We start from the raw sequence: 57,312 nt of genomic DNA, 5'->3' as shown, positions 1-57,312 counted from the left end.
AGGGTCGACCTCACGGTGCGCGAGGGCGAGGTCGTGGGCATCGCCGGCGTCGAGGGCAACGGCCAGGCCGAGCTCGTCGACGCGATCATGGGGCTGCGGGCGCTGTCCACCGGCACGGTGCTGCTGGCGCAGGACGGCGGACTGACCGACATCACCGCGTGGGGCACCCGCGCCCGTCGCGAGGGTGGGCTCGGCTTCATCCCGGAGGACCGGCACCGGCAGGGGATGCTGCTCGAGGCCACGCTCTGGGAGAACCGGGTCCTCGGCCACCAGACACGCCCGCCGGCGGCGCGCGGCGTCTTCATCGACCGCAAGGCGGCGCGCGCCGACACCGCCCGGATCATGCAGGAGTACGACGTCCGGGGGCCCGGCCCCGACACCATGGCCGCGGCGCTCTCGGGCGGCAACCAGCAGAAGCTGATCGTCGGCCGCGAGATGAGCTCCGAACCGCGGCTGCTCATCGCCGCCCACCCGACCCGAGGCGTGGACGTCGGCGCGCAGGCGGCGATCTGGAACCTGCTCAAGGAGGCCCGTGCCAGAGGCATGGGCATCCTGCTGATCTCCGCGGACCTCGACGAGCTCATCGGCCTGTCCGACACGCTGCAGGTCATGCTGCGCGGCCGGCTGGTCGCCACCCTCGACCCCGGATCGGTCACCCCCGAGGAGCTCGGCGGGTACATGACCGGGGCCACGACCGCCGCGGCAGGTGCGGCATGAGCGTCCTCCGCAGGATCGGGTCGACGCTGTTCGCGCCGGTCCTCGCCGTCGTCGTCGCGCTCGTCATCACCTCGGTCGTGATGGCCGTGCTGGGGGTCAACCCGTTCCAGGTCTTCACGGTGATGCTGAACTTCGGCGAGACCCCGACCCAGCAGGTCACCCAGATCGTCGTCGTCCTCAACCGCGCGATCCCGCTGTTCCTGTCCGGTCTGGCCGTGGCCATCGCGTTCCGGATGGGGCTGTTCAACATCGGCGTCGAGGGCCAGTACCGGCTCGGCACGATCGTCGCGGCCGCCGTCGGCGCGGCGGTGGCGCTGCCGGGGCCGCTGCACGTCCTGCTGATCATCGTCGTCGCGATGATCGTCTCCAGCGCCTGGGCGGCCATCGTCGCCGTCCTCAAGATCACCCGTGGGGTGAGCGAGGTCATCAGCTCGATCATGCTGAACTTCGTCGCCCTGGGACTGGCGTCCTACCTGCTCACCGGGCCGTTCCTGGGGAGCGCGCCGGGCGCCTCGATCATCAGCACCAAGGAGATCCCCGAGTCGGGCTGGATGCCCTCGCTCAACAAGATCTTCGACGTCCTCGGGCTGGCCAACCCGCCGCGGCAGCTCTACGGCTTCCTGATCATCGCGATCCTGGTCGGCGTCGGGGTGGCGATCCTCCTGGGTCGCACCCGGTTCGGCTTCGACCTCAAGGCGAGCGGGCTCTCGCCGTCGGCGGCGAGCGCGAGCGGGGTCAACGCCCGCAGCATGGTGCTCAAGACGATGCTGCTCTCGGGCGCCGTGGCCGGCCTGATCGGGCTGCCGGACCTGCTGGGCAACACGCACCAGTACACGACGGACTTCACCGCCGGGCTGGGCTTCCTCGGCATCGCCGTCGCGCTGCTCGGCCGCAACAACCCGGTCGGCATCGCGTTCGCGGCGCTGCTGTTCGCCTTCCTCGACCGCTCGCTGGTGCCACTGCAGATCGCCGGCCTCCCGTCCTCGGTGGTCACGATCATCCAGGGCACGATCGTGCTGGCCGTCGTCGTCGCCAACGAGCTCGCCCGACGGCTGGCCCGGCGCACCGCGCAGCGCGGCGGGGCCCAGCCGGCCGCGCCGGCGACCGGCGACGGCAGCACGCCGCTCGCCCGCGAGACCAGCACCGACGAGCCGCAGGGGGCCGAGGCATGAGCACCGTGACGACTCCTCCCGCCACCAGCGGGGCGCCCCGCAGCCGCGGACCGGTCGCCGAGCTGTTCCTCGGCGGCGGGCGGGCCCGCCGGATCACGTGGCTGATCGTCCTCGGCATCGTCGTGCTGTCCGCCGTCCGGGCCATCAGCGGCCAGGAGGCGCTGACGTCGTCCTCGACGATGGCGGCCGCGCTGCTGCTCGCCGTCCCGATCGGCCTGGCCGGTCTCGGCGGCCTGTACTCCGAGCGCTCCGGCGTGGTCAACATCGGCCTCGAGGGCATGATGATCCTCGGCACCTGGGGCGCCGGCTGGGCCGGCTACCAGTGGGGCTGGGGCGCGGCGATCGTCGGCGGTGTCCTGTTCGGCATGCTCGGCGGCCTGCTGCACGCGGTGGTCACCGTGACCTTCGGGGTCGACCACGTCGTGTCCGGTGTCGCGATCAACATCCTCGCCGCCGGTCTGGCCCGGTTCCTCTCCGAGCTCCTCTACACCGACAACCCGCGCGGCGGTGGCGTCACCCAGTCGCCGGCGCTGGAAGGCCGGCCGCCGACGGTCAGCCTGCCGGTGCTCTCGTCGGGCCCCGATCTGCTCGGGAACCTGGAGAGCAAGCACTGGTTCCTGATCAGCGACGTCGCCGGCGTGGCCCGCGGCGTGACCAACCAGATCAGCCTGCTGACCATCGTCGCGGTGCTGCTGATCCCGGCCACGTACCTGCTGCTGTGGCGGACGTCGTTCGGGCTGCGGCTGCGCTCCTGCGGTGAGAACCCGACCGCGGCCGACAGCCTGGGCGTGGCGGTGTACCGCTACAAGTACATCGGCGTCCTCATCTCGGGCGCGCTCGCCGGCCTCGGTGGCGTCGTCCTGGTGTTCATCGCCGGCATCTACCGCGAGAACCAGACCAACGGCCGCGGCTACATCGGTCTGGCCGCGCTGATCTTCGGCAACTGGCGGCCCGGCGGGCTGGCCCTCGGCGCCGGGCTGTTCGGCTTCTCCGACGGCCTGCAGCTGCGCAGTCGCTCGGCGGTGGTCGCGCTGTTCCTGCTGGTCGCGGTGATCCTGTTCGCCATCGCCGGATGGCAGGCGACCAAGCGCAAGTTCGTGCAGGGCGGCCTGGCCGCGGTGTTCGGTGGTCTGGCGCTGTGGCTGTGGTTCACCGTCGACGTCCTGCCCCCGGGCATCGTGTCGTTCACCCCGCACGTGACGACGCTGCTGGTGCTGTCGCTGGCGTCGCAACGACTGCGGCCGCCCAAGGCCGACGGCCTGGTCTACCGACGAGGAGAGCACTAGGTGGTTGCCCCCGACTGGGACGCGCTCCGGGCGGCAGCCCGCGAGGCGATGACGCACGCCTACGCGCCCTACTCGAAGTTCCCCGTTGGCGTCGCCGGGCTGGTGGACGACGGCCGCGTCGTCACCGGCTGCAACGTCGAGAACGCCTCGTACGGCCTTGGCCTGTGCGCCGAGTGCGGGATGGTCAGCGACCTGGCCCGTACCGGCGGCGGCCGGCTGGTCGCGGTCGCGTGCGTGGGCGGGGACGGGCAGCCGCTCATGCCGTGCGGCCGCTGCCGGCAGCTGCTCTGGGAGCACGGCGGCGCGGACATGCTCATCGAGACGGTCTCGCTCGGGATCGTGCCGATGCGCGAGGTGCTGCCCGACGCGTTCGGTCCCGACGACCTGGTCGCGGCCGGGGTGATCGAGAAGTCATGAGCTTCGACGCGATCGACGTCCTCCGGGCCAAGCGCGACGGCGCGACGCTCTCAGCGGAGCAGATCCGCTGGATCATCGGCGCCTACACCTCGGGGGCGGTGCCGGACGAGCAGATGAGCGCGCTGCTCATGGCCGTGTTCTTCCGCGGCCTTTCGCCCGAGGAGCTCGCCGTCTGGACGCAGGCGATGATCGACTCCGGCGAGCGCAAGGACCTCTCCTCGCTCGGCCGGCCGACCGCCGACAAGCACTCCACCGGCGGCGTCGGCGACAAGATCACCCTGCCGCTGGCCCCGCTCGTGGCCGCCTGCGGGGTGGCCGTGCCGCAGCTGTCCGGCCGCGGGCTCGGGCACACCGGCGGCACGCTGGACAAGCTCGAGTCGATCCCCGGCTGGCGGGCCGACGTCCACGAGGAGGCCTACCTGGCGCAGCTGCGCGAGGTGGGCGCGGTGATCTGCGCCGCCGGCAACGACCTGGCCCCGGCGGACAAGAAGCTCTACGCGCTGCGCGACGTCACCGCGACCGTCGAGTCGATCCCGCTGATCGCCAGCTCGATCATGAGCAAGAAGATCGCCGAGGGCGCCGACGCGCTGGTCCTGGACGTGAAGACCGGCTCGGGGGCGTTCATGAAGGAGCCCGACCTCTCGCGCGAGCTCGCCCGCACGATGGTCGGGCTGGGCGAGGCGGCCGGGGTGCGCACCGTGGCCCTGGTGACGGCGATGGACCGGCCGCTGGGCCGCGCCGCCGGCAACGCGGTCGAGGTGGCCGAGTCGGTCGAGGTGCTGGCCGGCGGCGGTCCGGACGACGTCGTCGAGCTCACCCTGGCGCTGGCCCGGGAGATGCTCGCCGGGGCCGGGCGGACCGACGTCGACCCCGCCGAGGCGCTGCGCGACGGCCGGGCCATGGACGTGTGGCGGCGGATGATCGCCGCGCAGGGCGGCGACCCGGACGCGCCGCTGCCGCAGCCGGCCGAGAAGCACGTGGTCAACGCCCCGGCGACCGGCACGCTGACGAAGCTGGACGCCTTCGCGCTCGGCGTCGCCGCCTGGCGGCTGGGCGCCGGCCGGGCCCGCAAGGAGGACCCGGTGTCCGCGGCTGCCGGCGTCACCTGGACGGCGGGGGTCGGCGAGCAGGTCACCGCCGGGCAGCCGCTGCTCGAGCTGCACACCGACGACCCGGCGCGCATCGAGCGGGCGCTGGCGGCGCTCGGGGGGGCGATCGGCGTCGACACCGACGACGCGCCGCTGCCGCTGCTGATCGACCGCATCCAGGGGACATAGGTCACAGGAGCACACTCAGCGCCTGTGACACGTTCCTCCTCGGCTCCGGTGCTCGGCGCGGACGCCGGCGCGCCGGACCCGGACGCGGCGATCTCGATCCGCGGGCTGGTCAAGCGCTACGGCGAGTTCACCGCGGTCGACGGGCTGGACCTCGACATCCGGCGCGGTGAGATCTTCGCCCTGCTCGGGCCCAACGGCGCGGGCAAGACGACGACGGTGGAGATCTGCGAGGGCTACCGCCCCCGCGACGGCGGCGAGGTCCGCGTGCTGGGCGAGGACCCGGCCGACGGCGGCCGGGCGTGGAAGGCGCAGCTGGGCATCGTGCTGCAGTCCGGCGCCGGCGACAGCGCGCTGACCTGCCGCGAGCTGCTGCGCGCCCAGGCCTCCTACTTCGCCGACCCGCGCGACCCCGACGAGGTGCTCGAGCTGGTCGGGCTCACCGAGAAGGCGAAGTCGCGCGGCCGGTCGCTGTCCGGCGGCCAGCGGCGCCGGCTCGACGTGGCCCTGGGCATCGTGGGCCGGCCGACGCTGCTCTTCCTCGACGAGCCGACCACCGGCTTCGACCCCGAGGCCCGGCGGCAGTTCTGGTCGCTGATCCGCTCGCTGCGCGACCTGGGCACCACGATGCTGCTCACCACGCACTACCTCGACGAGGCCGAGGCGCTGGCCGACCGGGTGGGCGTGATCGCCCGCGGGCGGCTCGTGGAGGTCGCCGTCCCGGCCGAGCTGGGTGGGCGGGCGTCGGCACCCGCGATCGTGCACTGGACCGAGGACGGCGTCCGGCGCAGCGAGGCGACGGCGACCCCGACGGCGTTCGTGCGGGAGCTGGCCGGCCGGTTCTCCGGCGAGGTGCCGGACCTCGCGGTCAACCGGCCGACGTTGGAGGACGTCTACCTGACGATGATCGGAGAGCCCTCGTGACGACCCTGGAGCGGTCGCTGCCGCCGGTGCCGGCCGTCTGGCGGGTGCGCGCCGGGGTGGAGCTCAAGGAGTTCTTCCGGCAGCGGGAGTCCGTCGTCTTCACCCTCGCCTTCCCGGTGATCCTGCTGCTCGTGTTCGGCGCGGTGCTGAACTACAACCTCGGCCAGGGCGTCGGGTTCGTGCAGTACTTCATGGCCGGGATCATCGGCGCCGGCATCCTCGGCGCCGGGCTGCAGAACATGGCGATCAGCATCGCCACCGAGCGCTCCGACGGGACCCTGAAGGGGCTGGCCGGCACGCCGATGCCGAAGAGCGCCTACTTCGTCGGCAAGGTCGTGCAGGTGCTGGCGGTGACGGTGCTCATCGTGGTGCTGCTGCTGTTGATCGGCACGGTCTTCTACAAGGTCCCGCTGCCCACCGGCAGCGACTGGGTCACCTTCGTCTGGGTCACGCTGCTGGGCTCCGCGGCGTGCACGATCTTCGGCATCGCCGTCTCCAGCCTGGCGAAGAACGGCCGCTCGGCGTCGGCCACGATCACCCCGATCGCGCTGGTGCTGCAGTTCATCTCCGGCGTCTTCTTCCAGTTCACGCAGGTGCCGGGCTGGCTGCAGACGATCGCCTCGTTCTTCCCGCTGAAGTGGATGACCCAGGGGCTGCGCTCGGTGTTCCTGCCCGACTCCTTCGCCGCGCAGGAGCCGGCCGGGTCGTGGGAGCTCGGCAGGGTCGCGCTCGTGCTGGCGATCTGGTGCGTGGGGGGACTCGTGCTGTGCGTCCTCACCTTCCGCTGGCAGGACCGCGAGGCCCGGTAGCCCGCAGCGCGCGGCGCTTCGCCCGGGCCATCCGGAACAGGTAGGCCGGCGACGGCGGGATCCAGCCCAGCTGCCGGGCCGTCCCGAGGTCGTCCCGGTTCGCCCAGTGCTCGACGATCCGGCCGTCCTGCATGCGGAACCAGTGGGACTGGGTCATGGCGAACGTCCGCCCGGTCGGCGGGAAGACGCTGTCCACCGAGCCGTCGTCGGTGTGGAACGCGATCGGTGCGGTGTGCCGGCCGTTCATGGTCGCGCTGACCGCAACCAGGTCGCCGTCGGCGAGCGCGTGGTGGATGTCGTAGCGCAGCTCCGCGAAGGCACCGCGCAGCCACAGCGCGGTGGCGTAGAAGCCGTCGGCGCCGGGGACCCGCGAGGACGGCGGCTGGACCGGGTTCTCGTGGTCGACGGCGTCGGGCCGGTACAGCGGGGTGAAGGCGGCTCGGTCTCCGTCGGCCATGGCGTGGATGCTGCGCACGGCGACGGCGACCGGGTCGGTCGAGACTGCGGAGGGGGTGTGGGCGGTCATGGCCACCTCATTTGGTTACAGTGGGACTGTAACCAAAGAATGGAGCTCCGGGTGACCGACGTCAAGAGGTCCTACGACGCGTCCGGCCGGCAGGCGCAGGCCCGGGCGCGGCGGCTCGCGGTGGTGCTCGCGGCGCGGGACCTGTTCGAGCGCCACGGGTTCCGGGCGACCACCGTCGCGGCCGTCGCCCAGCAGGCGGGGGTCTCGGCCGAGAGCGTCTACAAGGGCTTCGGGACCAAGGCGGCGCTGGCGAAGGCGGTCTTCGACCTGGCGGTGGCCGGAGACGACGAGCCGGTGCCGGTCGCCGAGCGGCCGGCCGCGGCGGCGGTGCACGACGAGCCCGACGTGCGGCGGAAGATCGGGCTGTTCGTCCACGGCCTGGCTGAGCGCCAGGCCCGCTCCGCCGATGTGCATGCCCTCATCCGCGACGGCCGCCACGTGGACGGCTCGCTGCAGCCGGTCTGGGAGGCGCTCGAGGAGGAGGGGCTCGCCGGGATGACCGCGCTCGGCCGGCACCTGCTCGACACCGGTCAGCTGCGGCCGGGGATCGACCTCGACGAGGTCCGCGACGTCCTCTGGAACTACCTGGCCATCGACACGTACGAACGGCTGGTGCTGCGCCGCGGGTGGTCGCGAGAGCGCTACGCGGCCTGGCTGGCGACGGCGGTGACACGCGCACTCTGCCCCTGAGCGCTCCCGCGCGCCCGCTCGCTGGGTAGCTTTCCCGGCGTGCCTGCACCACTGTCCGCCGAGACCCTCCGCCGCGCCCCCAAGGTGCTCCTCCACGACCACCTGGACGGCGGGCTGCGCCCGCAGACCGTGCTCGAGCTGGCCGACGAGGTGGGCTACCGCGACCTGCCGGCAGGCGATGCCGCCGCGCTCGGGGTCTGGTTCCGGCAGGCGGCCGACTCCGGCTCGCTGGTGCGCTACCTGGAGACGTTCGCGCACACCGTCGGCGTGATGCAGCGGCCCGAGGCGGTGCAGCGCGTCGCCCGCGAGTGCGCCCTCGACCTGGCGGCCGACGGCGTCGTGTACGCCGAGGTGCGCATGGCACCCGAGCTGGTCGCGGGCAGCATGCCGATCGAGGAGGCGGTCGAGGCCATGCTCGACGGCTACGCGGCAGGCATGAAGGAGGCCACCACCGGCGGGACGCCGATCACCGTGGGCACGCTGCTGTGCGCCATGCGGCAGAACGACCGGTGGGACGAGGTCGCCGGGCTCGTCGTCCGCTACCGCGACGCCGGTGTCGTCGGCTTCGACCTGGCCGGCCCCGAGGACGGGTTCCCGCCCGACCGCATCCCGTCGGCAATCGCGCTGCTCGACCGCGCGGGCGCGCACCGGACGATCCACGCCGGCGAGGCGGCCGGGGTCGAGTCGATCCGGGCGGCGCTGGACGGCGCGCGGGCCGAGCGGCTCGGGCACGGCGTGCGGATCGCCGACGAGGTGCTCGAGGACGGTGCGCTGGGCCCGGTCGCCGTGCGGGTGCGCGAGGAGCAGGTGCCGCTGGAGGTGGCGCCGTCGTCCAACGTGCAGACCGGCGCCTACCCGTCGCTGGCCGCGCACCCGGTCGACCGGCTGCACCGGCTCGGCTTCGCGGTCACGCTCAACACCGACAACCGGCTGATGAGCGGCGTGTCGGTCACCAGCGAGTTCACCGACGTGGTGACGACGTTCGGCTGGGGCTGGGACGACGTCGCCAGGGTGACCGAGCGGGCGCTGGCGGCCGCCTTCGCCGACGACGCGGAGAAGGCGCGGCTGCGCGACGACGTCGTCCGTCCGGGCTACGCGGCGCTGCGAGCCTGATCACGGTCGGAATGCCGAACCGACCTGCGCTGCTACGGTAGGTGTGCCGGCACTCGCCGGCCATCCTCCCGGACGGTCCGTCCGGGCATGAGCGCATCCGTGCAGATCCGACGTCGTCGATGACGTCCGGGATCGCCAGTGAGGACGCCGGAACCGGCGGCCGCCTATCGCCACGGGACGCGCCCGAGTGCGTATCGGAGTCCCACCACCGCATGTCCCTGATCGACCCTGTCGACGTCGTCGACGTCCCGAACACCACTTCTGAAGACCCCACCACCCCGACCTTCGCCCAGCTCGGCCTGCCGCAGACGCTGGTCACGGCGCTGGAGCGCCGGGGTATCCGCTCGCCGTTCGCCATCCAGGCCTCGGCGCTGCCCGACGCGCTCGCCGGCCGCGACGTGCTCGGCAAGGCGGCCACCGGCTCGGGCAAGACGCTCGCGTTCGGCCTGCCGCTGCTGACCCGTCTCGCCGAGGACGTGCAGCGTGGTCCCCGCGCCCCGCGCGGCCTCGTGCTCGTGCCGACCCGCGAGCTCGCCCAGCAGGTCGCCGACAACCTGGCGCCCCTGGGCCAGGCGCTCGGCCTGTTCGTCAGCACCGTCTACGGCGGCGCCCCGATGCACCGCCAGGTCCAGCAGCTGCGCCGCGGCGTCGACGTCGTCATCGCCACCCCGGGCCGGCTGCTCGACCTGATGGGCCAGGGCGAGGCCGACCTGTCGCAGGTCGTCGTCAGCGTCCTCGACGAGGCCGACTTCATGGCCGACCTGGGCTTCCTGCCCGACGTCACCGAGCTGCTCGACGCCACCGACCCCTCCGCCCAGCGGCTGCTGTTCTCGGCCACGCTGGACGGCGAGGTCGACACGCTCGTCCGCCGGTACCTCAAGGACCCGGCGCGGCACGAGGTGAAGTCGGCCGCCGACTCCGCCCCGCCCGCGGAGCACCTGGCCTACAGCCTCGCCTTCCGCGACAAGCTCGCCGTCGCGCAGGAGCTGGCCGCCCGCCCGGGCCGCACGATCGTGTTCGCCCGCACCCAGCTCGGTGTGGACCGGCTCACGGAGAACCTCAAGGCCGTCGGCATCAAGGCCGAGGCGATCCACGGCGGCATGCCGCAGGGCGCCCGCCGCCGTGCGCTGGAGGAGTTCACCGACGCCCGCTCGCCGGTGCTCGTCGCCACCGACGTCGCCGCCCGCGGCATCCACGTCGACGACGTCTCGCTGGTGCTGCACTACGACCCGCCGGCGGACGCGAAGACCTACCAGCACCGCTCGGGCCGCACCGCCCGCGCCGGGGCCAGCGGCGTGGTCGTCTCGCTGCTGCTGCCCGACCAGGTCGGCCAGGCCAAGCGGCGCTTCCGGCAGGCGAAGGTCGACCCGCGCGTCGACCGGATCCGTCCGGGCGACGCCCCGATCGCCGAGCTGGTCGCCTCCGGCGTGCCGGTGGAGCCGGTGGAGCGCCCGGCGCGCGAGCACAAGCCGCGCAGCGGTGGTCCGCGTCGTCCCCGCCAGGGCGACCGGCCGCGTCGCTCGTACGGCGAGCGGTCCTACGGGGAGCGGTCCTACGGGGAGCGCTCGCCGCGTGACGGCGAGCGCGGTCCCAGCCGCTACCGCGGCCAGGGCCGGCGCCCCGCGGAGCGCACCTCCCGCTAGGCCCGATCAACCGCAGAAGGCGCGATTCCTGCCCGGCAGGAATCGCGCCTTCTGTCGTTTCTCAGTCGCGCCAGACGAGGGCGCCGGTGACGGCGGTGACGACGTCGTCCCAGTCGCTCTTGATCGCCGCGGCGTCCTCCGGGCGCAGCTGCGCCTCGGGCTCGCGCTCGCTCAGCGCGATCGCCCGCCCCAGCGAGGACGGCGGCGACAGCAGCTCGTCGACCCGCTTGAGGCCGGCGTACTCGGCGATGTCGCGGATCCCCTCGACCGGCTGCGCCAACGCCTGCGAGGAGAGCAGCCCGGAGGCGCCGTCGGCGACCTCGGTGAGCACCTCGGACAGCTCGGTCAGGTCGTAGCGGTCCTGCTCGGAGGGCAGCGGCAGGGTGTCGCTGTCGGCGACCTCGGGCCACGAGGCGATCTCGGCGAGGTCGTGGTCCTCGGTGTTGGTGGAGAGGAACTTCGCCAGGTCCGTGGGCGTGTCGAACACCCAGATCTCGCCGTTCGAGCCGAGGAAGCGGGCGACGTCCTCGACGTAGCAGCGCAGCGTCACGCCCGCCGCCCCCGGGACGACGACCTCGACCGGCAGGATGCCGACCGCCTCCCAGAACTCCTGCGCGGCGGCGACCGCGGCCGGCGAGGCGGTGATCCGGCTGCCGCCGCCGATGGTCCGCACGCCGGACGCGGGGGCGGCCGCGGCCTCGTGGTCGGCCTCGTCGACGGCCTCCGCCTCCTGGGCCTCGGCGACCTCCTCGGCGTCCTCCGGCTCGTCGGCCTCCTCGGCCTCGTCGGCGGCGGGGTAGTCCTCGACGGTGACCGTGCCGCCGCCGGTCCAGTCCAGGTGCTCGGAGAGCTCCTCGACGACGTCCTCCCACAGCTCGTCGAGCGCGCCGCCGACGCCGACCCACGCGTCCTCGCCGGAGCGGCCGACGAAGGCCTCGACGCCGAGCCCCAGCGAGCCGACCTCGGGCCGTCCGACCAGGTCGGCGACGGCCTCGAACTGGCCCTCCGACTCCTCCTCGTCGTCGTCCTCGTCGTCGTCCTCGCTGGTGTCGAGGCACTCGGCGAGCCGGCCGACGATGTCGATGGTCGCGGCGAGCTCCTCGACCGCCCAGCGGTCGGGGTTCTCCGCGGCGATGTCGTAGACGCCGTCGAGGTCGTAGCGGTGGTCGTCGTCCGGCGTCAGGTCCGCGGCGCCCAGGCCGACGACGACCGGCCAGACCGGGTGGTCGGCCAGGTCGTGGTCGGTGTGCGAGCGGCAGAACGCCGCCAGCGCCGCCGGCGTGGGGAAGAGGTGCACCTTGGCGGTGTCGTCCTCGGTGGTGCCGAGGAAGGCCTGCCACTCCTCGCCGTCCTCCTCCCACGGCGGAGCCCAAAGGGTGTACCCGGTGCGGTCGTCGACGGTGAGGGCGATCGGGACGATGCTCGGTCTGGCCACGGGCCCATCCTGCCGGTTCCGCCTGGGTGTGCGCCCCCGGGTTGTTCAGACACCCATGGGATGCCACACCGTCTTCGTCTCGAGGAAGGCGGTCATGCGCGACAGGCCGGGGTCGGCGGTCCAGTCCGGCTCGGTGGCGGGGGCACGGAGCACGCGCTTGATCGTGCCCGCGGCCTCGCGCTCGAACTCCATCGCGCGCCCGGCCGGTGCGCCGGTCAGGTCGATCCCGTCGACGTCGGCGTGCTCGGCCAGCCACGGGCCGATCTCGGCGGCGTCACCGGTCAGGATGTTGACCACCCCGGCCGGGACGTCGCTGGTCTCGAGCACCTCGCCGAGGGTGACGGCGGGCAGCGGCCGCTCCTTGGAGCTGACGACGACGGCGGTGTTGCCGCCCGCCAGCACCGGCGCGAGCGTGCTGACCAGGCCGAGCAGGCTCGACTGCTGCGGTGCCAGCACCGCGATCACGCCGCTCGGCTCGGGCAGGCTGAAGTCGAAGTACGGCCCGGCGACCGGGTTGGCACCGCCCAGGACGGCGGCGAGCTTGTCGGTCCAGCCCGCGTACCAGACCCACCGGTCGATCGCGGCGTCGACGGCGGCCCGGGCCTTGGACGACGAGAGCCCCTCGCCGGCCGCGACCTCGGCGCAGAACTGCTCGTGCCGGCCCTCCATCACCTCGGCGACGCGGTAGAGCACCTGGCCGCGGTTGTACGCGGTGGCGCCGGACCACTTGCCGAAGGCGGCGCGGGCGGCGACGACGGCGTCCCGGGCGTCCTTGCGCGAGGCCCACGCGGCGTTGGCGAGGAAGCCGCCCTTGGCGTCGGTGACCTCGTAGCTGCGGCCGGACTCCGAGCGCGGGAACGCGCCGTTGACGTAGAGCTTGTAGGTCTTGCGGACGGCGAGACGCTCGGCGGTCACGCGGAAGCCCCCTTCAGGTAGCCGGCGAGCCCGTGGCGGCCGCCCTCGCGGCCGTAGCCGGACTGCTTGTAGCCGCCGAAGGGCGACGTCGGGTCGAACTTGTTGAACGTGTTGGCCCAGACCACGCCGGCGCGCAGCTGGTCGGCGATCTTGAGGATCCGCGAGCCCTTCTCCGTCCAGATCCCGGCCGAGAGCCCGTAGGTGGTGTTGTTCGCCTTGGCGACCGCCTCGTCCGGCGTGCGGAAGGTGAGGACGGACAGGACCGGCCCGAAGATCTCGTCGCGGGCGATCCGGTGGGCGGGGGAGACGTCGGTGAACACCGTCGGGGGGAACCAGTAGCCGCGCTCGGGCAGCTCGCAGGCCGGCTGCCACTTGTGCGCGCCCTCTGCCTCGCCGATCTCCGACAGCTCGCGGATGCGGGCCAGCTGCTCGGCGGAGTTGATCGCGCCGATGTCGGTGTTCTTGTCCAGCGGGTTGCCGACGCGCAGCGTGCCGATCCGCCGCTGCAGGCTTGCGATGACCTCGTCGTGGATCGACTCCTGCACCAGCAGCCGGGAGCCCGCGCAGCAGACGTGCCCCTGGTTGAAGAAGATCCCCTGCACGATCCCCTCGACCGCCTGGTCGATCGCGGCGTCGTCGAAGACGATGTTCGCCGCTTTGCCGCCGAGCTCGAGGGTCAGCTTCTTGCGGGTGCCGGCGACCGCGCGCGCGATCGAGCGGCCGACCTCGGTCGAGCCGGTGAACGCGACCTTGTCGACGTCCCCGTGCTCGACGACCGCGCGGCCGGTGTCGCCGGCGCCGGTGACGATGTTGACCACGCCGGGAGGGAGGTCGGCCTGGCGGCAGACCTCCGCGAACAGCAGTGCGGTCAGCGGGGTGGTCTCGGCCGGCTTGAGGACGACGGTGTTGCCGGTGGCCAGCGCCGGCGCGACCTTCCACGCCAGCATGAGCAGCGGGAAGTTCCAGGGGATGACCTGCCCGGCCACGCCCAGCGGCTGCGGTGCCGGGCCGAGGCCGGCCCAGTCGAGCTTGTCGGCCCAGCCCGCGTGGTAGAAGAAGTGCGCCGCGGCCAGGGGGACGTCGACGTCCCGGCTCTCCTTGATCGGCTTGCCGTTGTCCAGCGACTCCAGGACGGCGAACTCGCGGGCGCGCTCCTGCAGGATCCGGGCGATCCGGAACAGGTACTTGCCTCGGTCGGCCGGGCGCATGGGACCCCAGACGCGGGTGAACGCCTTGCGCGCCGCCTTGACCGCGCGGTCGACGTCGGCCTCGCTGCCGCTGGCGATCTCGGAGAGGACCTCCTCGGTCGCCGGGTTCACCGTCTTGAACGGCGTCCCGGTGCCGTCGACGAACTCGCCGTCGATGAACAGGCCGTAGGACGGCGCGACGTCGACGATGCTGCGCGACTCGGGGGCGGGGGCGTACTCGAACACGCTGGTCATCAGTCGACGCTCACGTAGTCGGGGCCGGAGTAGTGGCCGGTGCGGAGCTTCTGCCGCTGCAGGAGCAGGTCGTTGAGCAGGCTGGAGGCGCCGAAGCGGAACCAGTCAGGGGTCAGCCAGTCGGCGCCGGCGGTCTCGTTGACGAGGACGAGGTGCTTGATCGCATCCTTCGTCGTCCGGATGCCGCCGGCGGGCTTGACGCCGATCTGCCGGCCGGTGGCGGCGCGGAAGTCGCGCACCGCCTCGAGCATGACCAGGCAGACCGGGAGGGTGGCCGCGGGGTTGATCTTGCCGGTGGAGGTCTTGATGAAGTCGCCGCCGGCGAGCATGGCCAGCCAGCTCGCGCGGCGGACGTTGTCCAGCGTGACCAGCTCGCCGGTCTCGAGGATCACCTTGAGGTGGGCGCCGCCGCAGGCCTCCTTGACCGCGACGATCTCCTCGTAGACGTCGAGGTAGTGGCCCGCGAGGAACGCGCCGCGGTCGATGACCATGTCGATCTCGTCGGCGCCGTTGGCCACGGCGTCCTTGACATCGGCGAGCTTGACCGCGCGGCTGGCCCGGCCGCTGGGGAAGGCGGTGGCGACGGCGGCGACGTGGATGCCGGTGCCCTCGAGGGCTTCCTTCGCGATGCCGGCCAGGTCGCCGTAGACGCAGACGGCGGCGACGCTGGGCGCGGTGAGGTCGGTCGGGTCGGGACGGCGGGCCTTCGCGGCGAGGCTGCGCACCTTGCCGGGGGTGTCGGCGCCCTCCAGCGTGGTCAGGTCGACCATCGAGATGGCGGTGTCGATCGCCCACGCCTTGGCGGTGGTCTTGATCGAGCGGGTGCCCAGCTGGGCCGCGCGGGCCTCCGCGCCGACCTGGTCGACGCCCGGCAGGCCGTGGAGGAAGGCGCGGAACGCCGAGTCGGACCGGGTGACGTCGTCGTACGGCGGCAGCGGCCCGGTGATGGGCCGCGCGTACACCGACGGCGCGTCGGGCTCGAGCACGTGGGTCATGGGCACCATTCTCCCCTGCCCGTCGACCCGTTCTCGACGGCGCTCACCCGTCGGTGTCAAGGTCCGGCAACGAGTTGTGGACAGGGCTGTGACCTGGGGATTCGTCACGGCGTCGAGGCTGGTGCGTCGCTAGCGTTGCGGTCATGTCCTCCGACGACCTCCACGCGCTGAGCGGCCCTGAGCTGCTCGACCGCACGCGTGCCCTGGTCGCCGAGCGCAACCGGATCGACGCCGAGCTGGCGCGCACCGTCCGGGTAGCAGACAGCAAACAGGGATTCGCCGCCGACGGGCAGGCGACCGCCGCCTCATGGCTGCGGGGGCACGGCCGGCTGTCGACAGCTGCGGCATCGCAGGTGGTGCGCAACGGCCGGGCGCTCGAGCAACTGCCCGCGGTCGCCACGGCGCACGCGGTCGGGAACCTCACCGCTGATCACGTGTCGGAGATCGCGAAGATCATCGCGCCGCGGCCGGTCGCGCTGGCCGCCGCCCAAGGCGTTGACCTGGCCGAGACCGCCCGTGTCCTGACCCGCCTGGCCGCCGTCGCGCCGCACGAGGACCTGAAGAAGGCCGTGCACACCTTCCTCGAGATGCTCGACACCGACGGGCCGGAACCCGATCCCACCGAGCAGCGGACGTTGACCTTCACCCGGCACGCCGACGGGTCGATCACCGGCCGGTTCCACCTCGATCCCGCCGGTGCCGAGAAGGTGACCACGGCGCTGGAGTCGATCAACCAGACCGACCGCCCCGCCGGCGACGAGCGCACCGTCGGTCAGCGGCAGGCCGACGCGTGGGTGCAGCTCGCCGACCTCCACCTCGGCTGCGGCACGCTGCCCATGCTGCGCACCGTCAGGCCGCACATCGCGGTGAACGTGGACCTCGAGGACCTGCTCGACCCCACCACCGGCAAGGGCGCGGCCAGGGCCGGCTTCGGCGCGATCATCTCCGCCGCCCGCGCCCGCTGGCTGGCCTGCGACGCGGACATCACCCGCATCGTCCTCGGCATGAACGGCGAGCCGCTCGACCTCGGCCGCACCCACCGTCTGGTCACCCCAGCACTGCGAAAAGCCGTCATCGTCCGTGATCAGACATGCGTATTCGCCGCCTGCAACGCGCCGCACTGGTGGTCCGAGGTCCACCACCTCATCCACTGGGCCCAAGGCGGCGAAACCAGCCTCGCCAACTCCGGCCTGCTCTGCGAACGGCACCACACCCAGGTCCACCACGGCTTCACGATCGAACGAGATACCGCCGGGCGATGGCACACCTACCGACCCGACGGCACCGAGATCCTCACCGTCCGACCAGCGCCCACCGACGAGGCTCTGGCCAGCGCGGGGTAGGGCGTGTCACCGCAGGCCGATACGGTGGCGCGCGTGCAGCTGACCGTCGTGGACCACCCGCTCGCCCGTGCCCGCCTGTCCCGGATGCGGGACGAGCGGACCGACAACGCCAACTTCCGGGCGGCGTTGCGCGACCTCACCCAGATGCTGGTGTACGAGGCCACCCGCGAGCTGCAGCTCGCCGAGGAGCCGATCAACACCCCGGTCACCGGGACGACGGGCTACTCCCTCGCGGCACCGCCGCTCATCGTCCCGGTCCTGCGCGCGGGCCTCGGCATGGCCGACACCGCCCACCGGATGCTGCCGGAATCGCAGATGGGCTTCGTCGGCCTCGCCCGCGACGAGGAGACCTTCCAGCCGAAGGCCTACATGGCCTCGCTGCCGGAGTCCCTGGTCGGCCGCGAGGTGTTCGTGCTCGACCCGATGCTGGCCACGGGCGGCTCGCTGGTGAACTGCTGCACGCTGCTCACCGACCGCGGCACCACGTCGATCACGGTGCTCTGCGCGCTGGCCGCGCCCGAAGGCCTCAAGCGGCTCGAGGAGAGCGGCCTGCCGCTGCGGATCTTCACCGCCAGCGTCGACCAGGGCCTCAACGACAAGGCCTACATCGTCCCCGGCCTCGGCGACGCCGGCGACCGCCAGTTCGGCGCGGTCTGATGCGCTTCGGCGTCCTCGGCACGGGCTTCTGGGCCCGGGAGATCCACGCGGCCAGCATCGCCGAGCACGAGGACGCCGAACTGGTCGGCGTGTGGGGTCGCAACCTCGCCAAGGCCAAGGCGCTCGGCGCTCAGTTCGACGTCCAGGGCTACGACGACGTCGACGCGCTGCTGGCAGAGGTGGATGCCGTCTCCTTCTCACTGCCGCCCGACGTCCAGGTGCCGCTGGCCATCCGGGCCGCGGAGGCGGGCAAGCACCTGCTGCTGGAGAAGCCGATCGCGCTGACCGTCGAGGACGCCGACCGGCTGGTGTCCGCCGTCCGGGACAACGGCGTCGCCTCCGTCGTCTTCTTCACCTTCCGCTTCCAGCAGGCGACGGCGACCTGGCTGGCCCAGGCCGCGCGGACCAAGCTCGCCGGTGGCGCGGGCAGCTGGCTGGGCAACAACTACCAGCCCGACAGCCCGTTCAAGGACTCCACCTGGCGCAAGGAGCAGGGTGCGCTCTGGGACATCGGCCCGCACGCGCTGTCGCTGTTCATCCCCGCGCTGGGGCCGGTCACGCGCGTGCAGACCGGCGCCGGCTTCGGCGACACGGTGCACCTGATCCTCACCCACGAGTCCGGCGCGGCCAGCACGGTCAGCCTGTCGCACACGGTCGCGCCGATGAGCAGCGGCGTCGAGTTCTTCGTGCACGGCGACGCCGGCCGCATCACGCTGCTGCCCGAGGCCGGCCCGGCCGCCCGCGCGGCGCACCAGGTCGCGGTCACCGAGCTGACCCAGGCGGCCACCACCGGCGGCACGCACCCGTGCGACGTCGGGTTCGGCCGCGAGGTGGTCGCCGTCCTGGCGGCCGCCCAGCGGGCCCTCGAGGTCGGCTGCGTCGAGACCGTCTGACCTCAGACGGCGATCGCGGCGAGCTTGTCGCGCAGGTAGTTCCCGGCGACGACCGCCGGGTGCACGACCCGGCCGACCGGCGGCGGGACGCTCTCCAGCAGCGCCGTCGGATCGGCCTCGTGGAAGTAGACGAGCGACATGATCTGCTCGTCGGGCGTCTCGGCGCTCGGCGGCAGCACGCGGTGCCGGTTGGACATCCAGCGGTCGCCGGTCCAGCGGGCCAGCATGTCGCCGATGTTGATCGTGAACGAGCCGGGCACGTAGGGCGCGTCCACCCAGCCCTGGTCCTGGCTCCAGACCTGCAGCCCGGAGGCCGACGGCTGCCGGTCTAGGATCGTGAACGAGCCGAAGTCGGTGTGCGGACCGATCCGCAGGGCGCCGTCGGCCACCGGACCGAGGTGCGCGAGCGACGGGTACCAGTTCGCGTAGAACGACCAGGTGGGGTGCCGGGCGGCGGCGAGGAAGTGCTCTTCCGGCAGGCACAGCGCGACCCCGGTCAGCCGGAGCAGGTCGTCGGCCAGTCCGTGCATGTACCCCAGGTACTCCGTCACCAGGGCCTCGAACTGCGGGACCTCGTCGGGCCAGACGTTGGGCTGGTACCACTCCACGTCCACCGCGGCGTCCCCGGTCGGCTCGCTGCTGCCGACGACGTAGCTCTCCTTCAGGTCCGGCGGCGTCGGCGTCCCCTCCGACAGCCCGTTGGCCTCGACCCCGGGCGGGATCCAGCCCCGCGGCTGCCACGACGTCTCACCCACGCCGCCGCGGTAGCCGGCCTTGACCTCCTCCGGCAGGTCGAACACCGCCTGCGCCGCGGCGCGGATGCGGTCCGGCAGGTCGGCCGGCACGCCGTGCCCGGTGATCAGCAGGAAGCCGATGTCGACCAGCGCGCGGTCGATCTCGGCGGCGACCGCGGCCCGTCCGGCGGCGGTGCCCTCCCGCCACGGGGTCAGGTCGACGACCGGGATGGGGTTGCCCATCGGTGGCTCCTTCGGCGGGAGGAGGACGTGTCCGGACGGGAGTCTGTCACCGGGTGAGGTCACCGTGGCGGACGTGATCGCGTGCCACCACGACGACTCGAGGAAGCCCTACGCTCGCGGGCCGTGCCGATCCTCTCCCGCGCCGAGGAAGCAGCCCTCGCCGCCGTCGATCCCGCCGTGATCGTGGCCGAACTGACCGCCCTGCTCGCCATCCCGAGCGTCGGCGGCGCCGACGCCGAGGCCGACATCCAGCGGGTGCTGGCCACGCGGCTGGACGGCCTCGGGATGGACGTCGACCTCTGGTCCATGGACCTGCCCGCCCTGGCCGCCGCGCCCGGTTTCCCCGGCGTCGAGGTCGAGCGCGGCGAAGCATGGGGGCTGGTCGGCACGCGGCCCGGGGAGAGCGACATCCCGGCGCTGGTCCTGCAGGGGCACGTCGACGTCGTCCCCGCCGGCGACCGGGCGCAGTGGCGGTCGGACCCGTTCGGACCGACCGTCACCGACGGCCGCGTGCACGGGCGCGGGGCCTGCGACATGAAGGCCGGCGTCGTCGCCAACCTCGCCGCGATGACCGCGATCGCGACGTCCGGCGTCCGGCTCCGGGACGGCGTCGCCCTGCACCTCGTGATCGGCGAGGAGGACGGCGGCCTCGGCGCCTTCGGCACGCTGGCCCGCGGCCACACCGGCAAGGCCTGCATCATCACCGAGCCGACCAGCGGGACGCTGATCACCGCGGCCGCCGGCGCGCTGACCTTCACCCTCGAGGTGCAGGGCAAGGCCACGCACGCGAGCACGCCGTACGCCGGCGCGAGCGCGATCGACGCCTACCTCTCCCTGCACTGGGCGCTCGCGGCGCTGCAGGCCGAGCGCAACGCGGTCGTCGAGCCGCTGATGCGCGAGTACCCCGTGCCCTACCCGCTGGTCATCGGCCGGCTGCGGGCGGGGGACTGGTCGAGCAGCGTGCCGGACCTGCTGGTCGCCGACGGGCGGCTGGGCTTGCGCATCGAGGAGGACCCGGCCGAGGCCCGGCGCGAGCTGGAGCAGCGGATCGCCGAGGTCGCCGCGCAGGACCCGTTCCTGCGCGACCACCCGCCGGTGGTGCGCTGGTCGGGCGGCCAGTTCGCCGGGGGCCACCTGCCTGCCGGGGACCCGCTGCGCGACCTGGTGCAGGCGGCGCACACCGACGTCACCGGCGGCCCGGCGCTGCGCGAGCGCGGCGCCCCGTACGGCAGCGACCTGCGGCTCTACGCCGCCGAAGGCGTCCCGACGCTGCACTACGGCCCCGGTGACGTCCGCCTGGCGCACGGGCCCGACGAGGCGGTCGAGATCGACGAGGTCGTCCGCGTCACCGAGGCGCTCGTGCTCAGCACCCTACGGGCTTGCGGAACCTTGGACTGACCGCGCAAGCCGGGTCCTGACGCCGCGCAAGTACTGCTCAAGGACCCGCCGCCACTCTCGTCTGCGACGGCATCGAGCCCCGCCGGGGGCCGGACAGCAGGAGAGAGAGATGGACGGGAACTGGTACGTGCGGCGCGGACGCATCGGCCGCACGACCTACTGGCTGCACTACGCGCTGCCCCTGACGGGGGCCTACGTCCTCGCGACGGTGCTCGACGTCAGCCTCGGGCTGTCGTTCGTCAGCACCCACTCGAGCTCGTACTACTCGTACGACTACTACTCGAGCAGCTACTCGGCGATGTACAGCGCCGGGCCGATCGCGGTGATCACGTCGCTGGCCCTGCTCGCTCCGTCGATCAGCGCGCTGGTCACCCGGCTGCACGACCGCGGCCACTCCGCCCACTGGCTGTGGTTCATGCTCCTGCCGATCGCCGGGCCGATCGTCCTGCTGATCACCGCGGGCTTCCTCGCCGGCGACCTCGGCCCGAACAACTACGGCTACCCGCAGGGCGCGGTTCTCCCTCCGGCGCGGACGCCGTCGTGGAAGGCGCCGACCTCGGTCTAGAGGCCCAGCGCCGCGGACATCTCCGCCCGCAGCTCGTCGAGCTCGTCCTCGCCGCGGCCGCGGGCGGCGATGATCCCGGCGTCGTCGTGCACCGGGACGACGCTCTCCAGGTAGGCCTTGAGCTTCGGCTCGGTGCCGCTGGGCCGCACGATCACCCGGACCCCGTCGCCGAGCAGCCGCACCGCGTCGACCGGCGGCAGCTCGGTGAGCAGGTCGGTCGCCACCACCGGCCGGCCGAGCAGCGTGGCCGGCGGGTTCGCCCGCAGCCGCGCCATGGCCTGGCCGATCAGCGACAGGTCCTCCACCCGCACCGACAGCTGGCCGTTGGCGAACAGCCCGTGCTCGCGTGCCAGCTCGTCGAGGCGGTCGAGCAGCGAGCGGCCGGTCACCCGGAGCTCGGCGGCCATCAGCGCGACGGCCAGGGCGGCGGAGATGCCGTCCTTGTCGTTGACCACCGACGGCGCCACCGAGTAGCCCAGCGCCTCCTCGTAGCCGAACACCAGCGGCGCGGCGTCCGAGCCGGCCCGCATGATCCACTTGAACCCGGTCGGGGTCTCCTCCGACGGCACCCCGTGCGCCTCGGCGAGCGCGTGCAGCAGCGAGCCGCTGACCAGCGAGGACGCGTACGTCCCGCGCACGCCGCGGCGCAGCAGCCAGTCGGCCAGCAGCGCGCCGACCTCGTCGCCGGTCAGCTGCCGCCCGTCGCAGACCACCGCGCACCGGTCGGCGTCCGGGTCCTCGGCGATCGCGACGTCGGCGCGGATGGACTCGGCCAGCGCCTTGAGCAGGTCGGTCGCGCCCGGCTCCTCGGGGTTCGGGAACGCGACGGTGGAGAAGGCCGGGTCGGGCCGGTCCTGCTGGCCCACGCTCACCGGCGGCGCCAGCCCCGCGGCGGCGAACACCGCGCGGGTGGTGTCGGCGCCGACGCCGTGCATCGCGGTGTAGGCGACGGTCAGCCCCTCGCGCACGATCGCCGGCACGGTGCTCGGGTCCACGGCCCGGACCACCGCGGCCACGTAGTCGGCCTCGATGTCGTCGTCGAGGGTGAGCCAGTCGTCGGACAGCGGCACCTCGCGGGCGCGGCCGACGGCGGCGATCGCCGCCTCGATCTGCTTGTCGGCCGGAGGCACCAGCTGCCGGCCGTCGCCGAGGTAGACCTTGTACCCGTTGTCGTCGGGCGGGTTGTGGCTGGCGGTCACCATCACGCCGGCCACGCAGCCCAGGTGGCGGACGGCGAACGCCAGCACCGGCGTCGGCAGCGGCCGGGGCATCACCTGCACGGCGAACCCCGCCCCGGAGAGCACCTCCGCCGTGATCCGCGCGAACTCGTCGGACCGGCGCCGGGCGTCGAAGCCGACGACGACCCCGCCGCCGGCGTGCCCCTCCTCGGCGAGGTAGGCGCCCAGCCCCGCGGCGGCGCGGGTCACCACCGCGGCGTTCATGCCGGCCGGGCCGGCGCGCAGCGGACCCCGCAGCCCCGCCGTCCCGAAGGTCAGCGGGCCGGAGAACCGCCGGGACAGCTCCTCGACGTTCTCCGCCTCGATCAGCGCCTCGATCTCGGCCCGGTCGCCGTCGTGCGGGTCGTCGTCCGCCCAGGAACGGGCGATGTCGAGCAGCTCGCTCATGAGTCCTCCTGGGCGTCGAACGACGGCAGCACGTAGTCCCCGCCGACCCGCGCGTGCACCGGGTCGGCGAGGTCCGGCTCGCCGTACGCCTCGATCAGCGCCTCGGCGTAGACCTCGGCGTCGTCCTGGGGCTCGTAGCCGAGGGCGCGCGCGGCGGAGAGGTCCCACCAGTTGCGGGTGTTGGCAGAGACGCCCCACACGACGGCGAACCCGGGCGCCGGCGCGGTCAGCGCGGCGTCGACCAGCGCGACGGAGTCGGCGGGGGAGAGCCAGGTGGAGAGGTGCCGCAGGGCCGTGGGCTCGGGGAACGCGCTGCCGATCCGCAGGCACACGACGTCCATGCCGTACCGGTCGGCGTACAGCGAGGCCAGCGCTTCCATCGCCACCTTGGCCGCGCCGTAGTAGGTGTCCGGTCGCGGCGGGGCGTCGGCCTCGCGCAGCAGCCCGGACGCCGGTCGCGGCGTGAAGCCGGTGGCGTGGTTGCTGCTGGCCAGCACCACGCGGTCGATGCCGGCCCGCCGCGCTGCCTCGAGCGCGCAGTACGTGCTCTCGATGTGGCTGCGGCTGATCACCGGCCAGGTCGACTCGCCGGAGTGCCCGGCCAGGTGCACCACGGCGGAGGCGCCGGCGGCGGCGTCCACCATCGCGGCCAGGTCGGCGGCGTCGGCGACGACCTGCTCCTCGCCGGGCCGCGTGTCCACGATCGGGACGACGTCGAGGCAGCGCACCGCCCAGCCGCGCTCGGGCAGCCCGCCGCGCAGCACCGTGCCGATCCGCCCCGCCGCGCCGGTGACCAGCACGGGACCGCTCACGGCAGCTGCCCGATGACCCGCACGAGGAGCTCACCCAGGCGGCTCGCGGCCGCCCTGCCGGCGGCGATCACCTCGTCGGCGTCGAGCGGCTCCCCGGTGATCCCTGCCGCGGCGTTGGAGACCAGCGACAGACCCAGCACCTCCAGGCCGGCCGCCTTGGCGGCGATCGCCTCGAGCGCCGTGGACATGCCCACCAGGTCCGCGCCGAGGCCGCGCAGCATGCGGATCTCGGCCGGGGTCTCGTAGTGGGGGCCCGGGAGCGCGGCGTACACGCCCTCGGTCAGCTCCGGGTCGAGCTCGCGGGCCAATGCGCGCAGGCGGGTGGAGTAGAGGTCGGTGCAGTCGACGAAGTTCGCGCCGACCAGCGGGGAGGTCGCCGTCAGGTTGAGGTGGTCGCTGATCAGCACCGCCTGCCCGACCCGGTGTTCCGGGTCGAGGCCACCGGCCGCGTTGGTGAGGATGACCGTCTTCACCCCGGCGGCGGCCGCCGTCCGGACGGCGTGCGCGACCGCCTGCACCCCGCGGCCCTCGTACAGGTGGGTGCGACCCAGGAAGAGCAGCACCTTGCGGTCGCCGACCCGCACCGAGCGCACCGAGCCGCCGTGCCCGACGGCGGTCGGCGCGGCGAAGCCGGGCAGCTCGTCGATGGCGACGGAGGCCACCGGCTCGCCGAACGCGTCGGCGGCCGGCGCCCAGCCGGAACCCATCACGACGGCGACGTCATGACCCCCGCCCAGGGCCGCGGTGAGGGCCTCGGCGGCGGATGCGGCGGCGGCGGTGGGATCAGCGGTTTCGGGCGCAGTCACGCCGGGGACGCTAACGCAGCGGTCGTTCGGGGGGTGGCCGACCTTGATCGTCCCTACAATTCCGCAGGTGGAGATCCCCTTCGCCTCCTCGGAGCGCGCGAGCCTGGGCGTCGAGTGGGAATTGCAGCTCGTCGACCGGCAGACCCGTGAGCTGACCTCGGGGGCCATCGAGATCCTCGAGGAGATCCGCCCGGCCGACGCCGACGAGCACCCCAAGGCCAAGCACGAGCTGCTGCAGTCGACGATCGAGATCATCACCGGCATCTGCACCACGGTGGGCGAGGCCAAGGCCGACCTGGCCGGCACGCTGGCCGAGGTGGTGGCCGCCGCCGACCGGCGCGGGCTCGGCCTGATGTGTGCGGGCACCCACCCGTTCACCGACTGGCAGTCGCAGCAGATCTCACCCAAGGAGCGCTACCTCGAGCTGGTCGAGCGGATGCAGTGGCTGGCCCGCCGGCTGCAGATCTTCGGCGTCCACGTGCACGTCGGGGTCCGGGCGCCGGAGAAGGCGATCCCGATCGTCAACGCGCTGACCCAGTACGTGCCGCACTTCCTCGCGCTGTCGGCGTCCTCCCCGTTCTGGAAGGGCGCCGACACCGGCCTGGCCTCGGCCCGCAGCAAGGTCTTCGAGAGTATGCCCACCGCCGGGCTGCCCTACCAGCTGTCGGGCTGGCACGAGTTCGAGGACTACATGCAGACGCTGATCTCGACGCACGCGATCGAGAGCGTCCGCGAGGTGTGGTGGGACATCCGCCCGCACCCCAACTTCGGCACCGTCGAGCTGCGGATCTGCGACGGCCTGCCCACCCTCGACGAGATCGGCGCGGTCGCGGCGCTGTCGCAGTGCCTGGTCGAGCAGTTCGACCGGGAGCTGGACCGCGGTTACACCCTGCCGGTGCCGGCGAGCTGGGTGCTCCGGGAGAACAAGTGGCGGGCCGCGCGCTACGGCCTGGACGCCGACATCGTGGTGGACGAGAAGGGCACCGTCCGGCCGGTGCGGCAGGCGATCCTCGACCTGGTCGAGGACCTGACGCCGACCGCCCGCCGGCTCGGCTGTGCGGCCGAGCTGGCCGACGTCGAGCGGGTGCTCGCCGTCGGCGCGTCCTACCAGCGGCAGCGGGCGGTGGCCGCGGCGCACGACGGCGACCTGACCGCCGTGGTCGACAGCCTGCTGACCGAGCTGCGAGACGGGCTGCCCGCGCCGCGGCCCTCCGGGATGGCTTGATGGATGCAGCGGTCGAGAAGCTGGGCGCGCTCGTCGACGACTGGGTGCGGGACCACTCGGCGCAGCTGATCTCCACCCGCCGGCACCTGCACGCGCACCCCGAGCTGGCGTTCGCCGAGTTCGAGACGACGTCCTTCCTCGAGCAGCGGCTGCACGGGCTGAACCCGCGGCGGCTGCCGACCGGCACCGGCCTCGTGGTCGAGGTCGGGTCGGGAGAGCCGGTCGTCGTCCTGCGGGCCGACATCGACGCCCTGCCGATCAACGACCTCAAGGACGTGCCCTACGCCTCCACCAAGGAGGGCCTCGCCCACGCGTGCGGGCACGACGTGCACACGACCGTCGTCCTGGGCGTGGCGCTGGCCTTCTCCGAGCTCGGCGGGCTGCCCGGCCGGGTGCGCTGCGTCTTCCAGCCGGCCGAGGAGACGCTCCCCGGCGGCGCCACCGAGGTCGTCGCGGCCGGCGTGCTCGACGGGGCCTCGCGGGCGTTCGCGCTGCACTGCGACCCGTCGGTGCCGGCCGGCAAGGTGGGCCTGCGGGCCGGCGCGATCACCGCCGCCTGCGACCGGATGGACGTCTCGCTCATGGGGCCGGGCGGGCACACGGCCCGTCCGCAGCTGACCGTCGACCTGGTCGACGCCCTCGGCCGGGTGATCACCGAGGTGCCGGCGCTGCTGTCCCGGCAGGTCGACCCCCGGGCGGGGATGTCGCTGGTGTGGGGCGCGGTCAACGCCGGCATCGCGGCCAACGCGATCCCGCAGCGCGGGCACCTGCGCGGCACCGTCCGGGTGCTCGACCGGGATGCGTGGAAGGACGCCGAGGACCTGATCCGCGCGCTGGTCGAGCGGGTCGCCGCGACCACGGGCGCGCAGGTGGACGTCGACTACGTGCGCGGGGTGCCGCCGGTGGTCAACGACCCGCGCTCGGTGGCGCTGCTGCGCTCGGCGGCGCTGGAGACGGTCGGCACCGAGAACGTGGTGCTCTCGCCGCAGAGCATGGGCGGGGAGGACTTCGGCTGGTTCGCCGACGTCCTGCCGATCGCCCTGGCCCGGCTGGGCACCCACGGCGGCGGCCCGCCGCTGGACCTGCACCGCGGCATGTTCGACGTCGACGAGCGCGCGATCGGCATCGGCGTGCGGTTGCTCGCCCACACGGTGCTGCACGCGCTGACCGCCGATGCTCACCCCGCGCGCACGTGACGAGGATCTCGGGTCAACACTGCGAGATCTGGCGACACTTCTCCTGACGTGTCTTCGAGAGGCGGGAATTCAACGATGAGTTCTCCGGACGGGCAGGCGGCGCACCCGGCGGATGCGGATGTGCCGGCCGAGCACGAGGTCCCCGACGAGCTCCGGCTGGCCGGCGAGTTCCCGGACGCCGGCCGCGACGAGTGGCGCGAGCTGGTCGTCGGCGTGCTGCGCAAGGCGGGGCGCGAGGAGGTCCCCGACCCGGTCGAGGACGCGCTGCGCCGTCCGGTCGCCACCGGCGTGACGGTCGCCCCGCTCTACACCGCCGAGGACGCCGGCGACCTGCCCGGGGCGGTCGGCGTCCCCGGGCTGGCGCCGTTCGTCCGTGGTGCGCGGGCCGGTGCGGCGAGCTCCGACGTCCCCGCCGGGTGGGACATCCGGCAGCGGCACGCCCACCCCGACGTCGCCACCACCAAGGGCGCGATCGCCGCCGACCTCGAGAACGGCGCCACCTCGCTGTGGCTCGTGCTCGGCGACGGCGCGGTGCCGGTCGACGCGCTGCCCGACGTCCTGGACGGCGTCTACCTCGATCTCGCGCCGGTCTCGGTCCAGGGCGGGCTCCCGGCGGCGGAGGCATACCTCTCCCTCGTCGAGGGCCGCACCGACCTGGCCCCGGGCGGCTCGCTGGGGCTCGATCCGCTCGGCGAGCAGGCCGCGTCGGGGGAGCCGCAGGACCTCTCCGGGCTGGCCGACCTCGCCCGCCGCGCCGCGCCGCTCGGCCTGCGGACGGTCACCGTCGACGCCACCGTGTTCGCGGACGCAGGGGCGTCCGCGGTGGAGGAGCTCGGCTGCTCGCTGGCGGCCGGCGTCGCGTACCTGCGGGCGCTCACCGACGGCGGGCTGTCGGTCGACGAGGCGTTCGCCGCGCTGGAGTTCCGCTACGCCGCCACCGCCGACCAGTTCACGACGATCGCCGCGCTGCGCGCCGCCCGCCGGCTGTGGGACCGGGTGGGGGAGGAGTCCGGCGCCGCACCCGAGGTCCGGGCCCAGCGCCAGCACGCGGTCACCTCGTCGGTGATGACGACGAAGCGCGATCCCTGGGTGAACATGCTGCGGACGACGGTCGCCTGCTTCGCCGCGGGCGTGGGCGGCGCCGACGCCGTCACCGTGCAGCCGTTCGACGCCGCCCTGGGACTGCCCGACAGCTTCTCCCGCCGGATCGCGCGCAACACGCAGAACCTGCTGGTCGAGGAGGGGTCGCTGGCCCGCGTCCTCGACCCGGCGGGCGGCTCCTGGTACGTCGAGTCGCTCACCGAGGACCTCGCGCAGGCCGCCTGGTCGTGGTTCACCGAGATCGAGCGAGCGGGCGGGCTGGCGGCCGCCCTCGATTCGGGACTGGTCGCCGTCCGGATCCGGGAGGCGTGGGAGGCGCGGTCGAAGCGGCTGGCGAAGCGTGCCGACGCGATCACCGGCGTCAGCGAGTTCCCCAACCTCGACGAGAAGCTGCCCGAGCGCGAGCCGGCCGCCGACCCGCGGCCGACGGGCGGGCTGCCCCGGGTGCGCGCCGCCCAGGAGTTCGAGGCCCTGCGCGACGCCGCCGACGCGGCGGGGGCCCGGCCGGCGGTCTACCTCGCCACGATCGGCCCGGTCGCCCGGCACACCGCCCGCGCCTCGTTCGCGGGCAACCTCTTCCAGGCCGGCGGCATCGCGACACCGGCCGGCGACGGGGCGTCGGGCCTCGCCGAGGCCGGGACGACGGTCGCCTGCATCTGCGGCACCGACAAGGACTACGCGGAATCGGCCGCTGGCCTGGCGAAGGAGCTGAGGGACGCCGGCGCGACGTCGGTCTGGCTGGCCGGGAAGCCTGATCTGGCGGTGGACGGGGTCGACGGATACGTGTACGCCGGATGCGACGCCCTCGACACCTTGCACACGGTCTTCGAGCAGCTGGGAGTGCAGCGATGAGCGCGATCCCCGACTTCGGGCACCTGGAGCTCGGCCGGCCGTCGTCGTCCGCGACCGCCGACGACTGGGCCAAGGCGTTCAAGGAGCGCGTCGGCCGCGGCGTCGAGGAGGCGACCTGGGAGACGCCGGAGGGCATCGCCGTCCCCCCGCTGTTCACCCCGGCCGACCTCGACGGGCTGGACTTCCTCGGGACCTACCCGGGCATCGCGCCGTACCTGCGCGGGCCGTACCCGACCATGTACACGACCCAGCCGTGGACGATCCGCCAGTACGCGGGCTTCTCCACGGCCGCGGAGTCCAACGCGTTCTACCGGCGCAACCTGGCCGCTGGCCAGAAGGGCCTGTCGATCGCGTTCGACCTTCCCACCCACCGCGGTTACGACTCCGACCACCCGCGGGTCGTCGGCGACGTCGGGATGGCCGGGGTGGCGATCGACTCGATCCTGGACATGCGGCAGCTGTTCGACGGCATCCCGCTGGACCGGATGACGGTCTCGATGACCATGAACGGCGCGGTGCTGCCGGTGATGGCGCTCTACATCCTCGCCGCCGAGGAGCAGGGGGTCGCGCCCGAGAAGCTGGCCGGGACCATCCAGAACGACATCCTCAAGGAGTTCATGGTCCGCAACACCTACATCTACCCGCCGAAGCCGTCGATGCAGATCGTCAGCGACATCTTCGCGTTCACCTCGCAGCAGATGCCGCGGTTCAACTCGATCTCGATCTCCGGCTACCACATCCAGGAGGCCGGGGCGACGGCCGACCTGGAGCTGGCGTACACGCTGGCCGACGGCGTGGAGTACGTGAAGGCGGGCAAGGCCGCCGGGCTGGACGTCGACGCGTTCGCCCCGCGCCTGTCGTTCTTCTGGGCCATCGGGATGAACTTCTTCATGGAGGTCGCGAAGCTCCGGGCGGCCCGGCTGCTGTGGGCGAAGCTCATGAAGGAGGCCGGCGCGCAGAACCCGAAGTCGATGTCGCTGCGCACCCACTCGCAGACGTCGGGCTGGTCGCTGACCGCGCAGGACGTCTACAACAACGTCGTCCGCACCTGCCTGGAGGCGATGGCCGCGACCCAGGGGCACACCCAGTCGCTGCACACCAACGCCCTCGACGAGGCGCTCGCGCTGCCGACCGACTTCTCCGCGCGGATCGCCCGCAACACCCAGCTGCTGCTGCAGCAGGAGTCGGGGACGACGCGGGTCATCGACCCGTGGGGCGGCTCGGCGTACGTGGAGAAGCTGACCTACGACCTGGCCCGCGCCGCGTGGGCGCACATCCAGGAGGTCGACGAGCACGGCGGCATGGCGCAGGCGATCGACGACGGGATCCCGAAGCTGCGCATCGAGGAGGCCGCGGCCCGCACCCAGGCCCGGATCGACTCCGGCCGGCAGCCGGTCATCGGGGTGAACAAGTACCGGGTGGACGCCGACGAGGCGGTCGAGGTGCTGCGGGTGGACAACGCGCAGGTGCTCGCCGAGCAGAAGGCGAAGCTGGAGGAGCTGCGGTCCTCCCGTGACGCCGCTGCCGTCGAGGAGGCGCTGCGGCGGCTGACCGACGCGGCGCGGGCCGCCGCGGAGGGCCGACGCGACTCGTCGCCGGACTCCAACCTGCTCAAGCTCGCCGTCGACGCCGCCCGCGCCCACGCCACGGTCGGGGAGATCTCCGACGCGCTGGAGGAGGTGTATGGCCGGCACGCCGCCCAGGTGCGCACCATCTCCGGTGTGTACCGGGACGAGGCAGGGACGAGCCAGCCGGTCGACGCGGCGCGGCGGCTGGCAGCGGAGTTCGAGGAGGCGGAGGGCCGCAGACCGCGGATCCTCGTGGCCAAGATGGGTCAGGACGGCCACGACCGCGGCCAGAAGGTGATCGCCACGGCGTTCGCCGACCTCGGCTTCGACGTCGACGTGGGCCCGCTGTTCCAGACGCCGGAGGAGGTCGCTCGGCAGGCGGTCGAGGCCGACGTGCACGTCGTCGGGGTCAACTCGCTGGCCGCCGGTCACCTCACGCTGGTGCCGGCGCTGCGTGACGCGCTGGCCGAGCTCGGCGCGGACGACGTCCTCATCGTCGTCGGCGGCGTGATCCCGCCCGACGACGTCCCGACGCTGAAGGAGATGGGCGCCGCGGCGGTCTACCAGCCGGGGACGGTCATCGCCGAGGCGGCGCAGGAGCTGCTGCGCACGCTGTCGTCCCGCCTCGGTCACTGAGCGGCGTGGCCACTGACGTCGCGGCCCTCGCGGAGGGAGTGCTGGCCGGCGACCGGCGGTCGATGTCGCGGGCGATCACGCTGGTCGAGTCGCGCCGCGCGGACCACCGGGAGGCGGCGCAGGAGCTGCTCGTCGAGCTGCTGCCGCACGCCGGGGGAGCGCGGCGGGTCGGGATCAGCGGCGTGCCCGGCGTGGGCAAGTCGACGTTCATCGACTCGCTCGGGGTGACGCTGACCGGGGCCGGCTCGAAGGTCGCGGTGCTCGCGGTGGACCCGTCGTCGGCGCGGTCGGGCGGGTCGATCCTCGGCGACAAGACGCGGATGCAGCGGCTCGCGGTGGACCCCGCGGCGTTCATCCGGCCGTCGCCGACCTCGGGCACCCTCGGCGGCGTCGCGCAGGCCACGCGCGAGTCGATGGTCGTCGTCGAGGCAGCGGGCTACGACGTCGTCCTGGTGGAGACCGTCGGTGTCGGGCAGTCGGAGATCGCCGTCGCGGAGATGGTCGACTCCTTCCTGTTCCTGACGCTGGCCCGCACCGGCGACCAGCTGCAGGGGATCAAGCGGGGGATCCTCGAGATCGCCGACGTCATCGCGGTGAACAAGGCCGACGGTCCGGGGGAGACCGATGCGCGCTCGGCCGCCCGCGAGCTGTCGCAGGCGATCCGGCTGCTGCGCGGGCGGGGCGGTTCCTGGGACGTGCCGGTGCTGACCTGCTCCGGGCTGACCGGCGCGGGGCTGGACGAGGTCTGGGCGAAGCTGGTCGAGCACCAGGAGCGGGCCAGGGCGTCGGGCGCGTTCGAGGAGAACCGGCGGACCCAGCAGGTGCGCTGGACCTGGCAGCTGGTGCGCTCCTCGCTGGAGCACCGGCTGCGCGCGCACTCCGGGGTGACGTCTCTGGCGCCGGACCTGGAGAAGGCAGTGCTCGCCGGGGAGCTCACCCCTGCCCTGGCCGCCCAGCAGATCCTCGACGCGTTCCTCGCCGACCCGCCCCCGCCGACGGACGCCTGAGGGAGCTTTCCCGGCGATCATGAAGTCCGGGAAGGGGCACGCCGTTCCGCGACGGCGTGTCTCTTCCCGAACTTCATGATCACGACGGATCCACAGCGAGGGCTGCTGTCCACAGATGTGCTCCGGCCGGACCCGCGGGTCGGTTGCGCCTCGACGCTTTCGGCGTGGATTTCGCGTTCTACCGCACCATCGCCCGCCAGGGTGGCGTGTTCACGGTCGCCCAGGCCCTCGACAGCTGCTCCGACGCCGAGGTTCGACGGCTGGTCCGGACCGGGCGGTGGCGCCGGTCCCCGTGGCGGGGAGTGCTCGTGGACGGAGAGATCCCTGATTCCTTCGCCGTCCAGGTTCGCGCCGCCTCGCTCGCCGTTGGTGCAGACCTGGTCGCGTGCCACTCGACCGCGGCGCGGTTGTGGGAATTCGACGTCATCGGCAGCGACCTGCTGCACTTCCTGGGCCCACCGGAGCTGGTCAACCGTCGACGTCCCGGCATCCAGGTGCACCCGTCGAGCCTGGGCACGAACGATGCCGTACTGGTCGACGGCGTCTGGTGCACTCCCCCCGCGCGGACGGCGTGCGACGTCGTCCGGCTGACCCCGCCGATCGACGGCCTGGCCACGCTGGACGCCGCACTCCGCTCGGCGTTCTGCACCCGGGACGACCTGACCGCGGCGGCGGCGCGGCAGACCGGGCTACGACAGGTCGTCCGACTGAGGGAGCTGGTGCCCCACGCCGACCCGCGGATCGACTCGCCGATGGAGTCCAGGATGCGGTGGCGCTTCCTGGTCGCCCGGTTCCCGCCGCCGGACCTGCAGATCAAGGTGCCCGAGGGCGGCCGGGCCCGGTGGCTCGACATCGGCTGGCGCGAGGAGCGCGTGGGAGCCGAGTTCGACGGGCAGCAGGCGCACATGACCCCGCAGCAGCTCCGGGACGACCGGCGCCGGCACAACTGGCTCACCGAGAACAGGTGGACGCTGCTGCATTTCACCAAGGACGACGTCTACCGGCAGCACCGCGCGATGCTGGCGGTCACCGCCCGCGCCCTCGGCCTACCGCCCCGCCGCTGGCGATCATGAAGTTCCGGAAGCGCCACGCCGTGTCGGGACGGCGTGTCCCTTCCCGAAGTTCATGATCGCGAGGAAGTGCCCCGGCCCTCAGAAGGTGGAGCGGCACTCGCGGGAACGCAGGCCGACGACGTAGTCGGTCGGCGCACCGGCGGCCTCGGCGGCGTCGGCGATCGCGCCCAGGTGCCGGGCCGAGGGCAGGCCGCCCTCGAAGCCGTCGACCACGTAGGCGAACGCCACGACGTCGCCCTCGAGGGTGTGCACCCGGAGGTGGAGCTTGCGGTAGAGGCCGTGGTCGGCGCCCTCCCAGGCGTCGAGCGCGGCCTCGTCGGCCTCGGTCAGGTCGTACAGGGCCACGAAGACGCCGGCCGCGTCGTCCGCACGGTCCATGTCGGAGGGCACGAGAGTCGCGAGCGCACCCTCCCAGCCGTACTCCTCGGCACCGAAGGTCAGCCGCCAGCCGCGGATCCAGCCGGTGCCGGCGTGGGGCGAGGCGGGGCAGCGGCGCAGCATCTGCTCGGGGTCCATGTTCGACCCGTAGGCGGCGTAGAGGCCCATCGCCGCGCAGCCTAACCGGGGCCTCCCGGCGTTCGGGGGAAGCAGCGGGGACAATGGCCGGGCGACATCCGCTCGACAATCCCGGGGGAAGCACCCATGACCCGCATCGTGATCATCGGCGGCGGACCGGCCGGCTACGAGGCCGCGCTCGTGGCCGCCCAGCTCGGTGCGCAGGTCACCGTCATCGAGAAGGACGGCCTCGGCGGCGCCAGCGTGCTCACCGACTGCGTCCCGTCCAAGACGCTCATCGCCGCCGCGGGCGCCATGACGGCGGTCCGCGACTCCGCCGTCCTCGGGCTCATGGGCACCGAGCCCGACGCCGTCGGGCTGGACCTCGCCACCGTCAACCACCGCGTGAAGAACCTCGCGATGGCCCAGTCGGCCGACATCCACGCCCGCCTCGAGGCCGAGGGCGTGCGCATGGTGAAGGGCCGCGGGCGGCTCTCCGACGACATCCGGGGCCTCGCTGCGCACCGCGTGGAGATCCTGGACGACGACGGCACGGTGCTCGAGGAGCTGGAGAGCGACGCCGTCCTCATCGCCACCGGCGCCGACCCGCGCGTGCTGCCCGGCGCCGAGCCCGACCACGAGCGGATCCTCGACTGGCGCGACGTGTACGACCTCGAGGAGATGCCCGAGCACCTCGTCGTCGTCGGCTCCGGCGTCACCGGCGCGGAGTTCGCCTCCGGCTACCTCGAGGCCGGTGTCCCGGTCACCCTGGTCTCCTCCCGCGACCGCGTGCTGCCGGGGGAGGACTCCGATGCCGCCGAGGTGCTCGAGCAGGTGTTCCAGTCGCGCGGTGGCCGCCTGGAGCGCGGCCGGGCCGCGGGCGCCACGCGCACCGAGAAGGGGGTCGCGGTCGAGCTGACCGACGGCCGCACCGTCGACGGCTCGCACGTGCTGATGACCGTCGGCACCGTGCCCAACACCGCCGGGCTGAACCTGGAGGAGTGCGGCGTCGAGCTGACCGCATCCGGGCACATCGTCGTCGACCGCGTCTCGCGGACCAGCGTCCCGGGCATCTACGCCGCCGGCGACGTCACGGGCATCTTCCAGCTCGCCTCCGTGGCCGCGATGCAGGGGCGGATCGCCATGTGGCACGTGCTGGGCGAGGCCGTGACGCCGATCAAGCTCAAGACCGTCGCCGCCAACGTCTTCACCCACCCGGAGATCGCCACCGTCGGGGTGCAGGAGAAGTCGCTGCCCGAGAACCCGGACGTCGACGTCGTCCGGCTGCCGCTGGCCACCAACGCCCGCGCCAAGATGAGCGACCTGCGCGACGGCTTCGTCAAGCTCTACGCCCGGCGCTCGACCGGTGTGATCGTCGGCGGCGTGGTCGTGGCACCCGGCGCCTCCGAGCTGATCCTGCCGATCGCGCTCGCGGTGACCAAGGGCCTCACGGTCGCCGACATGGCGCACACGTTCGCGATCTACCCCTCGCTGTCCGGGTCGATCACCGAGGCCGGCCGGCGGCTCATGGGGGCCGACGACCTGGCGTGACGTTCGGTGATCGAGAGATCACTGTGACGAACGAGTCGACGATTCGGCTCAACTCGGTGCCGTCGGCGGCCGACACCGCCGATGCCCTGGGGGATGTCTGCTTCCTCCGGTCGCCGTGCCCGCCGTCTGCTGCTGCCCCTCGCGGTGTGCGCCGGCGTGCTGCTGCCGGCCCTGCCCGCCGCGGCGGACGAGCCGGCCACGGTCGTCGGCCAGCTGGTGCAGGCCTACCCCGAGCAGGCCCACCCCGGGCACGACGGGCCGGACGCCCCGCTGAGCTGGGTCCGGACGGCGGCCGGCGAGTCGGTGCGGATCCCCACCGAGGACGTCGCCGACGTGCCGGCCGGGTCGACGGTGTCCGTGGCGGTCGGCGGCCAGGTGGACGACGCCGCGGCCGGCGACGGCTACGAGCCGGCCCAGGACGTCCTCTCCACCGACGTCCTGGCCGACCCCGCCACGACCGCGCCGCCCCGCGGGACCCTCACCAACCAGGTGACCGTGGCGATGGTCGTGCCCGCCGGCGGGCAGCAGGACGGCGCGACGCTCGCCCAGGTGGTCGACGCGGTGAACGGCCCGGTCGCGACGTTCTGGTCGACCCAGACCGGCGGCGCCGTGCGGCTCGGCGTCACCGCCGCGCACGACTGGATCACCACCGAGGCCGGCTGCGCCGACCCCAACGCGCTGTGGGCCGAGGTCGCCACCGACGTCGGCTTCGTCCCCGGCCCCGGCCGGCACCTCGTCGTCTACCTGAGCAGCACGCCGGCCGACCTGCCCGGCTGCTCCTACGCGCTCGGCCAGGTCGGCTCGTCGCCGTCCTCGGGCGGCTCCCTCTACGTCCGCGACACCCTGCCCTCGGTGATCGCGCACGAGCTGGGCCACAACTTCGGCCTCGGCCACTCCTCGGGCCTGCAGTGCGACCGCGCGCTGGACAGCGGCACCTGCCGCACCGCCGCCTACCGCGACTACTACGACGTCATGGGCGCCTCGTGGTCCCAGCTCGGCACGCTGACCGCCGCGCAGGCCGACCGGCTCGGCGTCCTCCCGTCGTCCGCGCGGGCCGACGTCGCCGTCGGGGACCCGGCGCTGACCGTCGCGCTCTCCCCGCTGGCCGGTGCCACCGGCACCCGCGCGGTGAAGCTGACCGCGGCCGACGGCTCGGTCTACTGGTTGGAGTACCGCGCCCCGACCGGGCAGGACGCCTGGCTGGGCACGGCGGCCAACCGCTTCGCCCTCGACGCCGGCGTGCTGCTGCACCGCGCCGGCGGCTTCCCGGACACCTCGCTGCTCCTGGACGGGACGCCGAGCGCCGCCTCCGGCTGGGAGGGCGACCTGCAGGACGCGCTGCCCCTGGGCGTGCCGGTCCCCGTGGACGGCGGCGCGTTCACCGTCACCGTGCAGGCCGGCACGGGCGCCGGCGCGACCGTGACGATCGTCCCCGGAGCCGGGACACCCGGTGCCGCGCCGGCGCAAGCCAGCCGCCCAGCGGTCCTGCCGGGCAGCGCGGCTCCCACGGCGGCGCCGGCGCCGGTCGCCTCGAGCACGCCGGCACCCCCCGTGGCAACCGCTCCCGCCGCCCCGACGGTGCCCCACGTCGCCGCCGCCCAGGACCTCGACGAGGCCGCCGCCGTGCACCCGGCGGAATCCGGATCGGTCCGGTTGGTCGCCACCGCCGCGCTCGCGCTCGCCGGCGCGCTGCTGCTGGCAACCGCGGCCGCCCGCCTGCGCCGGCGGGTCCGCCGCTGACTCTCGCCTGATCAGGTGGTTCCGGTCCACTCGCGGCACGGATCCGCCGATGGAGAAGGCAGAGAACCGACCTCTGGAGTCCTACCGTGCACCTGGTCCGGTCCGCCGTCGTGGCGGGCACCGTCGTCGCCGCCGTCCTCGCCGTGGCACCGGCGGCGCTCGCGGAGGACGCGCCGGCCGCAGGGGACACCGTGGTGGGCGAGCTCGTCCAGGCGTGGCCCGAGCACGAGGACGCCGACGACGCGGCCGCCCACGCCGCCGAGGGTCCGCTGAGCTGGATCGCGACCGACAGCGGCGACAGCGTCCGGGTGCCCACGGCCGACGTCGCGCAGCTGCCGCTCGGAGCGACCGTGCAGGTCACCCTCGGTGGCGAGGTGCGCGACGCTGCGACCCGGGAGGACGGGCTCGAGCCGGCCCAGGACGTGGTCGCCTCCGACGTGGTCGCCCCGGCCGAGGCGCCACCGGTCGCCCCGGCCAGCGCGCCCTACACCGACGAGGTCACGGTCGCCCTGGTCACCCCGGCCGGGCTGGCCGCCGACGGCACCGACGTGAACGCGCTGGTCGGCACCGTGAACGGCGCGGTGGCCGATTTCTGGGAATCGCAGACCGGCGGCGCCATCAAGATCCACGCCACCGCGGGCGCGCCGGGCTGGCTCACCTCGTCGGTGTCCTGCAACAGCCCGTACGACCTGTGGGAGGACGTGCGCCGGCAGCTGTCCTGGACCCCCGGAGCGGGCAAGCACCTGCTGCTCTACGTCCCGGGCTACCCGGCCCAGATGCCCAGCTGCGCCTACGGGCTGGCGCAGGTCTCGCCGAGCCGGAACTACGGCGGCTACGCCTACGTCCGCGACACGACGCCGTCGGTGATCGCCCACGAGCTCGGCCACAACTTCAGCCTCGGGCACTCCTCCTCGGTGCAGTGCGACAGCACGGTCGAGGTGGGCAGCTGCCGTACCAACGCCTACGACGACCTGTACGACGTGATGGGCTACTCCTGGGACCAGCTCGGTTCGCTCAACGCCGCCCAGGCAGCCCGCCTCGGGGTGCTCGGCACCGGACAGGCAGCGGTGTCGTCCAGCGGTAGCTACACGCTCTCGCCGCTGTCCGGGACCACGGGGACGCGGGCCCTGAGCATGCAGGGACCCGACGGCACCGTGTACTGGCTCGAGGACCGTCCCTCGTCGGGGCAGGACGGCTGGATCAGCTCGACCACCCTGGATTCGGGGGTCCTGCTCCGCCGCGCCAGTACCGGATCGGACACCTCGCTGCTGCTGGACGGCACGCCGAGCCCCCGGGCGGGCTGGGACGCCGACGTGGCCGTCGCGCTCCCGGTCAACACCGCGGTGCCGGTCGACGACGGCGCGTTCTCGGTGACGGTGCAGAGCGCGACCTCGTCCGGGGCGACGCTGCAGATCTCGGTCGACTCGCCGCTGGCCGCGGCCTACACCGCCAGCGGCGGGGCGTCCGGCCCGCTCGGGACGCAGACCATCGCGGGCGAGACGTGCGGGGGGCTCTATCCTTCCGGCTGCGTGCGCACGTACCAGAACGGCTTCATCTTCTGGTCGCTGAGGACCCGTGCCCAGGTCGTGCTGAACCCGATCGCGGCGGAGTACACGGCGATGGGCGAGGCGCTCGGGCCGCTCGGCTACCCCGTCGGGCCTCGCTACGGCACGGCCAACGGCGGCTACACCCAGCCCTTCCAGTACGGGCGCGTCCACTGGTCGCCGACGACCGGCGCGCACGCGGTCTACGGGGCCATCTCCCAGGCCTACGACCCCCTGTGGGGGGAATCGGGAGTCCTCGGCTACCCGGTCGGCGAGGCCTACAACACCCCCGGCAGCGGACTCACCCAGGCCTTCCAGTTCGGCCGCATCCACTTCTCGCCGGGCACCGGCGCGCACGCGGTCTTCGGGCCGATGTCCCCGGTCTACGACGGGCTGTGGGGGGAGTCGGGCGCGCTGGGTTATCCGGTGGGGGACCGCTACCCGACGGCGAACGGCGGGTTCACGCAGGCGTTCCAGAACGGTCGGATCCACTGGTCGCAGACGACGGGCGCGCACGCCGTGCTGTCCGACATCGGGCGCGCGTACGACCCGCTGTGGGGTGAGTCCGGGGCACTGGGTTATCCGGTGGGGGACCGCTACCCGACGGCGAACGGCGGGTTCACGCAGGCGTTCCAGAACGGCCGGATCCACTGGTCGCAGACGACGGGCGCGCACGCCGTGCTGTCCGACATCGGGCGCGCCTACGACCCGCTGTGGGGTGAGTCCGGCGTGCTGGGTTATCCGGTGGGGGACCGCTACCCCACGCCCGGCGGCGGCTGGACGCAGGCCTTCCAGGCCGGCCGGATCCACTGGTCGCCGGCGACGGGTGCGCACGCCGTGTACGGCGACATCAGCCGGGAGTACGACCGGCTGCGGGGGGAGTCAGGGGTGCTCGGCTACCCCGTCACCGAGCGGTACCCGACGGCGAACGGCGGGTTCACGCAGGCGTTCCAGAACGGGCGGATCCACTGGTCGCCCACGACGAACGCCTACGCCGTCACCGGGGCGATCTCCCGGGCGTACGACGCGCGCGGCGGTGAGGGTGGGCGCCTCGGCTACCCGGTCACCGGTCAGACGAGCTACGGCAGCACCGTGTCGCAGAACTTCCAGCACGGCCGGATCGCGGTCACCGGGACGTCCCTCGCGATCACTTACTTCTGATCCGTCGTCGCGTTGTGGTACATCTGTATCACAACGCGAGGAGGGGTCGGTGTGGCCGGATCGGTGCGCATCCCGGGGTTCCGCAGTGACGCGGCACGCGAGAAGTTCCTCGCGGCGTACGACGCGGCGTTGGAGAGCTCCTGGCCGGACGTGCCGGTCCGCGCCGAGGGCGTCCCGACGGCCTTCGGCACGGTGCGGGTCTACCGCTGCGGACCCGACGGCACGGACCCCTTCGTGCTGCTCACCGGGGCCGGCGGCAACGCCCTGGCCTGGTCGCGGTGGATGGACCGCTTCGCAGACCGCCCGGTGATCGCCGTCGACCCGCTCGGCGAACCCGGTCACTCCCTGCAGACCGCGCCCGTGCGCGGCCCGGAGGACGCCGCCGCATGGCTCGAGGAGCTGCTCGCCGGGCTCGGCGCCGAGCGGGCTCACCTGGTCGGGGTCTCCTGGGGCGGCTACCTCGCCCTCGAGCACGAGATCCGCCACCCCGGGCGGGTCGCCGCGATCACCCTCGTCGACGCCGCCGGGCTCGGACCGCTCGGCTGGCGGTTCTGGGTCTGGTTGATCGGCGGTGGCCTGGCCGCGCTGCTGCCCGGGCCGCTGCGCCGGCGAGCCGCCCGGCGCCTGCGCAACCCCACGCTCGCCGATGACCGGCTCATCGCGCTGCTGCGTGCCTCGCTGGGCTACCGCCGCCCGCACACGCGGGCCAGGCTGCTTCCCGACGACGAGCTGCGGGCGGTCCGGGTGCCCGTGCAGGCCCTCGTGGGTGGTCGCAGCCCGCTCGGCGCAGCCGCGGACCGGCTGCCCGCGGTCGTGCCCGACTGGCGGGTCGAGCGCTTCCCGGACGCCGGCCACGCGCTGGTCCTGGAGGCCGAGCACGACGTGATCGACCGGGTACTGAGCTTCACGGGCCGGCCATGAGGTTCGCCGTCCAGACGCTGGTGCTGGCCCTGGGCATCGGCGGGATCGTCGGGTACGTCGTCCACCACAGCGGCACCGGTGCGTGGACGCGCAAGTGGGGGTACCTGCCGGTGCTGGCTCTGATCGCCGGCGCGGTGCTGGTCAGCTGCAGCGGAGGGAAGTGACGACCCGAGGTGCCCAGGCGTGTCGACCACGACGAGCGCCGTCGGCAGCTCACCGACGCCCTGCTGCGGATCGCCGGCACCCGCGGCCTGCGGGCGGTGACGATGCGCGAGGTCGCCGCCGAGGCGGGCGTCTCCCTGCGGCTGGTGCAGTACTACTTCACCGACAAGAAGACGCTGCTCGAGTCGGGTCTGGCCGAGCTGGCCGCCCGGCTGGACCGGCGGGTCAAGGCCCGTGCGGCCGAGGCGGGCGGGAACCTGACGAACCGCCGGGTCTTCGAGGTGGTCCTCGGGGCGATCCTGCCCTCGGACGAGCCGAGCCGGCTCGACCAGCTGGCCTGGACCGCCTACTACGCCACCGGCCTGACCGAACCTGCCTTCGCCCACGACGCGGCCGGTGGCATGGCCTACCCGAACGCGCTGGAGGACTGGCTGACGGCCCGGCTGCGCAGGGCGCAGGACGACGGGGAGGCCGACCCGGCCCGGGATGCCCGCACCGAGGTCGCCGCCCTGCTGGCGCTGACCAACGGGCTCACCTCGAGCGTGCTCTCCGGCCAGCGCAGCGCCGAGGGGGCGAGCGCCGTCCTCTCCTACGTGCTCGACGTCCTCTTCGCCGAGGGCGGCTAGCGGCTACTCGGCGTCGGCGATGGTGCAGATGACCGCGCCGCTGGTGACGGTCGCGCCCACCTCGGCGGACAGCCCGGTCACCGTGCCGTCCTTGTGCGCGTTGATCGGCTGCTCCATCTTCATCGCCTCGAGGACGACGATCAGGTCGCCGGCGGAGACGGTGTCGCCGTCGGCGACCGCGACCTTGACGATCGTGCCCTGCATCGGCGAGGTCAGGGAGTCGCCGGACGCACTCGAGCCGCCGTGCCCGCTGCCGCGCTTGCGCGGCTTGGCCGCCGCCCCCGCCGGAGCACCGCCGCCGCCCGCGGCGAGGCCGGCCGGCAGCGAGACCTCGAGCCGGCGGCCGCCGACCTCGACGACCACGGTCTGCCGCGGCGTCTCCTCCTCCTGCTCGGCGGGGGCGGCGTCGTAGGGCTGGACCTGGTTGTCCCACTCGGTCTCGATCCAGCGGGTGTGCACGGTGAACGGCTCGCTGGTGAACGCTTCGTCGCGGACGACGGCGCGGTGGAACGGGATCACCGTGGGCATGCCCTCGACGACCAGCTCGTCCAGCGCGCGGCGGGAGCGCTCGAGCGCTTCGGTGCGGCTGGCTCCGTACACGATCAGCTTGGCCAGCATGGAGTCGAACGCGCCGGCCACCTCTCCGCCCTGCGCGACGCCGGAGTCCCAGCGCACGCCCGGACCCTGCGGGATCTCCAGCCGGGTCACCGGCCCGGGCGCCGGCATGAAGTTGCGCCCGGCGTCCTCGGCGTTGATCCGGAACTCGATGGCGTGCCCGCGGGGCGTGGGGTCCTCGGTGATCTCCAGCTCGAGTCCCTCGGCGATCCGGAACTGCTGGCGCACCAGGTCGATGCCGGAGGTCTCCTCGCTGACCGGGTGCTCCACCTGCAGCCGGGTGTTGACCTCGAGGAACGAGATCGACCCGTCGTTGCCGACCAGGTACTCGACGGTGCCGGCGCCGTGGTAGCCGGCCTCCTTGCAGATGGCCTTGGCCGACTCGTGGATGCGCTGCCGCTGTTCGTCGGTGAGGAACGGCGCGGGCGCCTCCTCGACCAGCTTCTGGTTGCGCCGCTGCAGCGAGCAGTCGCGGGTGCCGACGACGATCACGTTGCCGTGGGTGTCGGCGAGGACCTGCGCCTCGACGTGCCGCGGCTTGTCGAGGAACTTCTCCACGAAGCACTCGCCGCGGCCGAAGGCGGAGACCGCCTCGCGCACCGCCGAGTCGAACTGCTCGGGGATCTCCTTCATGTCGCGGACCACCTTGAGCCCGCGGCCACCGCCGCCGAAGGCCGCCTTGATGGCGATCGGCATGCCGTGCTCCTCGGCGAAGGCCACCACCTCGTCGGCGTCCTTCACCGGGTCCTTGGTGCCGGGCACCAGGGGAGCGCCGACCTTGGTGGCGATGTGCCGGGCCTGCACCTTGTCGCCGAGCGCGATGATCGCGTCGGGCGAGGGGCCGATCCAGGTCAGCCCGGCGTCGAGGACCGCCTGCGCGAACTCGGCGTTCTCCGACAGGAAGCCGTACCCGGGGTGCACGGCGTCCGCGCCGGACTGCTTCGCCACGTCGATGATCTTGTCGATCACCAGGTAGGAGTCACCCGGCGTCGTCCCGCCCAGGGCGAAGGCCTCGTCGGCCTCGCGGACGTGCATCGCGTCGCGGTCGGGCTCGGCGTAGACGGCGACGCTGGTCAGGCCTGCGTCCTTGCACGCCCGCGCCACCCGCACCGCGATCTCGCCGCGGTTGGCGATCAGAACCTTCTGCACCGTGTCTCCCTCGAACAGTGGGCCGGTCGGACTGTAACCAGCGGGCCGGGACCGCACCGCTCCGGGAGGGGAGGGTGGTGGTGGCGTGCGCAACTACCGCTTGGCGACGACGTAGCGGAACCCGCGCCAATTCGGACCGGGACTGGTGTCGGGCTCGATCCGCTCCACCCGGAGCCCGGCCGAGGTGAGCGTCGGGAGCAGCGTCTCCATGGGGACGCCGTGCATGTCGATGACCGCTCCCCAGAGGCGCTTCTTCAGCAGGTGCACCAGGGGTGCCGGCACCACCCGGTACAGCCGGCCGACCAGGGTGCGGGACGGCCCGGTCGGCAGCGTGAACACGGCCACGCCGCCGGGCCGCAGGATGCGGGCGAACTCCTCCAGGTAGCCCAGCGCCAGCTCCGGTGCCATGTGCTGGAGGACGATCGTGGTGTAGACGAAGTCGATGCTCGTGTCGGGGATGACGGCGAGGTGCGGCTCCTCGTTGAGCACGAAGCGCACGTTGGGCCGGTCGTTGAACCGCCGCGCGTTCTCCAGCATCGAGGCGGCGATGTCGATCCCGACGACGTCGTCGAAGTGCTCGGCGAGGGCCTGGGTCAGCCGCCCGACGCCGCAGCCGAAGTCGAGCGCCGAGCCGTGCCCGGCGGGAAGACCCAACGGAGCGATCGAGGCGAGCACCTCGTCGATCTCGCGCCGGCCCTCGGCGAAGAACTCCTCGGGTGTCCACTTGCGCCCTCGGCGCTCGGGCTGCGTGAGCACCGCCCACATGGGGTCATCGGCACCGAGGGTGTTCCAGGCGTCGCGCAGTTCGCGGATGTCCACGTCACGACCCTAGTGACAACCGGAGTTCTCCACAGGCGGCCGCCGAAGCCCTAGGTTGCCGCTCCATGGCGTGCCAGTCACCGCGTCCCGCGGACGACGAGCCGCTCAACGCTGCCTTCGACGACCGTCCGGAGGACTACGACGCACTCCGGGCGACCGGCCACATGGCCCGGCGGCGGCTCGATCACTTCGCCGGGGTGGTCGCCGCGTGCGCCGGTGACGTGCTGGAGATCGGCTGCGGCACGGGGACCCTGCTGCGCGCGCTGGCCGCCGCCCACCCGGACCGCCGGTTCGTCGGGATCGACCCGCTGCCGGGGTACACGGACTACGCCAGGCGGCTGGCCGGGCACGAGGGGCTGACGAACGTGGCGTTCGCGACCGGGACGGGCGAGGAGCTGGACCGGCTCGTGCCGCCGCGGTCGTTCGGCCTGGTCATCTCGGTGGACGCCCTGCACCACGTCACCGACGTGGACCGGGTGGTCGCCGGCGCGCGGCGGGCGACCGCGGACGGCGCGCGCTGGTGCCTGATGGAACCCAACCGCTGGCACCCGTACGTGTGGCTCTACCACGCGCTCACGCCGGGGGAGCGCACGTTTCCCGTGCGGGACTTCCTCCGGCGGTCCCGCCGGGGCGGCTGGACGCCGGCCGGCCGCAGGACGATGTTCGCCCTCCCGAGCGGGGTTCCCCGGCTCCCCGCCGCGCTGGGGCGCGCCGAGCGCTGGCTGGAGCGGATCCCCCCGCTCGCCGGCGCCGTCGTCCTGGACCTCCGCCGGGGACCGGTCAGCGCCGCCAGAGATCGGTGAGCGCCAGGCCGCGCTTGGCCAGCTGGGTGCGCAGCGTCGACAGCGACAGCCCGACCACCGCCGCCGGGTCGCCCTCCACCCGCCGGACGAACGGCGCCCCCAGCCCGTCGAGGGTGAACGCGCCGGCGACGGCCAGGGGCTCACCGGTGGCCAGGTAGGCCTCCAGTTCCTGCGTGGTCAGCGCGGCGAAGTGGACCACCGTGGAGACGACGGCGACGTCCCGGCTGACGACTGCGGCGTCCCGGACGTCGAACAGCGCCTGCCCGGTGTGCAGGACGCCGCTGTGCCCGGCCATGCGCTGCCAGCGGTCGCGGGCGTCCCGGACGTCGGCCGGCTTGCCGAACGCCTCGCCGCGGAACTCCAGCAGCGAGTCGGCACCGATGACCAGGGCATCGGCCTGCTGCTCGGCGACCGCCTTGGCCTTGGCCGCGGCCAGCAGGGCCACCTTCTCGGCCACCCGCGGCGCGTCGACCTGCGACTCGTCGACGTTGCTGATGACCACCTCCGGCGCCAGCCCGGCCTGCCGGAGCAGGCTCAGGCGGGCCGGTGAGGCGCTGCCGAGGACGACCCGGCGCGGTTCGGTCATGCGAATCTCCCGGAGGCACGCCAGCCGCCCGGGCCGGGCTGCAGCGGACCGCGGTGGCCGTCGGCGAACGACGCCCAGGTCCCGACCGGCGTCGGCCGCCGACGCGCGCGCCGCTGCGACAGCGCGGCGACGACGACGGTCAGCGCGGCGAGCTCCTCGTCGGAGGGGGAACCCGAGACGATGCGCAACAACGGCGGCTGCTGCTCCTCACCGGTCACAGCGGGATGTTCCCGTGCTTCTTCGGGGGCAGCGACTGGCGCTTGTTGGCCAGCACCCGCAAGGCCTTGGTCACCTGCACCCGGGTCTCCGACGGCATGATCACCGCGTCGACGAAGCCGCGGTCGGCGGCGATGTAGGGGTTGGCGAGGGTGTCCTCGTAGTCGGCGATCAGCTCGGCCCGGCGGGCATCGGGGTCGTCGGCCGCGGCGAGCTCCTTGCGGTAGAGGATCCCGACCGCGCCCTGCGCGCCGACGACGGCGATCTGCGAGGTCGGCCACGCCAGGTTCACGTCGGCGCCGAGGTGCTTGGAGCCCATGACGTCGTAGGCACCGCCGTAGGCCTTGCGGGTGATCACGGTGACCTTGGGGACGGTGGCCTCGGCGTAGGCGTAGATGAGCTTCGCGCCGCGGCGGATGATCCCCTCCCACTCCTGCGACGTCCCCGGCAGGAAGCCGGGCACGTCGACGAAGGTGAGCACGGGGATGTTGAACGCGTCGCAGGTGCGCACGAAGCGGGCGGCCTTCTCGCTGGCGTCGATGTCCAGCGTCCCGGCGAACTGCGTCGGCTGGTTGGCCACGACGCCGACCGGCCGGCCCTCGACCCGGCCGAAGCCGACCAGGATGTTCGGCGCGAACAGCGGCTGCACCTCGAGGAACTCGCCGTCGTCGAGCACGTGGTCGATGACGGTGTGCATGTCGTAGGGGCTGTTGGCCGAGTCGGGGATGAACGTGTCGAGCTCGAGGTCGAGGTCGGTCAGGGCCTCAGGGAGCGCGATCTCCGCCGGGGCCACCTCGATGGCCGGCAGCGGGTCGAGGTTGTTGCTCGGCAGGTAGGACAGCAGCGCCTTGACGTAGTCCAGCGCGTCGGCCTCGTCCTCGGCCAGGTAGTGCGCGACGCCGGACTTCGTGTTGTGCGTGCGGGCGCCCCCGAGCTCCTCGAGCGTGACGTCCTCGCCGGTCACCGTCTTCACCACGTCGGGGCCGGTGATGAACATCTGGCTGGTCTTGTCGACCATGACGACGAAGTCGGTGAGCGCGGGGGAGTACACGTGCCCGCCGGCGTTCGCGCCCATGATCAGCGAGATCTGCGGGATGACGCCGGAGGCGTGCACGTTGCGGCGGAAGATCTCGCCGTACAGGCCGAGGGAGACCACGCCCTCCTGGATGCGCGCGCCGCCGCCCTCGTTGATGCCGACGACCGGGCAGCCGTTGGTCATGGCGAAGTCGAGGACCTTGACGATCTTCTCGCCGTAGACCTCGCCGAGGCTGCCGCCGAACACGGTGACGTCCTGGGAGAAGATCGCCACGGGGCGGCCGTCGACGGTGCCCCAGCCGGTCACGACGCCGTCGCCGAAGGGCCGGCGGGACTCCATGCCGAAGTTCGTGGACCGGTGGCGGGCGAACTCGTCGAACTCGGTGAACGAGCCCGGGTCCACCAGCGCCTCGATCCGCTCCCGCGCGGTCATCTTCCCCGCGGCGTGCTGCTTCTCGACGGCGCGCTCGGAGCCCGCGTGCGTCGCCTCCTGCACGCGGCGCTCGAAGTCGGCCAGCTTGCCGGCCGTCGTGTGGATGTCGATGTCGTCGGGGACGTGTTCACCCGCGCTCTGGAGATCGCCCGCGCTCACGGGCCGTAGCGTAAGGGAGTGCCCGAGACCACTCCCTCCCGCTGGTCGGATCTGGAGCGACCGGCGCTCGACGCGCGGGCCCTGGCCGCCGCGCTGACCCGCGACGGCGGGCTGTGGCGCACCCTCGAGGTGGTCCAGAGCACCGGCTCCACGAACGCCGAGCTGCTCGCCCGCGCGACGGGCGGCGCGGACGAGGGCACGGTGCTCGTCGCCGAGTACCAGGAGGCCGGCCGCGGCCGGCTGGACCGCACCTGGACCTCGCCGCCACGAGCCGGGCTGACCGTCTCCTTCCTGGTCCGCCCGGACGTCCCGGCCGCGCGCCGCGGCTGGCTGCCGCTGCTCACCGGGGTCGCGCTGGCCGAGTCCGTGGGCGAGGCCACGGGGGTGCGCACCTCGGTGAAGTGGCCCAACGACCTGCTCGCGCTCGACGGTCGCAAGCTGGCCGGCATCCTCGCCGAGGCATCCGGAGGAGCGGTCGTCGTCGGCACGGGCCTGAACGTGAACACCGACGCCGCCGAGCTGCCCGACACCGGCACCTCGCTGTCGGTGGTCACCGGTTCGCCGGTCGACCGCGGCCCGCTGCTGCTGGCGTTCCTGCGCGCGGTCGAGCGGCGCTACCGCGCCTGGGTCGAGGCGCTCGGTGACCCGGTCGCCTCGGGTCTGGCCGCCGACTACCTGGCCTGGTCGTCCACCGTCGGGACGACGGTCGCCGTCACGCTGCCCGACGGGACGACGCTGGAGGGCGTCGCGCAGGCGGTCGACTGGGACGGCCGGCTGGTGGTGGCGACGCAGACCGGCACGGTCGAGCTCGCCTCGGGGGACGTGCAACACGTGAGAAAGGTGTGACGTCCCCGCGACCGGAATGGCCGCCGGCGGGCGTCGGCTGCGTCATCCTGGCTCCGTGCCCTACCCCGACAAGCTCCTCGCGGACGACGAAGAGGTGGTCCGCCACCTGCACCCGCACTGGCTGACCGTCTTCTGGCCGATCGTGTGGTTCCTGCTCATCGTCGGCGCCGCCTCGTTCGGCGCGGCCGTGATCCCCGACGGGAGCAGCCAGGGCACCTGGCGCCTCGTGCTGGTCGTCGTCGCCGTGGTCCTCGCCGTGGCGCTGGTCGTCGTCCCCCTGCTGCGCTGGCGGACGACGCACTACGTGATCACCACGCACCGCCTGCTGTTCCGGCAAGGCATCCTCGCCCGCCACGGCCGCGACATCGGGCTGTCCCGGATCACCGACGTCTCCTACCGGCAGTCGCTGTGGGACCGGATCATCAACTCCGGCACGCTCACCATCGAGTCGGCGGGCGAGAGCGGCGCGACCGTGCTCAAGGCGATCCCCGACAGCGACGGCGTCCAGCAGCTGCTCAACCACATGATCGAGGAGGACGCCGACCGCCGGGCGCAGGAGAACGCCGGCTACATCCGCGGCGAGGGCGACGGCGACGGCTGGCACGCCACCCGTCAGTTCTAGCGGGCTCCCCACGCCGGGGCCTGGTCGCCGGCGCTGTCGTCGAGGGGAAGCTGCCGCGGCTGGCCCCCGCCCGCGGCCATGATCCAGATCGAGTCGCCGCTCCCGCCGCGGTTGCTCTTGAAGGCCAGCTGCGAGCCGTCGGGGGACCAGGTGGGGTCCTGGTCGAAGTACCCGGCCGAGGTGAGCGGCTTCTGGCCGCTGCCGTCGGCGGCCATCACGAAGATCCGCCGCCCGCCGTGGCCGTCGTCCCGCCGGAAGGCGACGGAGATGCCGTCGGGTGACCAGATCGGGTCGGCGTCACCGCCGGCGGTCGTCAGCTGCGCCGTGGCGCCGGACCCGTCGACCGGGAGGCTGACGATGTTGCCGCCGTCCACGCCGGACCGGTCGTTGGCCCAGTAGGCCAGCCGGGTGCCGTCGGGGGAGAAGGTGAGGTCGTCGACGTAAGCGTGCCCGGCGTCCAGCTCACGGATCACCGACCCGTCGAGGCCGACCAGGACGAGCCGGTCCGCGCCGCCGGTCCCCGCGCCGTGGCAGACCAGGGCGAGCTGCGTGGGGTCCTTCGGGTTCCACGCCGGTCGCCCGGGGGAGGCGCAGTTCGCCGGCGGGGAGGCGAACAGCGGGCTGTCGCCGCTGCCGTCGGAGGCGATCACCCGCAGCTCGGTGCGGCCGTCGAGCACCCGGGAGAAGACGACGGACCGCCGGTCGGGGGAGAGGACCGGCCCGACGTCGTCACCGGGGGCGGAGTGCGTGCCGATCTCCTCCCCGGTCGCGGAGTCCACCAGGTGCAGGTCGACCTGCCCGCCGACCGTGCGGGGGACCACGAGGACGCCGGTCGCCAGCGGATCGGCGCGCGGCAGGGCGTCGAGCGCCGCCTGGGCCGGCGACCCGGCCGTCCTGGAGGCGCTGGAGCTGCCGCTCGAGTCGCCCGCGCTGCCGTCGTCCCGGCCGAGGAACCACCACGTCGCCCCGCCGGCGACGAGGACGGCGACCGCGGCGGCGAGCCAGAGCCACCGTCCCGGCCCACGGCGGGCCGGGGCGGTCACCGGTGGTGCGGTGACGGGGGACCGCGGTGCCGGGACGGAGGGCGGCGCGGTGGGTGGCGGGGTGGGGGCCGCGTAGACCGGCGGCGGGGCGCGCCCGGGCTGCGGGGGCGGCGTGGGCGACGTCGGGCGCAGCTCCGGGTGGGTCGGCGGCGGGGGGAGCGGGGGACCGGCCAGCTCGACGACGGTCTCCGGCTCGGTCGGCCGCACAAGCACCGGCGGCACCCGGCCGGGAGCCAGCGCGGCTGCCGCCGCGGCGGCGAGCTCGCGGCAGGAGGAGAACCGCGCCTCGGGGTGCTTGGCCATGGCCCGCGCGACGACGCCGTCCAGCCCGGCCGGGAGGTCGGGGACCAGGTCGGTCGGCCGCGGCGGCGGCATGACCAGGTGACCCTGGACGGCGGCGACCAGCGACTGACCGGGGTAGGGGACGCGGCCGGTGAGCAGCCTGAACAACACGCAGCCGAGGGAGTACTGGTCCGAGCGTCCGTCCAGCGTGCGGGACTCGATCTGCTCGGGTGAGGCGTAGTCGAAGGTGGCCAGCACCATGCCGGTGCGGGTCAGTCCCTGGCCGCCGTCCAGCGGCTTGGCGATCCCGAAGTCGGTGAGGAACACCTGCTCCCGCTCGCCCTCGTCCCCGGCGCGCAGCAGGATGTTCGCCGGCTTCACGTCGCGGTGCACCAGGTGCTGGCGGTGGGCGGCGTCCAGCGCCGACGCGACCTCCGCGACGACGTGCACCGCCCGGTCGGGGGCGAACCGGCCACCGGCCGCGGCGAGCGCGGTCTCGGCGTCGGTGCCCTCGACGTACTGCATGGTCAGCCACAGCTGACCGTCGTCCTCGCCGCGGTCGAGCACCGAGACGATGTTGCGGTGCGCGAGCCGCGCGACGACATCGGCCTCCTGGAGGAACCGCTGGGTGTACCCGGGGTCGTCGTTGAGCTCGCGGCGCAGGAGCTTCAGGGCGTCCAGCCGCGGCAGCCGGGGATGGCGGACGAGGTAGACCGCGCCCATCCCGCCGGTGCCGAGCTCGCGGACCACCGTGTAGCCGGCCACCGTGTCCCCGGGAGCGAGCGGCACGTTCGCCTCCTCGGTGGACTGGCCCGGACTCTAGGAGCGGCGGGGTCGCTGTGTCACCCGTGCCGGGCGTGCCGGATGGGGCCACCCAGTGAGGTACCGGACCGTTCCGTCACGGCGTGCCGGACGCGTTCTGTCGGCCCGGCGACCTACGGTCCGCCCATGCGGCTCCTGCACACCTCCGACTGGCACATCGGGAGGTCCCTGCACGGCGCCGACCTGCTCGCCGAGCAGGAGGCCGTGCTCGGCGGGCTCGCCGACGTCGTGACGGCCGAGTCGGTCGACGTCGTGCTGGTCGCCGGCGACGTCTACGACCGCGCGGTGCCCTCGGCCGACGCGCAGGCGGTGCTCGACCGCGTGGTGGCCCGCCTGCTCGGGGCCGGCGCCACCGTCGTCCTGACGCCCGGCAACCACGACTCCGCCCGCCGGCTGGGCACCTTCTCGGGGCTGCTCGCCGTCGCCGGGCTGCACGTGCGGGCCGCCGTCCCCCGGCTCGACGAGCCGTTGCTGCTGACCGACGAGCACGGCGAGGTGGCGATCTACGGCCTGCCGTTCCTCGAGCCCGAGGTGGCCCGCTTCGAGCTCGGCGTGCCCGGCGTGCGCAGCCACGCCGGGGTGTGCGGCGAGGCCATGGACCGGGTGCGCGCCGACCTGTTCCTGCGGCCCGGGGTGCGGTCGGTGGTGCTGGCGCACGCCTTCGTCGGCGGCGGCGAGCCCAGCGACAGCGAGCGCGACATCTGCGTCGGCGGCGTCGACCTCGTGCCCGCCGCGGCGTTCGACGGCGTCGACTACGTCGCCCTCGGGCACCTGCACCGGCCGCAGTCGCTCAGCCCGCGGCTGCGCTACAGCGGCTCGCCCCTGGCCTACTCCTTCGGCGAGGCCGGCCAGGCCAAGCAGGCGTGGCTGGTCGACCTCGACGCGCACGGGCTGGCCGACGTCCGGCCGGTGCCGCTGCCGACGCCCCGGCCGCTGACCGTGCTCACCGGCACCCTCGCCGAGCTGCTGGAGGACCCGGCGCACGCGGCGGCCGAGCAGCACTTCGTCTCCGCCCGGCTCACCGACCCGGCGCGACCGCAGGACCCGATGCGGCGGCTGCAGACCCGTTTCCCGCACTGCGTGCACCTGGAGTGGACCGGCTCGGCCGGCGCCGCCGACGGCCGCAGCTACCGCGAGCGGCTGCGCGACCGCAGCGACCTGGAGATCACCGAGGAGTTCGTCCGGCACGTCCGCGGCGTCGACGCGACGGCGGGGGAGCGGACGCTGCTCGCCCGTGCCCTGGGCGCCGCCGACCGGGAGGCGGCCGCGCTGTGAGGCTGCACGCGCTCTCCCTCACCGCGTTCGGGCCGTTCCCCGGGACCGTCGCCCTCGATCTCGACGACGTCGCCCGCGACGGGCTGTTCCTGCTCTGGGGCCCGACCGGCGCCGGCAAGACGACGCTGCTCGACGCGGTCGTCTTCGCCCTGTACGGCACGGTGCCCGGTGTCCGCGGCCACGACAAGCGGCTGCGCAGCGACCACGCCGACGCCGCCACGCGCACCGAGGTCACTTGCGAGCTGACGCTGGCCGGCGAGCGGATCCGGGTGATCCGCCGTCCCGAGCAGGCCCGGCCCAAGAAGCGCGGCACCGGCCTGACCGTCGAGCCGGCGCGGCTGACCGTGCAGCGCTGGCACGGCCAGACGTGGGAGCCGGTGAGCACGCGCATCGACGAGGGGTCGGAGTACCTCGCCACCCGGCTCGGCCTGTCGGCCGAGCAGTTCTGCCAGGTCGTGCTGCTGCCCCAGGGCGACTTCGCCCGCTTCCTGCGCGCCGAGCCGGAGGACCGCGCCCGGCTGCTGGCCACGCTGTTCGACGTCGGCCGGTTCGCCCGCGCCGAGGACTGGCTGGCCGCCGAGCGGCGCGCGGCCGACGAGGCCCTGCGCGGCGAGCGGCTGCGGATCAGCACCCTGCTCGCCCGGGTCGCGCAGATCGCCGACGTCGCCGTCCCGGAGGAGCTCGCGCCCGAGCTGGTCGGCGCCGACCCCGCCGCCCGGGTCGGCGCGTGGGTGACCCGGCTGCGGGCCCGCGCGGACGCCGACCTCGCTGGAGCCACCGCGGCCGCCGCCGACGCGGTCGCCACGTCGGCCGCCGCCGACGCCGAGCTGTCCGACGCCCGGGCGCTCGACGAGCGGCACCTCCGCCGCGAGCGCGCCCGCCGCGAGCTGGCGCGGCTGACCGCCCTCGAGGAGGAGCTCGCCCCTCACCGGGCGCGGCGGGACTCCGGCCGGCGTGCGGAGGTCCTCCGCGACGTCCTGGACGCGGCGGCGACGTCGGCCGCGGCGGCCGCCACCGCCGCCGCGGAGCTGACCGACGCGCGGGCCGCCTGGGACCGGGTCGCCGACGGCCGGCCGGCCGACACGCTCACCGCCCGCGCCCTGCGCGCCGACGCGGCCGCGGTTCGCGTGCTGCTGCCCGAAGCGGAGCGGGCCGTCGGCCTGCGCCGGCAGCTGTCCCGCCTGGACGACGAGATCGCCGACCTCGAGCGCCGGTGCGCCGACGGCACCGCCGCGGCCGAGGCCTGGCCCGGCCGGATCGCCGCGGCCGCCGAGGAGCTGGCCCGCGCGGCGGAGGCGGCCGTGCGGCTGCCCGGGCTCCAGACGGCGGCGCAGGCCGCGGAGGCGGCCCTCGCGGCGGCCCGGTCCGCCGAGCGGGCCCAGGAGCGGTTGCCGGAGCTCCGCCGCCGCGCCGACGCCGCCCGCGAGGCCTGGCTGGGCGCTCGCGAGCGGCTCGTGGAGCTGCGCACCCGCCGGCTGGAGGGCATGGCCGCCGAGCTGGCCGCCGGCCTGGCCGACGGCGCCGACTGCCCCGTGTGCGGGGCGAGCGAGCACCCGCGGCCGGCGGTCGCCACCGGTGCGGTGGTCTCCGCCGACGACGAGGAGAAGGCCCGGCAGGACGTCGACGCCGCCGAGGAGCGCGCCACCGCCGGCGGCCGAGCGGTCGAGGAAGCCGAGCGCGAGCTGGCCGTGCTGCGCGAGCGGGCGGGGTCCGTGCCGGTCGCCGAGCTGACCGCCTCGCTCGCCGCGGTGCGCGACGAGCTGCGGCGGACCGTCGCCGCGGCCGGGGCGGCCGAGCAGCTGCGCTCCCGGGTCGCCACGCTGGAGCAGCGGCGCGACGCCGAGCAGGCCCGCCTGGCCGCCGACCGGGAGCGGCTGCAGGCGCGCACTGCCGAGCGCGCGGCCGTGCGGGCCGCCGGCGAGGAGCTCACCGCCCGGCTCGACGCCGCCCGCGGGGACGACGCCGACCTGCCCACCCGGGAGCGCCGGCTCCTCGGGACCGCCGAGCGCTGCGAAGCAGTGGTGGAATCCGACGAGGCGGAGCTGCGTGCCCGCACCGACGCGGAGACCACCGCCCGCGCGGCGCAGCGGCGCTGTGCCGAGGCGGGCTTCCCCGACGTCGAGAGCGCCCGGGCGGCACTGCTGGCGGCCGGGGAGCTCGACGCGCTGGACCGGCGGATCGAGCAGCACGAGCACGCCCGCGTCGCCGTCGAGCGCACGCTGGCCGAACCGGAGCTCGCCGACCTCGGCCCGCGGCCCGACGTCGCGGCGCTCCAGCAGCGCTGCGCGGAGGTCACCGCCCGGCGCGACGAGGCGGTCGCCGCCCGCGACCGCGCGGTGCGCTGCTCCGGCGCGCTGACCGCGCTCGCCGGCGACGTGATCGCCGCCGAGGTCGCCCTGGAGGAGCGGCGGGGCTGGGCCGAGCAGGTCGGCTCGCTCGCCGACCTGGCCGGCGGCCGTGGGGCCAACACGCTGAAGATGCGGCTGCAGTCGTTCGTGCTGGCCGCGCGGCTGGAGCAGGTGGCCGACGTGGCGAGCCGGCGGCTGCAGGAGATGTCCGGCGGTCGCTACACGTTCGTGCACAGCGACGCGCAGGGCCGCCACGGGGCGCGCGGGGGGCTCGGCCTCGACGTCCTCGACGAGTACACCGCGCAGCGCCGGCCGACCAAGACGCTGTCCGGCGGCGAGAGCTTCATGGCCTCGCTCGCGCTGGCCCTCGGCCTCGCCGACGTCGTCACCGCCGAGACCGGCGGCGTGCAGATCGACACGCTGTTCGTCGACGAGGGGTTCGGCACGCTCGACGCGCAGGCGCTCGACGCGGTGATGAACGTGCTCGACGAGCTGCGGCGCGGTGGCCGCACGGTCGGCGTGATCAGCCACGTCGAGGAGCTCAAGCTGCGCATCCCGACCCGGGTCGAGGTGCTCGCCGGCCGCCACGGGTCACGGCTGGCGGGCTGACCGGGTCAGGCTGCGGGGTCGAGCGAGACCCGGGGGTCGCGCTTCGGGGCGACCGAGGGGTGCGCCGGGTCGAGGAACACCCAGCGCCGGTAGGACAGGAACCGCAGCACGGTGCCGAGCGCGATCGAGCCGACGTTGGCCAGCTGCAGCACCAGGGCGCTCTCCTGGCCGAGCGGGTAGCGCACCAGCCAGACGATGAACAGGCCGAGCAGCAGGGTGATGCCGTTGATCGCCACGAACAGCGTGTACTCCCGGCGCAGGCCGGTGCGGGCGCGGTGCGAGAAGGACCAGTGCCGGTGCCCGAAGTAGGCGGCCGTCGTCGAGACCAGCGTGCTGATGAGCTTGGCGAGCACGGCGTCGACGCCGGCGTGCACGTACAGCACCTGGAACAGCCCCACGTCGAGGACGAAGCAGACGGCGCCGACCACGCCGAAGGCGGAGATCTCCTTGAGCAGCATCCGCCAGGTCCGGGCGAGGCGGGTCGCGGCCGGCTGGTCCATGCCGGTGAGTCTAGGAACGCTTCCTGTGTGCGCCGGGTTGCCGCTGCGGCGGGCTGGGAGAATCGGACGCATGCGTCTGCGTCTGCTCACCGCCGTGCTGCTGCTCCTCGGGCTCGGGGCGTGCAGCAGCGCGACGGCGGCCGGGCCGGCCGCTCCCACCACGGCCCGGAAGACGATCTCCTTCGTCGTCGTCGGTGACTCCATCACCGCCGGCACCCAGGCGATCCAGGGCACCGAGGTCCCCGGCACCGGCTCCTGGATCCCCGGCGCCGAGGGGGAGCCGCTGGCGTTCGGCGGCGGCTGGGCCGTGCCGGGCGCGACGACGGCGGCGATGCGCGACGGCGTCGCCCGCTCCGACGCCGACGCGGTCGTCGTCCTGGGTGGCACCAACGACCTGCTGCAGGGCGTGCCCTGGAGCGTGAGCCGGGAGAACCTCCTCGCGATCGTGCGCACGACGGGGGTGGACGACGTCGTCCTCTCGACGATCCCGCCGTGCGATCGCGTCCCCGAGCAGCGCCAGCAGTACAACGACCGGCTGCGTGCGCTCGCCGCCGACCAGGGCTGGCACCTGGTCGATCCGTGGACCCGCGCCGACTCCGACGGCTCCTGGGTCCCCGGTGCCAGTGGCGACGGGATCCACCCCACGCCGGAGGTCGCCGGGCAGGCCGGCAGGCTGATCCGGACGGCCGTGCTGGACTCCGCCCGTGGCTGAGCCGACCGCCGCCGCTAGCCTCGGCCGCATCATGGGCGCCCCAGTCGATCCGGTCACGTCCCTGCCCGTCGTCGCGATGGTCGGCGGGGGTCAGCTCGCCCGGATGACCCACCAGGCGGCCATCGCCCTGGGCCAGTCGCTGCGCGTGCTGTCGACCGGTCCGACCGAGTCCGCCGCGCTGGTCGCGGCCGACGTCCGGCTCGGCGACCACCGCGACCTCGCCGCGCTGCGCGACCTCGCCGAGGGCGCCACGGTGGTCACCTTCGACCACGAGCACGTGCCCACCGAGCACCTGCACGCGCTGGAGGAGGACGGCCACCGGGTCGCCCCCGGCCCGGCCGCGCTCGTGCACGCGCAGGACAAGCTGGAGCTCCGGCGGGCGCTGGACGCGGCCGGCGAGCCGCAGCCGGCCTGGGCCGAGGTGGACAGCGCGGTCGGGATCGCCGACTTCGCCGGCGCGCACGGGTGGCCGGTGGTGCTCAAGACACCGCGCGGCGGCTACGACGGCAAGGGCGTCTTCGTCGTGGACGACGTCGACGCGGCGGCCGCACTGCTGGAGCGGACCGGCACACTGCTCGCCGAGGAGCGGGTGCCGATGGTCCGCGAGCTCGCCGTCCAGGTGGCCCGTTCCCCGTTCGGCCAGGTCGCCGTCTGGCCGGTCGTCGAGACGGTGCAGCGCGACGGGGTCTGCCACGAGGTGCTCGCCCCGGCGCCGGGGCTGTCCGAGGAGCGGGCGACCGCGGCGCAGGAGCTGGCCATCCGGATCGCCGGGCGGCTCGGCGTCGTCGGTCTGCTCGCCGTCGAGCTGTTCGAGACCGCCGACGGCGTGCTGGTCAACGAGCTGGCCATGCGGCCGCACAACTCCGGCCACTGGACGATCGAGGGCGCGCGGACCAGCCAGTTCGAGCAGCACCTGCGCGCCGTCCTCGACTACCCGCTCGGCGCGACGGCGATGACCGCACCGGTGGTGGTCATGGCCAACGTCCTCGGCGGGGCCGCGGCGGCCGACGAGTGGTCCGGGCCCGGGCTCGACGAGCGGGTGCACCACCTCATGGCGCACTGGCCCGACGTGAAGCTGCACTGGTACGGCAAGGGCCAGCGGCCCGGCCGCAAGCTCGGCCACGTCACCGCGCTCGGCGACGACCT

The 57,312-nt window shown here is 73.9% G+C and carries 50 protein-coding genes and 1 pseudogene (2 of these 51 running past the window's edge); 34 read left to right on the top strand and 17 right to left on the bottom strand.

All coding sequences use genetic code 11. The annotated features are described in order from the left end of the window. The 7 genes in view from GGQ55_RS04925 to GGQ55_RS04895 are tightly spaced (at most 24 nt apart) and all read left to right on the top strand, a layout consistent with a single transcriptional unit that may run on beyond the window. Positions 1–717 carry the 3' portion of an ABC transporter ATP-binding protein gene (locus GGQ55_RS04925; RefSeq protein ID WP_179715387.1) on the top strand. Its footprint begins 849 nt before the window's first position, so 717 of the gene's 1,566 nt are visible here — the last part of the coding sequence; its start codon lies off the left edge, out of view; the stop codon is at positions 715–717. Further along, positions 714–1,889: an ABC transporter permease gene (locus GGQ55_RS04920; protein ID WP_179715386.1), complete on the top strand. Its 1,176-nt coding sequence runs from the start codon at positions 714–716 to the stop codon at positions 1,887–1,889. The genes GGQ55_RS04925 and GGQ55_RS04920 overlap by 4 nt, the downstream gene beginning before the upstream one ends. Next, positions 1,886–3,175: an ABC transporter permease gene (locus GGQ55_RS04915; protein WP_179715385.1), complete on the top strand. Its 1,290-nt coding sequence runs from the start codon at positions 1,886–1,888 to the stop codon at positions 3,173–3,175. The genes GGQ55_RS04920 and GGQ55_RS04915 overlap by 4 nt, the downstream gene beginning before the upstream one ends. Beyond that, the gene (locus GGQ55_RS04910; protein WP_179715384.1) at positions 3,176–3,592 is read left to right on the top strand and encodes a cytidine deaminase; all 417 of its coding nucleotides are present in this window, start codon (positions 3,176–3,178) and stop codon (positions 3,590–3,592) included. After that, positions 3,589–4,869: a thymidine phosphorylase gene (locus GGQ55_RS04905; protein ID WP_179715383.1), complete on the top strand. Its 1,281-nt coding sequence runs from the start codon at positions 3,589–3,591 to the stop codon at positions 4,867–4,869. Before GGQ55_RS04910 ends, GGQ55_RS04905 begins: the two co-directional genes overlap by 4 nt. 24 nt (positions 4,870–4,893) lie before the next feature. Then, positions 4,894–5,790: an ABC transporter ATP-binding protein gene (locus GGQ55_RS04900; protein ID WP_366488760.1), complete on the top strand. Its 897-nt coding sequence runs from the start codon at positions 4,894–4,896 to the stop codon at positions 5,788–5,790. Continuing rightward, complete coding sequence (locus GGQ55_RS04895) at positions 5,787–6,599, top strand: ABC transporter permease (protein ID WP_179715382.1); 813 nt, start codon at positions 5,787–5,789, stop codon at positions 6,597–6,599. The genes GGQ55_RS04900 and GGQ55_RS04895 overlap by 4 nt, the downstream gene beginning before the upstream one ends. Here GGQ55_RS04895 and GGQ55_RS04890 read toward each other — a convergent pair. Further along, positions 6,565–7,125: an ester cyclase gene (locus GGQ55_RS04890; RefSeq protein ID WP_179715381.1), complete on the bottom strand. Its 561-nt coding sequence runs from the start codon at positions 7,123–7,125 to the stop codon at positions 6,565–6,567. The genes GGQ55_RS04895 and GGQ55_RS04890 overlap by 35 nt on opposite strands. Positions 7,126–7,176: 51 nt before the next feature. Between GGQ55_RS04890 and GGQ55_RS04885 the strand changes: the two genes are divergently transcribed. The 3 genes from GGQ55_RS04885 to GGQ55_RS04875 all read left to right on the top strand — a co-directional run bounded on the left by GGQ55_RS04885 (position 7,177) and on the right by GGQ55_RS04875 (position 10,571). Then, a complete protein-coding gene (locus GGQ55_RS04885) occupies positions 7,177–7,815 on the top strand; it encodes a TetR/AcrR family transcriptional regulator (RefSeq protein WP_179715380.1) in 639 nt (212 codons plus the stop codon). 39 nt (positions 7,816–7,854) lie between these two features. Beyond that, the gene (locus tag GGQ55_RS04880) at positions 7,855–8,928 is read left to right on the top strand and encodes an adenosine deaminase (protein WP_179715379.1); all 1,074 of its coding nucleotides are present in this window, start codon (positions 7,855–7,857) and stop codon (positions 8,926–8,928) included. A 212-nt stretch (positions 8,929–9,140) separates the two neighbouring features. Next, positions 9,141–10,571: a DEAD/DEAH box helicase gene (locus tag GGQ55_RS04875; RefSeq protein ID WP_179715378.1), complete on the top strand. Its 1,431-nt coding sequence runs from the start codon at positions 9,141–9,143 to the stop codon at positions 10,569–10,571. Between the two features lie 61 nt (positions 10,572–10,632). On the opposite strand, the gene GGQ55_RS04870 is transcribed toward GGQ55_RS04875, so the two are convergent. Genes GGQ55_RS04870 through deoC form a run of 4 tightly spaced genes read right to left on the bottom strand, consistent with a single transcriptional unit; the run spans position 10,633 to position 15,358 of the window. Next, on the bottom strand, positions 10,633–12,006 hold the full coding sequence (locus GGQ55_RS04870) for a SatS C-terminal domain-containing protein (protein ID WP_179715377.1): 1,374 nt from the start codon (positions 12,004–12,006) through the stop codon (positions 10,633–10,635). Between the two features lie 45 nt (positions 12,007–12,051). Next, the gene (locus GGQ55_RS04865; RefSeq protein ID WP_179715376.1) at positions 12,052–12,921 is read right to left on the bottom strand and encodes an aldehyde dehydrogenase family protein; all 870 of its coding nucleotides are present in this window, start codon (positions 12,919–12,921) and stop codon (positions 12,052–12,054) included. Then, positions 12,918–14,363, bottom strand: a complete 1,446-nt coding sequence (locus GGQ55_RS04860) for an aldehyde dehydrogenase family protein (protein WP_218859168.1) — start codon at positions 14,361–14,363, stop codon at positions 12,918–12,920. Before GGQ55_RS04860 ends, GGQ55_RS04865 begins: the two co-directional genes overlap by 4 nt. Next, positions 14,363–15,358 carry a deoxyribose-phosphate aldolase gene (deoC, locus tag GGQ55_RS04855; RefSeq protein ID WP_179715375.1) on the bottom strand — a complete coding sequence of 332 codons (996 nt, stop codon included), beginning with the start codon at positions 15,356–15,358 and terminating at the stop codon, positions 14,363–14,365. The genes GGQ55_RS04860 and deoC overlap by 1 nt, the downstream gene beginning before the upstream one ends. Positions 15,359–15,501: 143 nt before the next feature. On the opposite strand from deoC, the gene GGQ55_RS04850 reads away from it, so the two are divergent. The 3 genes from GGQ55_RS04850 to GGQ55_RS04840 are packed head-to-tail and all read left to right on the top strand — an operon-like array spanning position 15,502 to position 18,251. After that, positions 15,502–16,701: an HNH endonuclease gene (locus GGQ55_RS04850; RefSeq protein WP_179715374.1), complete on the top strand. Its 1,200-nt coding sequence runs from the start codon at positions 15,502–15,504 to the stop codon at positions 16,699–16,701. A 33-nt stretch (positions 16,702–16,734) separates the two neighbouring features. After that, positions 16,735–17,358 carry a uracil phosphoribosyltransferase gene (gene upp, locus GGQ55_RS04845; RefSeq protein ID WP_179715373.1) on the top strand — a complete coding sequence of 208 codons (624 nt, stop codon included), beginning with the start codon at positions 16,735–16,737 and terminating at the stop codon, positions 17,356–17,358. After that, positions 17,358–18,251: a Gfo/Idh/MocA family protein gene (locus GGQ55_RS04840; RefSeq protein WP_179715372.1), complete on the top strand. Its 894-nt coding sequence runs from the start codon at positions 17,358–17,360 to the stop codon at positions 18,249–18,251. The genes upp and GGQ55_RS04840 overlap by 1 nt, the downstream gene beginning before the upstream one ends. A gap of 2 nt (positions 18,252–18,253) precedes the next feature. On the opposite strand, the gene GGQ55_RS04835 is transcribed toward GGQ55_RS04840, so the two are convergent. Then, positions 18,254–19,228, bottom strand: a complete 975-nt coding sequence (locus tag GGQ55_RS04835) for an isopenicillin N synthase family dioxygenase (RefSeq protein ID WP_179715371.1) — start codon at positions 19,226–19,228, stop codon at positions 18,254–18,256. A 123-nt stretch (positions 19,229–19,351) separates the two neighbouring features. Here GGQ55_RS04835 and GGQ55_RS04830 point away from each other — a divergent pair, with 123 nt between their 5' ends. Together GGQ55_RS04830 and GGQ55_RS04825 are read left to right on the top strand one after the other, a co-directional pair. After that, entirely contained in the window at positions 19,352–20,626 is a 1,275-nt protein-coding gene (locus GGQ55_RS04830; RefSeq protein WP_366488756.1) for an ArgE/DapE family deacylase, read from the top strand. Positions 20,627–20,735: 109 nt separating this feature from the next. Then, on the top strand, positions 20,736–21,191 hold the full coding sequence (locus GGQ55_RS04825; protein WP_179715370.1) for a DUF805 domain-containing protein: 456 nt from the start codon (positions 20,736–20,738) through the stop codon (positions 21,189–21,191). Here the strand turns inward: GGQ55_RS04825 and GGQ55_RS04820 are convergent. The 3 genes from GGQ55_RS04820 to GGQ55_RS04810 are packed head-to-tail and all read right to left on the bottom strand — an operon-like array spanning position 21,188 to position 24,434. Further along, on the bottom strand, positions 21,188–22,816 hold the full coding sequence (locus GGQ55_RS04820; protein WP_179715369.1) for a phospho-sugar mutase: 1,629 nt from the start codon (positions 22,814–22,816) through the stop codon (positions 21,188–21,190). The genes GGQ55_RS04825 and GGQ55_RS04820 overlap by 4 nt on opposite strands. Then, positions 22,813–23,628, bottom strand: coding sequence for an NAD-dependent epimerase/dehydratase family protein (locus GGQ55_RS04815; protein ID WP_179715368.1), 816 nt, complete (start codon positions 23,626–23,628; stop codon positions 22,813–22,815). The genes GGQ55_RS04820 and GGQ55_RS04815 overlap by 4 nt, the downstream gene beginning before the upstream one ends. Beyond that, the gene (locus tag GGQ55_RS04810; RefSeq protein ID WP_179715367.1) at positions 23,625–24,434 is read right to left on the bottom strand and encodes a purine-nucleoside phosphorylase; all 810 of its coding nucleotides are present in this window, start codon (positions 24,432–24,434) and stop codon (positions 23,625–23,627) included. The genes GGQ55_RS04815 and GGQ55_RS04810 overlap by 4 nt, the downstream gene beginning before the upstream one ends. A 67-nt stretch (positions 24,435–24,501) precedes the next feature. Between GGQ55_RS04810 and GGQ55_RS04805 the strand changes: the two genes are divergently transcribed. The 6 genes from GGQ55_RS04805 to GGQ55_RS04780 all read left to right on the top strand — a co-directional run bounded on the left by GGQ55_RS04805 (position 24,502) and on the right by GGQ55_RS04780 (position 33,092). Beyond that, positions 24,502–25,659, top strand: a complete 1,158-nt coding sequence (locus GGQ55_RS04805; RefSeq protein ID WP_179715366.1) for a glutamate--cysteine ligase — start codon at positions 24,502–24,504, stop codon at positions 25,657–25,659. Next, positions 25,659–26,855, top strand: coding sequence for an amidohydrolase (locus tag GGQ55_RS04800; protein ID WP_179715365.1), 1,197 nt, complete (start codon positions 25,659–25,661; stop codon positions 26,853–26,855). Before GGQ55_RS04805 ends, GGQ55_RS04800 begins: the two co-directional genes overlap by 1 nt. A gap of 75 nt (positions 26,856–26,930) precedes the next feature. Then, positions 26,931–28,808, top strand: coding sequence for a methylmalonyl-CoA mutase subunit beta (locus GGQ55_RS04795; protein WP_179715364.1), 1,878 nt, complete (start codon positions 26,931–26,933; stop codon positions 28,806–28,808). Beyond that, the gene (scpA, locus tag GGQ55_RS04790; protein WP_179715363.1) at positions 28,805–31,012 is read left to right on the top strand and encodes a methylmalonyl-CoA mutase; all 2,208 of its coding nucleotides are present in this window, start codon (positions 28,805–28,807) and stop codon (positions 31,010–31,012) included. Before GGQ55_RS04795 ends, scpA begins: the two co-directional genes overlap by 4 nt. A 5-nt stretch (positions 31,013–31,017) precedes the next feature. Next, positions 31,018–32,019 carry a methylmalonyl Co-A mutase-associated GTPase MeaB gene (gene meaB, locus GGQ55_RS04785; RefSeq protein WP_179715362.1) on the top strand — a complete coding sequence of 334 codons (1,002 nt, stop codon included), beginning with the start codon at positions 31,018–31,020 and terminating at the stop codon, positions 32,017–32,019. A 164-nt stretch (positions 32,020–32,183) separates the two neighbouring features. Beyond that, positions 32,184–33,092, top strand: a complete 909-nt coding sequence (locus GGQ55_RS04780; RefSeq protein WP_179715361.1) for a type IV toxin-antitoxin system AbiEi family antitoxin — start codon at positions 32,184–32,186, stop codon at positions 33,090–33,092. Between the two features lie 78 nt (positions 33,093–33,170). On the opposite strand, the gene GGQ55_RS04775 is transcribed toward GGQ55_RS04780, so the two are convergent. Beyond that, positions 33,171–33,638 (bottom strand): gamma-glutamylcyclotransferase family protein, encoded by a 468-nt coding sequence (locus tag GGQ55_RS04775; protein ID WP_179715360.1) that lies wholly within the window; start codon positions 33,636–33,638, stop codon positions 33,171–33,173. Between the two features lie 66 nt (positions 33,639–33,704). Here GGQ55_RS04775 and GGQ55_RS04770 point away from each other — a divergent pair, with 66 nt between their 5' ends. From GGQ55_RS04770 to GGQ55_RS04745, 6 genes and pseudogenes are all read left to right on the top strand, one after another. Next, positions 33,705–35,138 carry an NAD(P)H-quinone dehydrogenase gene (locus tag GGQ55_RS04770; protein WP_366490321.1) on the top strand — a complete coding sequence of 478 codons (1,434 nt, stop codon included), beginning with the start codon at positions 33,705–33,707 and terminating at the stop codon, positions 35,136–35,138. Between the two features lie 93 nt (positions 35,139–35,231). Beyond that, positions 35,232–36,878 carry a reprolysin-like metallopeptidase gene (locus GGQ55_RS04765; protein WP_179715358.1) on the top strand — a complete coding sequence of 549 codons (1,647 nt, stop codon included), beginning with the start codon at positions 35,232–35,234 and terminating at the stop codon, positions 36,876–36,878. Between the two features lie 86 nt (positions 36,879–36,964). Then, complete coding sequence (locus GGQ55_RS04760) at positions 36,965–39,583, top strand: reprolysin-like metallopeptidase (protein ID WP_179715357.1); 2,619 nt, start codon at positions 36,965–36,967, stop codon at positions 39,581–39,583. A gap of 51 nt (positions 39,584–39,634) precedes the next feature. Further along, positions 39,635–40,504 carry an alpha/beta fold hydrolase gene (locus GGQ55_RS04755; protein ID WP_218859166.1) on the top strand — a complete coding sequence of 290 codons (870 nt, stop codon included), beginning with the start codon at positions 39,635–39,637 and terminating at the stop codon, positions 40,502–40,504. Beyond that, positions 40,501–40,668, top strand: coding sequence for a hypothetical protein (locus GGQ55_RS04750; protein WP_179715356.1), 168 nt, complete (start codon positions 40,501–40,503; stop codon positions 40,666–40,668). The genes GGQ55_RS04755 and GGQ55_RS04750 overlap by 4 nt, the downstream gene beginning before the upstream one ends. Positions 40,669–40,677: 9 nt before the next feature. Further along, positions 40,678–41,214, top strand: a pseudogene (locus GGQ55_RS04745) (TetR/AcrR family transcriptional regulator); the annotation flags it as partial. 81 nt (positions 41,215–41,295) lie between these two features. Here the strand turns inward: GGQ55_RS04745 and GGQ55_RS04740 are convergent. Both GGQ55_RS04740 and GGQ55_RS04735 read right to left on the bottom strand, forming a co-directional pair. Beyond that, positions 41,296–43,056, bottom strand: coding sequence for an acetyl/propionyl/methylcrotonyl-CoA carboxylase subunit alpha (locus tag GGQ55_RS04740; protein ID WP_179715354.1), 1,761 nt, complete (start codon positions 43,054–43,056; stop codon positions 41,296–41,298). 93 nt (positions 43,057–43,149) lie between these two features. After that, complete coding sequence (locus GGQ55_RS04735; RefSeq protein WP_179715353.1) at positions 43,150–43,875, bottom strand: class I SAM-dependent methyltransferase; 726 nt, start codon at positions 43,873–43,875, stop codon at positions 43,150–43,152. A 65-nt stretch (positions 43,876–43,940) separates the two neighbouring features. On the opposite strand from GGQ55_RS04735, the gene GGQ55_RS04730 reads away from it, so the two are divergent. After that, a complete protein-coding gene (locus tag GGQ55_RS04730) occupies positions 43,941–44,678 on the top strand; it encodes a class I SAM-dependent methyltransferase (RefSeq protein WP_179715352.1) in 738 nt (245 codons plus the stop codon). Here GGQ55_RS04730 and GGQ55_RS04725 read toward each other — a convergent pair. The 3 genes from GGQ55_RS04725 to GGQ55_RS04715 are packed head-to-tail and all read right to left on the bottom strand — an operon-like array spanning position 44,656 to position 47,107. After that, the gene (locus GGQ55_RS04725; protein ID WP_179715351.1) at positions 44,656–45,264 is read right to left on the bottom strand and encodes a Maf family protein; all 609 of its coding nucleotides are present in this window, start codon (positions 45,262–45,264) and stop codon (positions 44,656–44,658) included. The genes GGQ55_RS04730 and GGQ55_RS04725 overlap by 23 nt on opposite strands. Beyond that, entirely contained in the window at positions 45,261–45,482 is a 222-nt protein-coding gene (locus tag GGQ55_RS04720) for an acyl-CoA carboxylase subunit epsilon (protein ID WP_179715350.1), read from the bottom strand. The genes GGQ55_RS04725 and GGQ55_RS04720 overlap by 4 nt, the downstream gene beginning before the upstream one ends. Next, positions 45,479–47,107: an acyl-CoA carboxylase subunit beta gene (locus GGQ55_RS04715; protein WP_179715349.1), complete on the bottom strand. Its 1,629-nt coding sequence runs from the start codon at positions 47,105–47,107 to the stop codon at positions 45,479–45,481. Before GGQ55_RS04715 ends, GGQ55_RS04720 begins: the two co-directional genes overlap by 4 nt. Positions 47,108–47,125: 18 nt before the next feature. Between GGQ55_RS04715 and GGQ55_RS04710 the strand changes: the two genes are divergently transcribed. Next, entirely contained in the window at positions 47,126–47,953 is an 828-nt protein-coding gene (locus GGQ55_RS04710) for a biotin--[acetyl-CoA-carboxylase] ligase (RefSeq protein ID WP_179715348.1), read from the top strand. A gap of 55 nt (positions 47,954–48,008) precedes the next feature. Then, positions 48,009–48,575: a PH domain-containing protein gene (locus GGQ55_RS04705; RefSeq protein WP_179715347.1), complete on the top strand. Its 567-nt coding sequence runs from the start codon at positions 48,009–48,011 to the stop codon at positions 48,573–48,575. Here the strand turns inward: GGQ55_RS04705 and GGQ55_RS04700 are convergent. After that, the gene (locus GGQ55_RS04700) at positions 48,572–50,689 is read right to left on the bottom strand and encodes a protein kinase domain-containing protein (RefSeq protein ID WP_179715346.1); all 2,118 of its coding nucleotides are present in this window, start codon (positions 50,687–50,689) and stop codon (positions 48,572–48,574) included. The two genes, GGQ55_RS04705 and GGQ55_RS04700, sit on opposite strands and share 4 nt — an antisense overlap. Positions 50,690–50,848: 159 nt before the next feature. Between GGQ55_RS04700 and GGQ55_RS04695 the strand changes: the two genes are divergently transcribed. Together GGQ55_RS04695 and GGQ55_RS04690 are read left to right on the top strand one after the other, a co-directional pair. Continuing rightward, the gene (locus GGQ55_RS04695; protein WP_179715345.1) at positions 50,849–51,997 is read left to right on the top strand and encodes an exonuclease SbcCD subunit D; all 1,149 of its coding nucleotides are present in this window, start codon (positions 50,849–50,851) and stop codon (positions 51,995–51,997) included. Continuing rightward, a complete protein-coding gene (locus GGQ55_RS04690) occupies positions 51,994–54,954 on the top strand; it encodes an AAA family ATPase (protein ID WP_179715344.1) in 2,961 nt (986 codons plus the stop codon). The genes GGQ55_RS04695 and GGQ55_RS04690 overlap by 4 nt, the downstream gene beginning before the upstream one ends. A gap of 5 nt (positions 54,955–54,959) precedes the next feature. On the opposite strand, the gene GGQ55_RS04685 is transcribed toward GGQ55_RS04690, so the two are convergent. Beyond that, entirely contained in the window at positions 54,960–55,454 is a 495-nt protein-coding gene (locus GGQ55_RS04685; protein WP_179715343.1) for a GtrA family protein, read from the bottom strand. A gap of 70 nt (positions 55,455–55,524) precedes the next feature. On the opposite strand from GGQ55_RS04685, the gene GGQ55_RS04680 reads away from it, so the two are divergent. After that, positions 55,525–56,166 (top strand): SGNH/GDSL hydrolase family protein, encoded by a 642-nt coding sequence (locus GGQ55_RS04680; protein ID WP_179715342.1) that lies wholly within the window; start codon positions 55,525–55,527, stop codon positions 56,164–56,166. A 31-nt stretch (positions 56,167–56,197) separates the two neighbouring features. Further along, positions 56,198–57,312 carry the 5' portion of a 5-(carboxyamino)imidazole ribonucleotide synthase gene (locus GGQ55_RS04675; RefSeq protein ID WP_179715341.1) on the top strand. Its footprint extends 94 nt past the window's final position, so 1,115 of the gene's 1,209 nt are visible here — the first part of the coding sequence; its start codon is at positions 56,198–56,200; the stop codon falls past the right edge of the window.

Source organism: Petropleomorpha daqingensis (genome assembly GCF_013408985.1).
GTDB classification, from domain to species: domain Bacteria; phylum Actinomycetota; class Actinomycetes; order Mycobacteriales; family Geodermatophilaceae; genus Petropleomorpha; species Petropleomorpha daqingensis.
The sequence above is the reverse complement of the archived record's forward strand: the minus strand, read 5'-3'. Positions and strand labels throughout refer to the sequence as shown.

Bases quoted from the DNA above. Each gene is read 5' to 3' on its own strand.
- GGQ55_RS04920 (WP_179715386.1), top strand. From the start codon at position 714: ATGAGCGTCCTCCGCAGGATCGGGTCGACGCTGTTCGCGCCGGTCCTC.
- GGQ55_RS04915 (WP_179715385.1), top strand. From the start codon at position 1,886: ATGAGCACCGTGACGACTCCTCCCGCCACCAGCGGGGCGCCCCGCAGC.
- GGQ55_RS04905 (WP_179715383.1), top strand. From the start codon at position 3,589: ATGAGCTTCGACGCGATCGACGTCCTCCGGGCCAAGCGCGACGGCGCG.
- GGQ55_RS04890 (WP_179715381.1), bottom strand. From the start codon at position 7,125: ATGACCGCCCACACCCCCTCCGCAGTCTCGACCGACCCGGTCGCCGTC.
- GGQ55_RS04875 (WP_179715378.1), top strand. From the start codon at position 9,141: ATGTCCCTGATCGACCCTGTCGACGTCGTCGACGTCCCGAACACCACT.
- GGQ55_RS04860 (WP_218859168.1), bottom strand. From the start codon at position 14,363: ATGACCAGCGTGTTCGAGTACGCCCCCGCCCCCGAGTCGCGCAGCATC.
- deoC (WP_179715375.1), bottom strand. From the start codon at position 15,358: ATGACCCACGTGCTCGAGCCCGACGCGCCGTCGGTGTACGCGCGGCCC.
- GGQ55_RS04850 (WP_179715374.1), top strand. From the start codon at position 15,502: ATGTCCTCCGACGACCTCCACGCGCTGAGCGGCCCTGAGCTGCTCGAC.
- GGQ55_RS04840 (WP_179715372.1), top strand. From the start codon at position 17,358: ATGCGCTTCGGCGTCCTCGGCACGGGCTTCTGGGCCCGGGAGATCCAC.
- GGQ55_RS04835 (WP_179715371.1), bottom strand. From the start codon at position 19,228: ATGGGCAACCCCATCCCGGTCGTCGACCTGACCCCGTGGCGGGAGGGC.
- GGQ55_RS04825 (WP_179715370.1), top strand. From the start codon at position 20,736: ATGGACGGGAACTGGTACGTGCGGCGCGGACGCATCGGCCGCACGACC.
- GGQ55_RS04820 (WP_179715369.1), bottom strand. From the start codon at position 22,816: ATGAGCGAGCTGCTCGACATCGCCCGTTCCTGGGCGGACGACGACCCG.
- GGQ55_RS04800 (WP_179715365.1), top strand. From the start codon at position 25,659: ATGGATGCAGCGGTCGAGAAGCTGGGCGCGCTCGTCGACGACTGGGTG.
- GGQ55_RS04795 (WP_179715364.1), top strand. From the start codon at position 26,931: ATGAGTTCTCCGGACGGGCAGGCGGCGCACCCGGCGGATGCGGATGTG.
- scpA (WP_179715363.1), top strand. From the start codon at position 28,805: ATGAGCGCGATCCCCGACTTCGGGCACCTGGAGCTCGGCCGGCCGTCG.
- GGQ55_RS04775 (WP_179715360.1), bottom strand. From the start codon at position 33,638: ATGGGCCTCTACGCCGCCTACGGGTCGAACATGGACCCCGAGCAGATG.
- GGQ55_RS04765 (WP_179715358.1), top strand. From the start codon at position 35,232: ATGTCTGCTTCCTCCGGTCGCCGTGCCCGCCGTCTGCTGCTGCCCCTC.
- GGQ55_RS04750 (WP_179715356.1), top strand. From the start codon at position 40,501: ATGAGGTTCGCCGTCCAGACGCTGGTGCTGGCCCTGGGCATCGGCGGG.
- GGQ55_RS04730 (WP_179715352.1), top strand. From the start codon at position 43,941: ATGGCGTGCCAGTCACCGCGTCCCGCGGACGACGAGCCGCTCAACGCT.
- GGQ55_RS04725 (WP_179715351.1), bottom strand. From the start codon at position 45,264: ATGACCGAACCGCGCCGGGTCGTCCTCGGCAGCGCCTCACCGGCCCGC.
- GGQ55_RS04695 (WP_179715345.1), top strand. From the start codon at position 50,849: ATGCGGCTCCTGCACACCTCCGACTGGCACATCGGGAGGTCCCTGCAC.
- GGQ55_RS04685 (WP_179715343.1), bottom strand. From the start codon at position 55,454: ATGGACCAGCCGGCCGCGACCCGCCTCGCCCGGACCTGGCGGATGCTG.
- GGQ55_RS04680 (WP_179715342.1), top strand. From the start codon at position 55,525: ATGCGTCTGCGTCTGCTCACCGCCGTGCTGCTGCTCCTCGGGCTCGGG.